This is a genomic window from Paenibacillus dauci, assembly GCF_000971985.1.
GTDB lineage: Bacteria > Bacillota > Bacilli > Paenibacillales > Paenibacillaceae > Saccharibacillus > Saccharibacillus dauci.
This window is the reverse complement of record NZ_LAQQ01000001.1, coordinates 1557125-1603931: the sequence shown is the minus strand read 5'-3', so window position 1 is coordinate 1603931 and position 46807 is coordinate 1557125. Positions and strand designations below refer to the sequence as shown.

The 46807-nt window shown below is 47.6% G+C and carries 38 protein-coding genes, 8 tRNA genes and 1 riboswitch (1 of these 47 only partly in view); of the genes, 42 read left to right on the top strand and 4 right to left on the bottom strand.

Annotation, left to right across the window (positions count from 1 at the left end):
* Positions 1–163 precede the first annotated feature (163 nt).
* The 25 genes from WH46_RS14350 (at position 164) to WH46_RS14235 (ending at position 20063) form a co-directional block, all read left to right on the top strand.
* Positions 164–235: transfer RNA gene (locus tag WH46_RS14350), tRNA-Glu, on the top strand.
* Positions 236–242: 7 nt separating this feature from the next.
* Positions 243–318, top strand: a tRNA-Val gene (locus tag WH46_RS14345).
* 19 nt (positions 319–337) lie between these two features.
* Positions 338–411 (top strand) — tRNA-Met (locus WH46_RS14340).
* Between the two features lie 7 nt (positions 412–418).
* Positions 419–494 (top strand) — tRNA-Asp (locus tag WH46_RS14335).
* A gap of 87 nt (positions 495–581) precedes the next feature.
* Positions 582–656: transfer RNA gene (locus WH46_RS14330), tRNA-Gly, on the top strand.
* A 4-nt stretch (positions 657–660) separates the two neighbouring features.
* Positions 661–737: transfer RNA gene (locus WH46_RS14325), tRNA-Arg, on the top strand.
* A gap of 26 nt (positions 738–763) precedes the next feature.
* Positions 764–843 (top strand) — tRNA-Leu (locus tag WH46_RS14320).
* Positions 844–849: 6 nt separating this feature from the next.
* Positions 850–923 (top strand) — tRNA-Pro (locus WH46_RS14315).
* A 268-nt stretch (positions 924–1191) separates the two neighbouring features.
* Positions 1192–1695, top strand: coding sequence for a crossover junction endodeoxyribonuclease RuvC (gene ruvC, locus WH46_RS14310; RefSeq protein WP_017813427.1), 504 nt, complete (start codon positions 1192–1194; stop codon positions 1693–1695).
* Complete coding sequence (ruvA, locus tag WH46_RS14305) at positions 1692–2312, top strand: Holliday junction branch migration protein RuvA (protein ID WP_017813428.1); 621 nt, start codon at positions 1692–1694, stop codon at positions 2310–2312. The genes ruvC and ruvA overlap by 4 nt, the downstream gene beginning before the upstream one ends.
* 93 nt (positions 2313–2405) lie before the next feature.
* On the top strand, positions 2406–2726 hold the full coding sequence (locus WH46_RS23890; protein WP_156172266.1) for a hypothetical protein: 321 nt from the start codon (positions 2406–2408) through the stop codon (positions 2724–2726).
* Positions 2716–3732: a Holliday junction branch migration DNA helicase RuvB gene (gene ruvB / locus WH46_RS14295; RefSeq protein ID WP_017813430.1), complete on the top strand. Its 1017-nt coding sequence runs from the start codon at positions 2716–2718 to the stop codon at positions 3730–3732. Before WH46_RS23890 ends, ruvB begins: the two co-directional genes overlap by 11 nt.
* A gap of 449 nt (positions 3733–4181) precedes the next feature.
* Positions 4182–6533, top strand: coding sequence for a SpoIID/LytB domain-containing protein (locus WH46_RS14290; protein ID WP_052714238.1), 2352 nt, complete (start codon positions 4182–4184; stop codon positions 6531–6533).
* Positions 6534–6539: 6 nt separating this feature from the next.
* Positions 6540–7568, top strand: a complete 1029-nt coding sequence (gene queA / locus WH46_RS14285; protein WP_046227135.1) for a tRNA preQ1(34) S-adenosylmethionine ribosyltransferase-isomerase QueA — start codon at positions 6540–6542, stop codon at positions 7566–7568.
* Positions 7569–7732: 164 nt separating this feature from the next.
* Complete coding sequence (tgt, locus tag WH46_RS14280) at positions 7733–8872, top strand: tRNA guanosine(34) transglycosylase Tgt (protein ID WP_046227134.1); 1140 nt, start codon at positions 7733–7735, stop codon at positions 8870–8872.
* Between the two features lie 133 nt (positions 8873–9005).
* On the top strand, positions 9006–9323 hold the full coding sequence (gene yajC / locus WH46_RS14275; RefSeq protein ID WP_017813434.1) for a preprotein translocase subunit YajC: 318 nt from the start codon (positions 9006–9008) through the stop codon (positions 9321–9323).
* Positions 9324–9521: 198 nt separating this feature from the next.
* A complete protein-coding gene (locus WH46_RS14270) occupies positions 9522–10841 on the top strand; it encodes an ArsB/NhaD family transporter (protein ID WP_046227133.1) in 1320 nt (439 codons plus the stop codon).
* 154 nt (positions 10842–10995) lie between these two features.
* Positions 10996–11280 carry a post-transcriptional regulator gene (locus tag WH46_RS14265; protein WP_051058724.1) on the top strand — a complete coding sequence of 95 codons (285 nt, stop codon included), beginning with the start codon at positions 10996–10998 and terminating at the stop codon, positions 11278–11280.
* A gap of 215 nt (positions 11281–11495) precedes the next feature.
* Positions 11496–12956 (top strand): protein translocase subunit SecD, encoded by a 1461-nt coding sequence (gene secD, locus WH46_RS23445; RefSeq protein WP_052714237.1) that lies wholly within the window; start codon positions 11496–11498, stop codon positions 12954–12956.
* A complete protein-coding gene (gene secF, locus WH46_RS23440) occupies positions 12946–13857 on the top strand; it encodes a protein translocase subunit SecF (protein WP_052714236.1) in 912 nt (303 codons plus the stop codon). The genes secD and secF overlap by 11 nt, the downstream gene beginning before the upstream one ends.
* Before the next feature lie 76 nt (positions 13858–13933).
* Positions 13934–14920 carry a cation diffusion facilitator family transporter gene (locus WH46_RS14255; protein WP_046227132.1) on the top strand — a complete coding sequence of 329 codons (987 nt, stop codon included), beginning with the start codon at positions 13934–13936 and terminating at the stop codon, positions 14918–14920.
* 11 nt (positions 14921–14931) lie between these two features.
* Positions 14932–17346 carry a single-stranded-DNA-specific exonuclease RecJ gene (gene recJ, locus WH46_RS14250; protein WP_046227131.1) on the top strand — a complete coding sequence of 805 codons (2415 nt, stop codon included), beginning with the start codon at positions 14932–14934 and terminating at the stop codon, positions 17344–17346.
* A gap of 27 nt (positions 17347–17373) precedes the next feature.
* Entirely contained in the window at positions 17374–17892 is a 519-nt protein-coding gene (locus tag WH46_RS14245) for an adenine phosphoribosyltransferase (protein WP_017813441.1), read from the top strand.
* Positions 17893–18372: 480 nt separating this feature from the next.
* Positions 18373–18867, top strand: coding sequence for a cation:proton antiporter regulatory subunit (locus WH46_RS14240; RefSeq protein ID WP_017813442.1), 495 nt, complete (start codon positions 18373–18375; stop codon positions 18865–18867).
* Between the two features lie 2 nt (positions 18868–18869).
* A complete protein-coding gene (locus WH46_RS14235) occupies positions 18870–20063 on the top strand; it encodes a cation:proton antiporter (protein ID WP_017813443.1) in 1194 nt (397 codons plus the stop codon).
* Between the two features lie 438 nt (positions 20064–20501).
* On the opposite strand, the gene uraA is transcribed toward WH46_RS14235, so the two are convergent.
* Positions 20502–21821, bottom strand: coding sequence for a uracil permease (uraA, locus tag WH46_RS14230; RefSeq protein ID WP_046227130.1), 1320 nt, complete (start codon positions 21819–21821; stop codon positions 20502–20504).
* Between the two features lie 433 nt (positions 21822–22254).
* Between uraA and WH46_RS14225 the strand changes: the two genes are divergently transcribed.
* Positions 22255–24435: a RelA/SpoT family protein gene (locus WH46_RS14225; protein ID WP_017813445.1), complete on the top strand. Its 2181-nt coding sequence runs from the start codon at positions 22255–22257 to the stop codon at positions 24433–24435.
* A 105-nt stretch (positions 24436–24540) separates the two neighbouring features.
* Positions 24541–24999: a D-aminoacyl-tRNA deacylase gene (gene dtd / locus WH46_RS14220; RefSeq protein ID WP_046227129.1), complete on the top strand. Its 459-nt coding sequence runs from the start codon at positions 24541–24543 to the stop codon at positions 24997–24999.
* A gap of 161 nt (positions 25000–25160) precedes the next feature.
* Here dtd and WH46_RS14215 read toward each other — a convergent pair whose 3' ends face one another.
* Positions 25161–25388: a DUF378 domain-containing protein gene (locus tag WH46_RS14215; RefSeq protein WP_046227128.1), complete on the bottom strand. Its 228-nt coding sequence runs from the start codon at positions 25386–25388 to the stop codon at positions 25161–25163.
* A 202-nt stretch (positions 25389–25590) separates the two neighbouring features.
* On the opposite strand from WH46_RS14215, the gene WH46_RS14210 reads away from it, so the two are divergent.
* The 10 genes from WH46_RS14210 (at position 25591) to crcB (WH46_RS14165) (ending at position 38169) form a co-directional block, all read left to right on the top strand.
* The gene (locus WH46_RS14210; RefSeq protein ID WP_017813448.1) at positions 25591–26097 is read left to right on the top strand and encodes a type 1 glutamine amidotransferase domain-containing protein; all 507 of its coding nucleotides are present in this window, start codon (positions 25591–25593) and stop codon (positions 26095–26097) included.
* A 118-nt stretch (positions 26098–26215) separates the two neighbouring features.
* Complete coding sequence (locus WH46_RS14205; protein ID WP_017813449.1) at positions 26216–26674, top strand: hypothetical protein; 459 nt, start codon at positions 26216–26218, stop codon at positions 26672–26674.
* Between the two features lie 892 nt (positions 26675–27566).
* The gene (gene hisS / locus WH46_RS14200) at positions 27567–28811 is read left to right on the top strand and encodes a histidine--tRNA ligase (RefSeq protein ID WP_046227127.1); all 1245 of its coding nucleotides are present in this window, start codon (positions 27567–27569) and stop codon (positions 28809–28811) included.
* Positions 28812–28907: 96 nt separating this feature from the next.
* Positions 28908–30689, top strand: a complete 1782-nt coding sequence (aspS, locus tag WH46_RS14195) for an aspartate--tRNA ligase (protein ID WP_046227126.1) — start codon at positions 28908–28910, stop codon at positions 30687–30689.
* 147 nt (positions 30690–30836) lie between these two features.
* Positions 30837–31592, top strand: coding sequence for a tRNA threonylcarbamoyladenosine dehydratase (locus tag WH46_RS14190; protein WP_046227125.1), 756 nt, complete (start codon positions 30837–30839; stop codon positions 31590–31592).
* Positions 31593–31708: 116 nt separating this feature from the next.
* Positions 31709–33004 carry an NCS2 family permease gene (locus WH46_RS14185; RefSeq protein WP_046227124.1) on the top strand — a complete coding sequence of 432 codons (1296 nt, stop codon included), beginning with the start codon at positions 31709–31711 and terminating at the stop codon, positions 33002–33004.
* 256 nt (positions 33005–33260) lie between these two features.
* Positions 33261–35414, top strand: coding sequence for a HelD family protein (locus WH46_RS14180; protein WP_046227123.1), 2154 nt, complete (start codon positions 33261–33263; stop codon positions 35412–35414).
* A 502-nt stretch (positions 35415–35916) separates the two neighbouring features.
* Positions 35917–37236, top strand: a complete 1320-nt coding sequence (locus WH46_RS14175; protein WP_046227122.1) for a replication-associated recombination protein A — start codon at positions 35917–35919, stop codon at positions 37234–37236.
* A gap of 52 nt (positions 37237–37288) precedes the next feature.
* Positions 37289–37357, top strand: a riboswitch (Fluoride riboswitch).
* 64 nt (positions 37358–37421) lie between these two features.
* On the top strand, positions 37422–37814 hold the full coding sequence (gene crcB / locus WH46_RS14170; protein ID WP_046227121.1) for a fluoride efflux transporter CrcB: 393 nt from the start codon (positions 37422–37424) through the stop codon (positions 37812–37814).
* Positions 37804–38169 (top strand): fluoride efflux transporter CrcB, encoded by a 366-nt coding sequence (gene crcB / locus WH46_RS14165; RefSeq protein ID WP_017813457.1) that lies wholly within the window; start codon positions 37804–37806, stop codon positions 38167–38169. Before crcB (WH46_RS14170) ends, crcB (WH46_RS14165) begins: the two co-directional genes overlap by 11 nt.
* Before the next feature lie 96 nt (positions 38170–38265).
* On the opposite strand, the gene eno is transcribed toward crcB (WH46_RS14165), so the two are convergent.
* On the bottom strand, positions 38266–39537 hold the full coding sequence (gene eno / locus WH46_RS14160; protein ID WP_046227120.1) for a phosphopyruvate hydratase: 1272 nt from the start codon (positions 39535–39537) through the stop codon (positions 38266–38268).
* A 378-nt stretch (positions 39538–39915) separates the two neighbouring features.
* A complete protein-coding gene (gene mnmA, locus WH46_RS14155; RefSeq protein ID WP_046227119.1) occupies positions 39916–41040 on the bottom strand; it encodes a tRNA 2-thiouridine(34) synthase MnmA in 1125 nt (374 codons plus the stop codon).
* 247 nt (positions 41041–41287) lie between these two features.
* Here mnmA and cymR point away from each other — a divergent pair, with 247 nt between their 5' ends.
* The 5 genes from cymR to alaS form a co-directional block, all read left to right on the top strand.
* Entirely contained in the window at positions 41288–41707 is a 420-nt protein-coding gene (gene cymR, locus WH46_RS14150) for a cysteine metabolism transcriptional regulator CymR (RefSeq protein ID WP_017813460.1), read from the top strand.
* Between the two features lie 244 nt (positions 41708–41951).
* Positions 41952–43097, top strand: a complete 1146-nt coding sequence (locus WH46_RS14145; RefSeq protein ID WP_046227118.1) for a cysteine desulfurase family protein — start codon at positions 41952–41954, stop codon at positions 43095–43097.
* 124 nt (positions 43098–43221) lie between these two features.
* Positions 43222–43728 carry a PRC-barrel domain-containing protein gene (locus tag WH46_RS14140; RefSeq protein WP_026136202.1) on the top strand — a complete coding sequence of 169 codons (507 nt, stop codon included), beginning with the start codon at positions 43222–43224 and terminating at the stop codon, positions 43726–43728.
* 144 nt (positions 43729–43872) lie between these two features.
* A complete protein-coding gene (locus WH46_RS14135; protein ID WP_017813463.1) occupies positions 43873–44079 on the top strand; it encodes a hypothetical protein in 207 nt (68 codons plus the stop codon).
* A 493-nt stretch (positions 44080–44572) separates the two neighbouring features.
* A protein-coding gene (gene alaS / locus WH46_RS14130) for an alanine--tRNA ligase (RefSeq protein ID WP_046227117.1) crosses the window boundary here: on the top strand, positions 44573–46807 show its 5' portion. 393 nt of this gene lie beyond the right edge of the window; only the first 2235 of its 2628 coding nucleotides appear in the window; its start codon is at positions 44573–44575; the stop codon falls past the right edge of the window.

Here is a 46807-nt window from a genome sequence, read left to right as displayed (position 1 = left end):
TTGGCCGAAGGAGCACGATTGGAAATCGTGTAGGCGTCACAAGCGTCTCGAGGGTTCGAATCCCTCTCTCTCCGCCAGAAAGATTATTTTGTCTCCGATTGTGGTAAAATTGTTGTTCAATTATAAATTACATGGTAGTATAAAATATATTGCATATTATTAAGGCCCGTTGGTCAAGGGGTTAAGACACCTCCCTTTCACGGAGGTAACAGGGGTTCGAATCCCCTACGGGTCATATTTATGGAGACTTAGCTCAGCTGGGAGAGCATCTGCCTTACAAGCAGAGGGTCGGGGGTTCGATCCCCTCAGTCTCCACCATAGATATTTTGTATGACGACGCGGGGTGGAGCAGTCCGGTAGCTCGTCGGGCTCATAACCCGAAGGTCACAGGTTCAAATCCTGTCCCCGCAATAGTTTTGGAACCGTGGTGTAGGGGTTAACATGCCTGCCTGTCACGCAGGAGATCGCGGGTTCAAATCCCGTCGGTTCCGCCATTTTTTTTCTGAGTTATTCATTAATGAATAATTTGAGAAATATCTAATAATAAATATAATTATTAGAATGGCATATTGTATTTTTTTGCGGACGTGGCTCAGCGGTAGAGCATCGCCTTGCCAAGGCGAGGGTCGCGGGTTCGATTCCCGTCGTCCGCTCCAATATGCGCCCTTAGCTCAGCTGGATAGAGCGTTTGACTACGAATCAAAAGGTCAGGAGTTCGAATCTCTTAGGGCGCGCCATTTTTATTTTGAAAGACCACATATTTGCCGGTGTGGCGGAATTGGCAGACGCGCGCGACTCAAAATCGTGAGGGAAACCGTGGGGGTTCGAGTCCCTTCACCGGCATATCATCGGGATGTAGCTCAGCTTGGTAGAGCACCTGGTTTGGGACCAGGGGGTCGCATGTTCAAATCGTGTCATCCCGATATGCAAAAGCATCACTCTTTATGGAGTGGTGCTTTTTTATTTTATTAGCAAGTTTTTTAGTTATCGTCTGTTAGAATTTATTCCTTTTGATATAATAAAAAAAGATACATATGTTCGCCTATTTGGCTTATCATGTAGTATGATAAACGGAAGAGATCTACTTAACAATAATGAATGATTCCTGTAGAGACAATAGAATAAACAAATAATAAGCTACACAGATAACAAGGGCAGATTATAGATGTGCAGAATGAAGGAGAGATAGGTTTGCGTATATTGGGGATTGATCCGGGGATTGCAATTGTTGGTTTTGGATTTATTGATAAGAACGGAAGCAAGCTGACACCTGTTCAGTATGGATGTATTCAGACAGAGGCGCACACGCCGGAAGAAGAGCGTCTGATGCATGTATATGAGGGGATGGTACAGTTAATCGATAAGTACAAACCCGACGCCGTTGCTTTTGAAAAATTGTTTTTTAGTCGCAATGTGACTACAGCCATGTCGGTCAGTCAGGCGCGTGGCGTATCGATTCTGGCAGCTGCACAGCGTGGACTGCCTATAGGGGAATATACACCAATGCAGGTTAAGCAGGCGATTGTAGGCTATGGTAAAGCAGAAAAACGGCAGGTTCAGGAGATGGTACGCATGTTTTTGAATCTGCAAAAAGTTCCAAAGCCGGATGATGTAGCTGATGCTCTGGCGGTTGCTGTTTGTCATGCCCACTCCTATGTATTAAATTCTAAACTAAATGAGGTACTTAAAAAATGATTGATTATTTACGCGGGCCTCTGGTCCACTTGGAGAATGAATATATTGTAATGGATGTTAATGGGATCGGATATCGGGTATTTTGTCCGAATCCTTTTGCTTGGGCGAAGCATACAGGTGAGATTACGGTATACACCCATCATCATGTTCGTGAAGATGCGATACAGCTATTTGGATTTCCTAGTCGTGATGAACAGAAGTTGTTTCGTAAATTGATCGAAGTATCCGGTATCGGACCAAGAGTCGCGTTAGGAATATTAAGTGGTGGTAGTCCGGAAGGCGTAATCACAGCCATTTACCAGGAGAATATTACTTTCCTGACCAAGCTGCCGGGGATTGGAAAGAAAACGGCTCAACGCATGATTCTGGATCTCAAGGATAAGTTGGATGGGATCGGAGATGCGCTTATCGCTACGGGTTTGTTTGCACAGACAGAAGCACCACTGGGGGCGCCAGGAGATGTATGGCCGGAAGTGCGGGAAGGTCTCAAAGCGCTAGGTTACACAGAGTCAGAACTGGATCGTATGTGGCAAACGCTCAAACATGAAGTCTTCCCGGAAGATACAGCCGATTCTGTTATGAAGCGGGCTCTGAAAATGCTGTATACTGGATCATAAGATAGGCCAGAACCAGCAGCGTATAGCCGGAACTGGTGAACCGAATTAATTTGTGTAATATAGATTCAAATACGATTCTTGGATAGACTGTATTTGATACAGGATACAGGATACAGGATACAGGATACAGGATACAGGATACAGGATACAGGATACAGGATACAGGATACAGGATACAGGATACAGGATACAGGATACAGGATACAGGATACAGGATACAGGATACAGGATACAGGATACAGGATACAGGATACAGGATACAGGATACAGGATACAGGATACAGGATACAGGATATCAATGTTATTCGTATACTTATACTGATTGAGTATAAAAATGTAAACAGGGCACCAGATATCGGGGCCTTGTGCGAATATGAACTGCAACGAGAGGGGAGCGATAAAGATGACGGATGACCGCATCATATCGGCTAACTTGATGATGGAAGACCAAGCGGTGGAACTGAGTCTGCGTCCCCGCTATCTGGCGGAATACATTGGTCAAAGCCGGGTAAAGGAAAACTTGAAAATCTATATTGAAGCGGCCAAGATGCGTGGTGAGGCACTGGATCATGTACTGCTTTATGGTCCACCAGGACTTGGTAAAACAACACTTGCCAACATTATTGCCAATGAGCTAGGAGTGAATCTTCGCACCACTTCAGGACCGGCAATCGAGCGTCCCGGTGATCTGGCAGCACTGCTGACTAATTTGCAGGATGGAGACGTTCTGTTTATTGATGAGATTCACCGATTGAATCGCTCTGTAGAAGAGGTATTGTATCCTGCAATGGAGGATTCGGCGCTGGATATTATGATCGGTAAAGGACCAAGTGCACGATCGGTGCGTTTGGATCTGCCTCCATTTACACTCATTGGAGCGACAACAAGAGCAGGGTTACTGTCAGCTCCGCTGCGTGATCGGTTTGGTGTTGTCAGTCGATTGGAGTTCTATACCGTAGATGAATTAACCTTTATTGTCAGTCGTGGTGCAGATATTCTGGGAATTGAGATTCTGGGAGATGCTGCCGAGGAGATTGCACTGCGTGGAAGAGGGACTCCACGTATTGCGAATCGTCTGCTCAAACGGGTAAGAGATTATGCACAGGTACGTGGTGATGGTATTATTACACCGGAGATTGCCGAAGAGTCGCTGAATATGCTGCAGGTTGATCCATGCGGACTGGATCAGATTGATCATAAAATGTTGGAAGCAATGATTCACAGTTTCCGCGGAGGTCCGGTAGGTCTGGACACCATCGCAGCTACGATTGGCGAAGAAGGACAAACGATCGAGGATGTATACGAGCCTTATCTGCTGCAACTGGGGTTCTTGCAGCGTACACCACGTGGACGTGTAGTTACGCCAAAAGCCTACAGTCATCTGGGAATTCCCATGCCGGAAGACTTGAAGGGTAAATAAGTACAAGTCATGTTATAATAGAGGCTCTGATATGTAGATAGAACCTCTTGATAGCGCCAAGCCTGTTATTTATAGAGTGTATCTTCTATAAATAGCAGGCTTTTTATTGTATTGATCTTATAGGAATACAGTCAATAAGGATACGTTGAATAGGCATGCATTTGAAATAATAGTAGATCAAAAGCTCAAAAGATGGATAGATTGAAAAGGCTGAATTATTAAAATAGTTATATCTAAAGAGTAGTATATTTTAAAACTGGGTCTCCAAGAAACGAAGCTGCACTCCAAAAAAGGTTAGCTATAGTTAGCTTTAGGTACTGAACTATTATGTATATTGTAAATGGTCAGCCTTTTGTAATCTGTTGCCATTGATCTGTCTGATGATGGAAGAAGTATATGCTGCTTGATCGGGAATGATTATTTTAGTGAACAGTGAAAGGAAGGTAGCAATGATGAAATTTGCAATGCTGCGAGAACAGGATCGGGAGAAAGCTGCTGGAGATAATTTTAACCACGATAACTGGCAGGAAAATACAGTTGTCAGGGCAGCAAATCATCATACTATAGGGTCTGATCATGGTTCCAGCCTGCAAAGGATACAACTAAAATCATCCATTATCATGGAACATGGAACGTATAAACAAACAGGAAATGAACAAAATAACCGCACAATAACATGTATGGAACCGGAAAATAAAAAATATCGCACTTCTCTTGTTGAGCTTCGCAAGCTGGTTGTACGTACTGCAGGCACATTGGCACTGGCAGCAGTACTCATGGCAGGATATGCAATGCCTTCTTATGCAGCAGGGCCTTCGGATGAAGAGATTCGGGTCGGAATATTTTTTAATGGAGGTAGTACGTATACTTCTATCGTACCTGTAGTAAATGTAAAGTCGGCCAGTGATCTGGAACTGGGTGAAATGAGCGGACGGACATTCGATTCCTGGCTGTCAATTGGTAAGCAGGCGAGCTTTGGGATTGATGGATACCGGGTTAAAGTATTGGAAACCGCAGACTTTGCTACAGCCGCGGCAGGGATCAAGCTGCTGCAACCAACCAGTGATAAGCCGATTGTACTCACTTCCTCCAAAAATGGAAGTACGATCTATCAATTATATACCGGCATGTATGCTACCGAAGCGAATGCTACAACAGCAGCTTCCCGTGTGAGCTCTACCGTACGTTCCCTATTAAGTGGTCAGACGCCATCCGTCAAAGGAAGTATGCACTTATCTGCAGGTAGCTATACGAGTGAATCTCAAGCTCAATCTGCGTTAACGGATGCACAGAATGCCGGTCTGGATGCATTTATGGCTTTGACTCACAGCGGTGGGCAATTGACCTATAATGTATGGGTAGGTGAGGAGGCTAACAGTGCCGGTCTCGCTGCTGTAAAAGCAGCTGCGGCGGCAGCACTGCCTGAGGTGACGCTGACAACAGTAAGCAGTACGGAGTCTGCGCTTATCATTCGCCAAAATGCAACATCAAGTATTACCAGTCCTGCTCCAATCGATCATTATATGGTGAGTGGCAGCAAAGCTGTTATGCGTCTCAAAGGAAGCGATGCCGGAACCCAGGTGACTGAACGTTCTGCTCGCTCCTATCGTGGAGACTTTGAGATTAGCAATTATAACGGTCAGTTAGCCTGGATCAACGTACTGCCGATGGAAGACTATCTTTATTCGGTAGTAGGTGGAGAAGTGTCTGCTTCATGGCCTGCCGAAGCACTCAAGGCGCAAGCTGTAGCGGCACGCAGCTATGCCAGATCCCAGGAAGGCACATCCCGTTTCAAAATAGCGGATGTAGTCGATGGGACACTCAGCCAAGCCTATAATGGAGTGAGTGCGGAAGACAAGCGGATTATCAAAGCAGTGGATGATACGGCCGGTGAAGTGGTCATGAAAAACAATAAGGTTCTGGAGACGATTTTCTCTGCCAATGCCGGTGGAGTCAGTGCGGATAATTCAGAAGTATGGAAAGGCAGCGGAGACGCCTATGTAAGTGTCGTCTCGGATGGAGATGCCGCTGCCCAGGCCAATCTAAAAAAATGGTATCATGTCCTGCTGGATAATGGCGAGTCAGGCTATATCCGTGAAGATAATGCCAAGCTCGCAGGCAAGCAAACGGAAGCGGGACTCGATTATATGACTGTGACTACCAAAAATACCAATGTACGTGAGCTTCCTGTCGTACAAAACAGTGTCAAAGCAGTTGCTCAGCTGAATCCGGGCAATCAGGCGGTTGTACTGGAGATTGTTCCAGAGTCGAATAGCTATGAATGGATTCGCGGCCCCTATACATCTTCACAGCTGTTATCTGCTCTGAAAGGCAAAACTACATCCAGCTTGCCGTCGACGATCACTTCGATTCAAGTAACCGAGCGTGGACCATCCGGACGTGTGACCGAGATCAAGGTAAATGGCAGCATAGTGAATGTTAAATATCCCGATATGTTCCGTTCAGCGCTCAACGGGCTGCCAAGCACGCTGTTTGATGTGGTGCAGACCGAGAAGTACACTATAATCGGCGCAGGTAGCAGTCAGGATGAACTGCCGGCAGCAGGAGTAGTGATTCTGGGAGCTTCCGGGCAAGGAAAAGGTACTTCCTCTACCGTTATTATGAACGGAGAAGGCAATGCCCGTGTTACAGAGCCAGGCGGATTCTTGTTTACCGGCCGAGGCAATGGTCATGGACTTGGTATGTCCCAGTGGGGAGCCAAAGGTATGGCCGATAAAGGTTCCACTTACAAAGAAATTTTACAGCATTACTTTAAAGGTGCAGTAATTACGAAAGGATAAATGAAGATGAAAGTAGATATGTATGATTTTAACCTGCCGGAGCATTTGATCGCGCAGGTACCGCTCAAAGAACGTACAGCGTCCCGTCTGTTGACGCTGAACAAAACAACTGGTGATGTGCAGCATGAGCATTTTGCAGATATCATTAATTATTTCCATGAAGGCGATACCCTGATTCTGAACGATACACGTGTTATTCCTGCACGTCTGTTCGGAACGAAAAAGGATACAGGAGCCAAAGCAGAGATTCTGCTGCTGACTCAGTTGGAAGGGGATCGCTGGGAAGCGCTTGTGAAACCGGGAAAAAAGATTAAAACCGGTGCAGTTATTCATTTCAGTGACGAACTGGAAGCGGTAATTGAAGAAGAAGGCGATATGGGGATGCGTGTACTTTCTTTCAGGTATGAAGGGATTTTTCAGGAAATTCTGGATCGTCTGGGTGAAATGCCGCTGCCTCCTTATATTAAGGAGACGCTGGATGATCGTGAACGTTATCAAACGGTCTATGCCAAAAATGAAGGCTCGGCGGCTGCTCCTACAGCCGGTCTGCATTTCACTACAGAACTGCTGGACCAGATTCGTGCCAAAGGTGTACAAATCGGATTTGTTACACTGCATGTCGGTCTGGGAACCTTCCGGCCGATGAGCGCAGAGACGATCGAAGAGCATGTCATGCATGAAGAATATTATTCATTACCTGCGGAGACAGCGACGCTGCTGAATGAAACCAAAGCACGCGGCGGCCGGGTAATCGCGGTAGGTACCACTTCGGCACGCACCCTGGAAACAGTGGCTCGTGATTTCCAGGATCGTCCGCTGGAAGCAGCAAGTGGTTGGACACAGATCTTTATTTACCCGGGGCATACCTTTGGTCTGGTTGATGCCATGATCACCAATTTCCATCTGCCCAAATCCACTTTGGTCATGCTGGTCAGTGCGCTGGCCGGACGCGAGCATATTATGGCAGCGTATCAGGAAGCGATTGAGCGTGAATATCGGTTCTTTAGTTTTGGCGATGCGATGTTTATTTATTAAATCGATAAACAAACATCTGTAAATAATAAATATATCAGTACGAACATATATTGTGCTTCATGGGGTTGCTCCGTTATAATTAAATGTCGGTTGATTGCAGGACCGGTTCTGCCGGTCCTTTCTGTTTTGCCTATTAAATGACCAGAAGGATGAGAATAAATACTATGTCTGGACCTATAACGTACGAACACATCAAAACCTGTAAACAGTCAGGAGCCCGGCTTGGACGGGTTCATACTCCACACGGTATTATCGAGACACCGGCTTTTATGCCTGTCGGCACCCTGGCAACTGTCAAAACGATGAGTCCCGAAGAACTCAAGGAAATGGATGCCCATATTATTCTGAGCAATACGTATCATCTGTTCCTGCGTCCCGGTCATGATCTGATCAAGGAAGCTGGCGGACTGCACAAATTCATGAACTGGGATCGCCCGATTCTGACAGACAGCGGCGGTTTTCAGGTATTCAGTCTTAGTGAAATGCGCAAGATTACCGAAGAAGGCGTACATTTCCGTTCCCATTTGAATGGAGACAAGCTGTTCCTGTCACCGGAAGTAGCCATGGAGATCCAGAATGCGCTCGGTTCCGATATTATGATGGCATTTGATGAATGTCCACCCTATCCGGCAGAGTATGATTATGTCAAAAAATCGCTGGAACGTACGACCCGCTGGGCAGAACGTTGCCTGAACAGTCATGCCCGTCCACAGGATCAGGGATTGTTCGCTATCGTACAAGGTGGTATGCATGAAGACCTGCGCCGCCAGAGTGTACTTGATTTGACTTCGATGGATTTCCCGGGGTATGCTATTGGTGGACTGAGTGTAGGAGAGCCCAAGCATTTGATGTATGAAGCTCTGGAATATACTATGCCATTTTTGCCAAGTAACAAGCCTCGTTATCTGATGGGTGTCGGTTCTCCCGATGCACTGCTCGAGGGTTCGATTCGTGGTGTGGATATGTTTGACTGTGTACTTCCTACACGTATTGCGCGTAATGGTACGACAATGACCAGTGAAGGCCGTGTTGTTGTACGTAATGCCAAGTATGCCAGAGACTTTGGACCGCTTGATCCCAATTGCGACTGCTACACCTGCCGCAATTATTCCCGTGCGTATCTGCGCCATCTGATCAAAGCGGATGAGACTTTTGGTCTGCGTCTGACTACGTATCACAATCTGCACTTCCTGCTTAACCTGATGAAAAATGTACGCCAGGCGATCATGGATGACCGTCTGCTTGATTTCCGTGATGAATTCTTCGATCAATATGGTCTGCATGATAATGATAAAGGCTTCTAAACCGAATACTGTATCATAAAGAACATTGAATGATGTACCGGATCATCGCTGTATATTTTGCCGAACAACAGCTGGAAACACTTCGGGTACCGGAACTCCGGTCCCCGGTTTATATTAAAAAGGGGGCAATACCATGTTTAATTTAGCAGCAGCCGCTGGTGGCGGTACTGGAATTTTGGGAGCTATCATTCCATTTGTATTGATGTTTGTTGTATTCTATTTCCTGCTGATTCGTCCTCAGCAAAAGAAACAAAAACAGCGCAACATGATGCTGAATACACTCGGAAAAGGCGATAAAGTCGTAACAATCGGTGGTCTGCACGGAACAATTACGGAGATCACAGATGATATTGTAGTACTGCGTGTAAACGATGTCACTAAATTGACATTCGACCGTTCGGCGATCAGTCATTCTACTGCCAAGGATACTGCTCCGGTTGCCAAAGTCTAAGCGAATCCCGGCAAAACGGAACCATTCATAAATTGTTACCAAAGCGGACCTGCCTGCAGGTCTGCTTTTTTTGTTAATAACTGCTAATTTGGGCTTTGCTATCCTGAAGGAATTTCATTATGATAGCGAATTGAGCCGGGGCATGATGGGAAACTGATGAATAAACCGGATAATGGAATGGGAGAAAGGATGTGTATCATGCAAGTATCGGAGATGATGACATGGCAGCCGACAGCAGCTATCGTTATTTTTCTAGTTATATATGCCATATGGATAACAGATCAGCTGAATCGGGCGATGATCGCCGTTATTGGAGCAGTATTGTTTTTGCTGCTGGGTCTTGTACATTGGCAAAATGCCTATACGACGCATATCAATTGGGATACTCTGCTGCTCTGGATGAGCATGCTGGTGATTGCAGGCGTTATGAGCCGTAGTGGACTGGTTCATTATGCGGTCATCCGGAGTCTGGGATGGACACGCAGCAATCCGCTGCTTCTTTTCGTTATTCTAATGATATGGACAGCTCTTGGAGCTGCACTGCTAGATCATGTAACAATCATTATTTTGATGGTACCTGTTATATTTACCGTGACAAATCTGCTGAAAATGAAACCTGCTCCTTTTCTGATTGCAGCGATCATTACCAGTAATATTGGAGGAACAGCTACATTGATCGGCAATCCGGCCAATATGTGGATCGGTACTGCCAATCCACAGCTGACTTTTGTATCTTTCGTTACAATGCTGGGACCATTGATGCTCATTCTGCTGGCAGTGAATCTGCTGCTGATTGCTCTATTGTATTGGCAAAACTTCCGCACTGCCTCACATACGGTGAGAACACTAAATCTGGAGCAGGAAGTAACAAGCTCTATCGAGAACAGAAAACTTGCTTTTTTAGTACTATTGGTCTTTGTATTGGTGATAGCAGGACTTGTTATCGGATCCTGGCTGGATCTTCGTTTATCTATCGTGGCAGCAGCCGGAGCGCTGGTTATGCTGGTTGCTGCGATAGCAACAGGAGCGAAGCCCCTATCTATATTGCGTCATCTGGAATGGGACACCCTGTTATTTTTTGCAGGCTTATTTATCCTGGCAGGAGGATTGGTGGAGACCGGCTGGATTCAGACGGGAGCTCGTTATCTGATTGAACTTACAAATGGCGATATGTCATGGGTTGCTCTGATTCTGCTCTGGACAACCGGTTTGTTATCTTCAGTAATGGATTATATGCCATGGATTGCAGTCATGATTCCGCTTGTTCAGGACACAGCCGTGCAAATGGGAGCTTCCACACCTGCTGTTATTAATCCGTTATGGTGGGCGTTGTCTATTGGTGCAGGTATTGGGGGAAGTGGAACACTGCTGGGTTCTGCAGCTGGACTGATTGCAGCTTCCATGGCTGACCGCCGCCAGCAGCGTCTTGGTTATCTGGAATTCCTGAGAGTAGGTCTGCCACTGACACTTATTTCGCTACTGATTGCATCATGGTATGTATATACCGTTGTATTGTAAACAGAAATTTCTCCATTATTATGCGCATTACACTAGGCGACTGGCAGGAATTAGGGTACAGTTGAAGAATGTGTAACCTGTATAGATTATGAGGCAGCAATAATGATCATTTAATACAATGTAGTCATAAGCAACAGGAAGGTAGCTGGTGGACATGGACGAATTAAGCAATGCGGAATTGACAGAACTGATTGACTCGCTATGCCAGAGCAAAATCGAAGAGTTTGCGATGCTTGGATATGAACAGCTGACTTCGGAAGAATTATGGGACTGCCTGAATAACAAGTATGAAAAGCAGGGTATGCCCCGGCTGTACGAGCTGGTCAACGATATTTTATCAATGAAACCCAATCAGTTGATGCATTATCTGACGATGTCTTCCTATAAGAAAATGGAAAGCGCGGATATGCAGGAACGGATACCTCCATTGCACGGATAATCTTGTTGACAGAAATATGGTATTGCACAGATCGTCTGCCAGATGGTAAGGTGTGTTCGCAGGTAAATTTAATTTTCTCATTGGACCAAGAATGAGCTGGGCCGGTGTCTGACAGGCATCAGCCTGTTTGTTTTGCTGACCATTGGTAAATTGACTGTCATTTGCCGCATCGCTATAATAGGAATATTGAGAATGAAAGGGGAACCACATACGGGATGAACAGAATCATCAGCTTCATAGTCGTCATACTTGTCGTAGCCGGTATTATCGGTACAACGACCCCGCTATTTAAAGATGTCCGTCTGGGACTCGATCTTAAAGGCGGTTTTGAAATCTTGTATCAGGCTACGCCAACCACGCAGGGGGAAGCAGTTACCAGAGAATCTCTGACGCAGACTGCAAGAAGTTTGGAACAGCGTGCCAATGCCCTTGGTACAAGTGAGCCGGAAATTACAACAGAGGGTACAGATCGTATTCGTCTGAGAATTGCCGGTGTTACGGATGAAGCAACTGTCCGCAAGACCATGAAAGAACCGGCTGAACTTACGTTCCGCAGTATGGATGGATGTTCCACGGATGCTTCCAAGCAATCAGGAAGTGCGCCTTCCGAGAAGCAGGACATTAACAAGTCCAAAGCTGCAGAAACAAAGAGCAGTACCGATAGCAAATCTTCGGATAGCAATCCTGTGTCCGCACAGACCGAAGGATTGCCGCAGGGAGTGACTGTAACTCCTGACACAGGAGCCGGCGCTACAGCTACAGAAAATACTTATGCCAATGAAGATCCGGCAAAACTTTATTGTAAAATCGAATTGACTGGTGATGACTTCAAAGAAAACGGCGCATCCGTAGTGTATAACTCACTGCAGCAGCCAGAGATCACGATCGAAGTCAAAGATGCCAAAAAATTCGGAGAGATTACCAAACGTCTGATCAATCAGCCGCTCGGAATCTTCCTGAATGGTCAACTGCTGTCCGCACCAACTGTACGAGCTGAACTGACAGATGGCAAAGCCAGCATTTCCGGCAGCTACACCGTTCAGGAAGCACAGCAGCTCAAAGACCAGATCAACCTGGGCGCACTGCCGCTGAAATTGACCGAAATCTATTCACAGAGTGTAGGAGCATCTTTGGGACAACAGTCTCTGAACGAAACCCTGAAAGCTGGTATCATAGCTTCTATTATCATTCTGATCTTTATGATTCTGGTATATCGTATTCCGGGTCTGATTGCCGGATTCAGTATTATCACCTATGTATGGCTCACGGTTATGATCTTTGTTGCAGGTAATTTCACATTGACATTGCCGGGTATCGCAGCCTTTATCCTGGGTGTGGGTATGGCAGTCGATTCCAATATCATCACCTATGAGCGTATCAAGGATGAGATTCGCAACGGTAAGAGTATCCCGTCTGCGTTCAAAGCGGGAAGCAGAAGTTCATTCGGTACGATCATGGATGCCCAGTTAACTACCATTATTGCAGCTGCTGTAATGTTTGCTCTGGGTACAGGTGCTGTAAGAGGCTTTGCATTGGTATTGATTTTCAATATTCTTGTAAGTATCGTTACCAACGTGTTCTTCTCCCGCTTTTTACTGTCCCTGCTCGTCAAAGGGAAACTGGTTAACAAACCGGAGTATTTCGGCGTAAAGGAGAGTGAACGCGATGCGCTTTAAGTGGAATTATGACTTTGTTAAACTGAGTAAGTATTTTTATACATTCTCCATTATTTTGACAATTGCCGGTATTATTTCGTTGGCAGTTGCCGGATTGAATTATGGCGTTGATTTCCGTTCGGGTTCCAATGTCGATGTGACGCTGACCAAAACATTAACAGAAGAGCAGGTAAAACCTGTAGTAGACAGCCTCAATATAGGCAAGGATCCAAGTATCAATATCGGTGGAGACGGACGGATGTCTATCCGTTTTGAAACAGTACTGACTGATACACAGGAAAATCAGCTCAAACAGGCATTCAACAAGCAATTGGACAGCGGTGCTTCCTTTGAAGTTAATACCGTCGATCCAACGATTGCCAAAGAGCTTGAGCGTAATGCCCTCTGGGCCGTATTGCTTGCCAGCCTTGGAATTATCATCTATGTAACAATCCGTTTCGAATGGCGTTTTGCGGTAGCTTCTGTAGTAGCGCTGCTGCATGATGCATTCCTGGTCATTTCGATTTTCTCCATTTTCCGTCTGGAAGTGGATCTGACATTTATCACTGCTGTACTGACGATTATCGGTTATTCCCTGAACGATACGATTGTTATCTTTGACCGTATCCGTGAGAATCTGCGTTTTGCCAAACAGAAAAAACGCGGAGATGTTGCCGATATCGTAAACAAGAGTATTTCTCAAACCATGACACGCTCCTTGAATACGGTACTGACTGTATTCATCGCTTGTCTGCTGTTGTTCATTTTGGGTAGTGAGTCCATTCGTATGTTCTCGCTGGCTATGATGATCGGTCTTGCTTTCGGAGCTTACTCTTCGATCTTTATCGCAAGTCCACTGTGGTTGGTACTCAAAAACAGACAGAAACCAAAAGCGAAAGCACCGTCGAAGACGACGGCCTAACATCGCAAGCTAACCTGCCTGAAGCCGCGTCCTGGTCCTCATACCGACGCGGCTTCATCTTGTCTTAGGAGGAAGTATGGTGAGAAATAACGATATCCGTCAGCAGGGAAAAGTATTCTGGACATCCATACTGGCTGGATTAATACTGGCTATAGTCAAAGCAGTCACCGCTTATGCGGCCAGCAACAAGGCATTAATGGGAGATGCTCTCTATACAGCTTCCAGTGCAGTCAGCAGTCTGGCAGAGCGCCTGTCCAAAAGGCATCAGGGTAGGCAAAGTCGCCGGACAGGGGAAGATCATGCAGCCTCCAAAGAACGGTATAACAAGACAGCTGCTCCATTTACGAATCTGCTGTTGACGGTCTTGCTGCTGCTTGGTGGCCTGGAGATTGCCATATCTGCGGTGCGTGATCTGATGTCCGAGCAGACTCCTGATCCCAAGCCCTATGCGATTGTAGTTGTTTTTCTGGCGATGGCAGTCAATGAAGCATTATTCCGCTATCGTTATCGTTATGCGAAAAAGCAAGGAAACACGAGGGCGGCCGAAGAAGTGGATATGCATCGTTATTCACTGTATTCCTCAATCCTCGTATTGGCTGGCATGCTCGGTACGATTGCGGCACTGGAACTGCAGATGGATAACCTGTATTATATAGAGCCGGTCTCTGCTATTTTGGTCGCAGTAATTCTATGGCGTCAGGGCTATCGGATGGCCAGTCAGACTGTCTATGGTACGCTGGTTCAGGAACTGGAGCGTGAAGATGCCGCTGACTTTATGGATACTGTGCAGCGTGTACAGGGTGTCATTACGATTGAAGATCTGAAAGCCCAGGAATACAGAGATGGTCTAAGGATTCATCTAAAAATAGGAGTTAATCCCCAGATTAGCGTACAGGCTGCAGCAGAAATTGCAGACTATGCCAAAAATCTGCTGCTTACTCGATTTGCTCATGTAAGCAGTGTAGAAGTACAGATTCTGCCGTATACGGGAGGCTATCCGTACAAGTCCAATTACGAGTGGACACAAAGCCGGGAAAAGTCCGGCGACGGCATGATTCATTAAGGAGGCACATCATGATTCATTCACAATATCACTGGAATGTACATTATCCCGATCCGGCTGCTGCAGAGATGCTTAGCTCCAGACTGGGTATCTCCCACCTAACTGCTTCATTGCTGGCGGGCAGAGGATACACAGGAGAAACAGAGGCGGCAGAATTCCTGTCGGGCAGCCGCAGAACATCTCATGATCCCTATCTGCTAGCCGGGATGAAAGAAGCCGTAGAGCGTATACGCCAGGCATTAACGGCAGGCGAGAAAATATGGATCTATGGCGATTATGATGCGGACGGTGTATCCAGTACATCACTGATGATTCAGCTGATGCGCTATCTGAATGCCGATTATGACATTTATATTCCCCATCGCTCCAAAGAGGGCTATGGTCTGCATAACCATGCGATTGATCAGGCACATGCACAGGGAGTGACGCTGATTGTTACGGTCGACACCGGTATCAGTGCAGTGTCCCAGATTGCACATGCTGCAGCGCTCGGAATCGATGTAGTCGTAACCGATCATCATGAGCCGCCGGCAGAGTTGCCCGCTGCCTGTGCGCTCGTGAATCCCAAGCTTGAATACTGCACGTATCCTTTTAAAGGATTGGCTGGTGTAGGTGTGGCCTACAAGCTGGCACAAGCACTGCTCGGCAAGGACCAGGTACCGGAAGAATGGCTGGAGATCGTCTCGATCGGTACAGTAGCCGATCTGATGCCGCTGGAAGATGAGAACCGGATGATGGTGCGTACGGGTGTAGAGCGGATGAAGCATAGTGCATTTGCCGGTGTACACGCGCTGATGAATATTGCAGCGATCGATCCGGCGCAGATGTCAGCTACCCATATTGCTTTTGCCATGGCACCACGGATCAATGCCAGTGGACGCATGGAGCATGCAAAGCGTGCGGTAGAGCTGCTCACGACGACTAACCAGGCGGAAGCGGACCAGATTTCCTTTGAACTGGATCAGCTGAACAAGGAACGGCAGGATCTGGTAAACCGGATGGTGCAGGAAGCTATCGCTATGCTGGAAGCCGAGAAAGCGATGAACAATGGCAGCATTCCACATGTAATTGTCGTAGCTGGTGAAGGCTGGAATCCTGGTGTGGTCGGTATAGTGGCATCCAAACTGCTGGATCGCTATTACCGGCCGACTATCGTACTGGGTATCGATCCACAGACAGGTATGAGCAAAGGTTCTGCACGCTCTATCCCCGGCTATGATATTTATAAAGCGCTGCTTGATTGTGAGGATGTGATGGATCATTTCGGCGGTCATCCATCGGCAGCAGGCATGAGTCTGCAACGTGACCAGCTGGATGAATTCCGTCGTCGGCTCAATGAACGGGCAGCAGGTATGTTGACCGAAGAAGATCTGGTTCCCCAGACAGCAGCAGATCATGAATGTACGCTGGATCAACTGACGCTGTCTGCGATTGAAGAGTTAGACCAGCTTGCTCCTTTTGGTATGTCCAATCCACTGCCGCGTATTGTACTGCGCGGTGTAACGGTAACCCAGGCCAAAGCTATCGGCAAAACGCTGGATCATCTGCGGCTGGTGGTAGAGCAAGATGGAACCATGATGGAAGGTATAGCTTTCGGCAAAGGTGAACTGGCCGAGCTGCTGTCGGAAGGTGACCGGATTGATATACTGGCCGAGACCAGTATCAACGAATGGCGCGGTAATCGCAAACCGCAGCTGATGGTACAGGATCTGGCTGTACCCGGGCTTCAGGTCTGGGATCGGCGCAGCTCCGGCCAATGGGAGCAGCATTTGAAGACGATTCGGCAGAAATGGTCCCGTTATATGGGAGTAGAAGGTGGCCAATTGGGAGTATTGTGCAGCGAAAATCGGGTGAAAACTTTAAAAACCCAATTGTCGGATGTATCCCTTTGGGGTTATGATAGAAAAGTTGATATCGCAGCTTGCAATCATGTCTCCACACAGTATGGGGCAGAAGCTATACGCACATTATGTCTGTTATCATTACCGGCGCATATCGAGCAGCTGGATACTATTTTCGAACGATTCACTTCTCTTGAAAATATCGTCCTGCTCCATGATCGGCCGCAGCAGCAGGAACGTCTGCAGATACCCGACCGGGATCGTTTTAAACTGATATACGGGTGGCTTGTCAAATCCAGTGAGACGATCGCGGAGGAAGCGAAGCTGATTCCCTATCTAAGTCAAAAAACCTCCAGCTCGGTGAGAATGGTACAGATGATGCTGGAAGTGTTCGAGGAACTGGAGTTTATTATCCGTCAGAATGGACAGGTAATGCTGAATAATGCTCCGGTAAAACGTCCGCTCGACAGCTCGCAGCTGTACCGGGAACTTGGCGAACTGGCTGAAATGGAATATATGTTATGTGAAAGTGATCTGCCGCAATTAACTTCATGGATGATTTCCCGCATGCAAGGCGCATCATAACCGATCTATTTTTAGGAGGAGATTTTTTTGGATTTTAAAGAGCATATTCGTGTGATTCCGGATTTTCCGCAGGAAGGAATCAGTTTTAAAGATATTACAACCCTGCTGCAAAATGGTGAAGCTTACAAAGCTTCCATCGAAGAACTGAAAAAGCTGGTAAAAGAGCTGAAAATCGATGTGATCGCCGGACCGGAAGCACGTGGTTTCGTAGTTGGCGCACCACTCGCTTATGCGCTGGGTGTAGGCTTTATTCCGATTCGTAAAACAGGCAAACTGCCGTACAAAACGATCCAGGCAGAATATGCACTGGAATATGGTAAGGATGTACTGGCTATGCACGTAGACGCGATCCAGGAAGGTCAAAACGTACTGATCGCCGATGATCTGCTGGCAACAGGCGGCACAATCGCAACTTGTGTAGACCTGATCCGTCAAGTAGGCGGTAATGTAGTAGGCGCTGCATTTATGATCGAACTGCAAGATCTGAACGGCCGTGAAAAACTGCCGGATGTGGAAGTATTCACACTGACACAATATCCTTTCTGATTCTGTTAACGGATCTGAATGGGTAAAATGAATACAAAGAGCATGAGGAGCAGAACTCCTTGTGCTCTTTTTTTATTTCTCTTATGTGTCTTGAAGAATAGAACAAGATCATTTTTGCAGATATAACCTGATACATATCGAATAAGAATATATAAACAAGACCCGTTCGTATTTAATAACAGTTATTGAAGATGAATATGCGCATATTTAGCATAAATAAGGGCTCTAAAATGAATATTTCGAGAAAATATTCATTTTAGGGTTTCGCGGTAATCATCAATTTATAAGTTATCAATACAGGTTGATATTTTTAAAAAACGTCTTTTTTGGCGTTTTTTGAACGAAAAAGGCGAAAAATCGCCTTTTTGTTGAAACCATTCTGCTGGTACCCCGTATAGTGTAGAGAGGCATGCTGTGAGTGTGGCATTATGCATACACTGTATATGGCAATGTTAACTTATACAAAAAGGAGGGGGAAGTATGGCTATTATTCGTGAGACGGACTTGCCCGGTATTGGAAGGAAATTTATGGTGGAGACCGATGATCGCGAGAAAGTAGCGATTGTGGTCCATGAAGATGGCAAACGCGAGGTGTACCACAGTTCACCGGCAGCTCCGGATGACCACGAGCTTGTGATGACGCTGAATGATCGCGAAGCTCGTCAGGTTGCAAGTATTATCGGCGGTATGAGTTACCAGCCTACTGCGCTGGAGCAGGTAGAGTTCTCTATTTCCAAGCTGAGTATTGAGTGGTACAAGCTGCGTAAAGGGATGGACTGTATTGGTAAAAGTATCGGTGAGCTCGCGATTCGTGAGAATACGGGAACCGTTATTATTGCCAGTCTGGAATCGGCACAGCAAAAAATCAGTCCAGGGCCGGAATATGTACTGCAGGATGGATATACGCTGGTCATTGCCGGAGAACGCAACGATATTCAATCGCTGAAACTGCTGCTTGAGAGAGGGGGCGGTTGAGTATGGATTATATTGTATTTGAGATTGGAATCGCTGTACTGCTGGTTGCTCTGGCAGGACTGCTCGCTTCCAAGTTGCGTTTCTCGGTCGTGCCATTCTACATTCTAGCAGGTATGGCGGTCGGTCCGCATGCTCCTGTATTTGGAATCGTAGACTTCCGGTTTATCCAGAGTGCGGAACTGATCGAATTTATGGGCAAAATCGGTGTCATTTTCCTGCTGTTCTATCTGGGACTCGAATTCTCGGTAGGCCGGCTGATCAAGGCAGGACGCTCGATCGCTCTGGGGGGGACCATATATATTGGTATTAACTTCACCCTGGGACTGCTGTATGGATGGGCAACCGGATTTGAGCTCAAGGAGATTCTGGTTATTGCCGGTATTACGACGATCTCCTCCAGTGCAATTGTTGCCAAAGTGCTGGTCGATCTAAAACGTACAGCCAACCCCGAGACCGAAATGATTCTCGGCATCATCATGTTCGAAGACGTATTCCTCGCCGTCTATCTGTCTGTACTATCCGGACTGCTGCTCAGCGGAGCAACTTCAATTGGCGGGATCCTGATATCGGCAGGTATTGCACTCGGTTATATGCTGCTAATCCTTATTGTTGGCCGCAAGGCAGTACCGCTGTTGAATCGTTTGCTTAATATTCCGTCCAATGAAATATTCATGTGTGTAATCTTCGCTGCGTTGTTCCTAATCGCCGGTTTCTCCGAAACGATCCATGTGGCCGAAGCAATTGGCGCACTGTTGGTCGGACTGGTGTTGGCAGAGACGTCTCACATGCACCGGATCGAGAAAATCATTTTACCATTCCGTGATTTCTTCGGTGCCTTGTTCTTCTTTAGCTTTGGATTGACGATTGATCCATTGTCACTGGGAGGCAACGCGGTATGGCTGGCAATTGGAGCCGTAATTCTGACCATGATCGGTAACTATACTGCGGGCATGATGGCAGGCAAAACGGCCAATCTCTCTCCTCAGGCTTCAGCCAATGTAGGATTGACCATTATGTCACGCGGAGAATTCTCTATTATTGTTGCCAATCTGGGTGCAGCAGGTGCACTATCTGCTATATTGCAGCCATTTGCCGCGATTTATGTATTGATATTGGCTATTCTCGGTCCGCTACTGACCAAAGAATCCAAATGGATTTACAAAGGAATCGCCAAAGTATTCCGGTTAAACAAATAGTATTTCCATGATCAAAAACAGAAGCAAATTATTTTCCTATAATGCGTAAGCCGAATAATCATTTTATCGATTCGGCACAGAAGATTCTGAGACGATCGTATTATAAGAAAATCACTTGCTCGGGATGGTTCGGTGAACCCAAATATCCCAGGGGGAAATAAAAATGGATATTATCCAGAATGGATCATTTCTGCATAGAATGGATAACTAAAACAACCCAAAAAAGGTGCCAGCGGATTCTGCCGCAGGGCACCTTTTTTGAATTCGAACTAAATTAGGCATATACATTATCTCTGTGTAGGGATGACGGCAATTTCGGAATGTACGGAAAGTATGACTCGCAATAGCAACGTCAACCTATCCATCTATCGGATACCAACCTGTAATGGATCCACTGTATAACCTGTACCCAATCCAGCTTATCCATGATCTTTCTAATCAATCCGGAATCTTGGCAGGTGGAGCTTCGTCATTCTTGTCGTTGGACAAGCCGGTTACCTGCAAAATACGGAAGAACAGACTGAGCAGAATGCCTACGATAGTCGCCAGTGCCATTCCTTTGAGTTGTACAGAACCCAAGGTTATTGTAGCGCCGCTCAGACCGGTAATCAGCACCACAGTCGTCAGCAGCATATTTTGTGCTTTGGAGTAATCGACCTTTTGTTCCACCAGAATGCGCAGACCCGAAGCAGCGATAACGCCGAACAGCAGCAGCGAGACACCACCCATGACCGGAGCCGGAATCGCCGCGACCGTGCCGGTAAAAGTACCGGAAAAGGACAGCAGGATCGCAATAACCGCAGCGCCGCCAATGACATAAACGGAGTAGACACGAGTCAGCGCCATTACGCCGATATTCTCGCCGTAGGTTGTATTCGGCGTAGAGCCGACGAACCCGGACAGGATGGTCGAAATTCCATTTCCCATCAAAGAACGATGAAGACCAGGGTCCTTGGATAGATTCTTGCCGACGATATTGCCGGTTACGAGCAGATGCCCGATATGCTCGACGATAACGACCAGAGCTACCGGTATAATCGTCAGAATCACCGACCAATTAAATGAAGGAGTGACCACATGTGGTACCTGCAGCAGGCTGGCTGTACGGATCGCTGTTGTATCGATCAATCCGAGCGGGAAAGAAAGTGCATAGCCGACTACAATACCGATCAGAATATGTATGATTTTGGGGAATCCGCGAAAGGTAACTGCACCGATCAGCGTTACTCCCAGTGTGATCAGGGAGAGCGTAATGACTTTCATATCCGGCACCCATGTAGCAGCATCTACCCCGGCAGGAGCGATAAATCCAGCCATCTGTGCAGCAACCGGAATCAGCTCCAGACCGATCAATGCGACGATCGCGCCCATCGCTGCCGGTGGAAACACGATATCAATCCAGCGTGTCCCGGCAAATTTGACGATCAGGGCGACGAGGATAAAAATAATCCCTGTTACGATAAAGGCGCCCAATGCCAGCGAATAGCCCTGATCATTATAACCGTGCTGCGTCAGCACGAGTGATACCGGTGCAATAAACGCAAAGCTGGAACCCAGATAGGCAGGGATTTTCCCCCGGCAGATCCAGATATACAGCAGTGTCCCGATCCCGTTCATCAACAGAATCATTCCCGGATCGACCTTGAACAGATTCGGTACGAGTACGGTACTTCCGAACATGGCAAAAAGATGCTGCAAGCTTAACAGCAACCCTGGCCCAAGTGGCAATTTCTGATTAACCTGAATTTCACGCTGCAATGTATCCACTCCTTCGTTTCTATACTTTCGATTCTCTTCCTTGCATCCTTAATAGCTTAATGAGTTTGCATGGTTTTTTCAATAACGATTTTCAAAAGGGGGCTAATTCTTTATGAACCCTTCATTTAATACGGTTGACGCGGCTATGCGCAAGAGGCATAATTATAGGAAACCCCTTTTAGGGACCTGTTGCCGCAGTGAGCATGAACAGGTTCCATTTTGAATTTGTATGCGACTGAAGTCTGCAAGTGGACTACAGGGATACGCGAAAATCACTGCTCCAGCGTACGAAAATGCTCAAATAAATGTTTTATACGGGTAGAGATCGATTTGTTCTACCATTTATCTTATAGATACAGACCACTTTCATTACATTTAAGGGAAGTACTGCTTAAATGTTATTCATGAATAGAAAGGATACGACAACGATTCCATGGGCATAGAGCGATTACTTGAAAAGGCGTCCGCCTACATTAAAGAGAAGGATCTTGAGCGTATCAAAGAAGCCTATGAGTTTGCCGATCAGGCTCATCATGGACAGGTGCGCAAATCAGGAGAACCTTATATTTTGCATCCATTGGCAGTTGCAGATATCGTCGTTGGCATGGAGATGGATACCATCTCGATTATCGCCGCGCTTCTGCATGATGTTGTTGAAGATACAACCGTATCCCTGGAGGAAATCCGCAGCCGCTTTGGCGACAACTGTGCGATGCTCGTCGATGGTCTGACCAAGCTGGAGCGGATCAAATTCCGTTCCAAGGAAGAACAGCAGAACGAGAATTATCGTAAAATGTTTATCGCAATGGCACAGGATATTCGTGTCATTGTAATCAAGCTGGCTGACCGTCTGCATAATATGCGTACGCTCAAGTACCAGTCTGAAGAAAGCCAGCGGCGTATTGCCTATGAGACACTGGAGATTTTCTGTCCGGTTGCTCATCGTCTGGGTATTTCTGCGATCAAATGGGAAATGGAAGATATCGCACTGCGTTATCTGAATCCGCAGCAATATTACCGTATTGCCAATCTGATGCACAAAAAGCGTGCAGAGCGTGAGCAGTATATCGATAATGTTATTGATCGTATTCGCGAGAAGCTCAAAGAAATGGGTATTGATGCGGATCTGTCCGGACGCCCGAAGCATATCTACAGCGTCTATCAGAAAATGACGACCAAAAACAAGCAATTTAACGAAATCTATGATCTGCTGGCTATTCGGATTATCGTAGATAATATCAAGGATTGTTATGCGACGCTCGGTATTATTCATACGCTATGGAAGCCGATGCCAGGCCGGTTCAAAGATTATATCGCAATGCCCAAAACGAATATGTACCAGTCCCTGCATACGACAGTTGTAGGTCCTACAGGGGAGCCAACCGAAGTACAGATTCGTACATGGGATATGCATCGTACCGCAGAATTCGGTATCGCAGCTCATTGGGCTTACAAAGAAGGCTCCACAGGCGGCAATATCGAGAACAAGGTTCCTTTTTTCAAAGAGATTCTGGAGCTTCAGCATGAAGCACAGGATGCTTCGGAGTTTGTTGAATCCCTGAAAATGGACTTTTTCTCCGATCTGGTCTTTGTATTTACACCCAAAGGCGAGGTTATTGAGCTGCCAAATGGCTCGGTCCCGTTGGACTTTGCCTATCGTATTCATACCGAAGTCGGTAATCGGACAATTGGAGCCAAGGTGAACGGCCGGATCGTACCGCTGGATCACCGTCTCAAAACCGGTGACATTATCGAAATTCTGACATCCAAGCATTCCTATGGACCAAGCCAGGACTGGCTCAAAATTGCCCAGTCTTCCCATGCGCGCAGCAAAATCAAGCAGTGGTTCAAAAAGGAAAAACGCGAGGAAAATGTACAGAAGGGCCGCGATGCACTCGAACGCGAGATGAAGCGTCTCAACCTGGAGGCTTCGGTATGGCTGACCGACGACAAACTGTCCGAAGTCGGCAAAAAATTCGCTTTCCATGATATCGAGGATATGCTGTCTGCTATTGGATTTGGCGGAATTACCGCTGCCCAGATCTGTACGCGTCTTACGGAAAAGATGCGCAGAGAGCAGGAAGAAGCCAGCATTATCGAGCTGACTTCCCAGGTCAAGGAAGTGAAAAGTGCGCCGGAACAACAGAAGCGCAGTCGTCCAACCCACGGTGTCAGCATCAAGGGTGTAGACAATCTGCTCGTTCGCTTTGCACGATGCTGTAACCCGGTACCGGGCGATGATATTGTCGGCTATGTAACACGAGGACGTGGTGTCTCTATTCACCGGAGTGACTGTACCAATGTGCCGGATGTAAGTGACAACAGCGAAGCAGCACGTATTATTGAAGTGGAATGGGAATCAGCGGTGGAAGCCAACTATAATGTGGACATCGAGATTACCGGTCATGATCGCCGTGGTCTGCTGAATGAAGTGCTGCAGACGGTTGCCGAGAGCAAGACCAATATCTCGGCAGTGTCCGGCCGCTCCGACAAAAATAAAATGGCCATGATCCATATGACTATTATGATCCGTAATACCGATCATCTGCAGTCGGTTGTGGACAAAATCAAGCGTGTGCAGGATGTATATACCGTGCACCGTATTATGCAATAAGTATACTTTTTACAAAAAATGGTTTGATCAGAGGAGCCAATCCCGGCAGTATGGCGGTGATTGGCTTCTTTGCTACATAGTAATCGAGAAGAGGAGACATTCAATATGAGAGTGGTAATCCAGCGCTGCAAGCAGGCATCGGTAACAGTAAACGAAGAGATTGTAGGTCAGATCGGCAAAGGGTTGATGGTGCTGGTTGGCGTAACGCACGGAGATACCGTAGAAGATGCACGCTATCTGGCAGGCAAAGTAGCCGGAATACGTATTTTTGAAGATGATCAGGGTAAAATGAATCTGGGATTGTCCGATATCGGTGGACAGGTGCTATCGGTATCACAGTTTACCCTGTACGGTGATTGCCGCAAAGGCAAACGTCCGAGCTTTATCGAAGCGGCTCGCCCGGAGCAGGCGATTCCGGTATATGAAGCATTCAACCAGGCGCTGGCAGAACAAGGACTGGTCGTGGAAAAAGGCATATTTGGAGCAGATATGGACGTATCGCTGACCAACTGGGGACCGGTAACATTTATTATCGATAGTCCTGTACGCAATAAGGAAGAATAAAAGTAAAATGTGAATCTCTCTTCAGTAGTAATAGGCATACCTGAAAAAAAGAAAGCAAAAAAGGTCTCTCTGAATGTTTTGTGTTCAGCGGGACCTTTTTTGTATGGATTGCTCCATATAAGTAGAGTGTTTTTTGATCAAATATCTCATTCCTTTTACAATTATGCGCGTGTTGTTGTGTTGTCTGTTCTTGTGTTTCTAGAAGTCGACAAGAATTTAAGACAATACAGAGCACACAGACCTACGATAATGTACACGATACGGGACAACATGGAATCCTGTCCACCAAAAATGGAAGCCACGAGATCGAATTGGAAAAGACCGACCAGCAACCAGTTAATACCGCCTATGATCAGCAGAATCAAAGCAACCATATCCAGAGTTCTCATTTAGAATTCACCTCCTATTATGTTAAATGTTAGCAGTTATTGACAATGTTAATATACCCCATTGCAAGGCTCCGAATCATTTCTGTATAACTGTTTAGATCAACCTCCGAATCGGGTAATAACAGAGCGACCACCTCTATCAAGTACGAAAATAGAGGAACTGAAAAATAATACGCATAAGCCTTGAAAGGAGAACTATCCCATGAGCAAAATCGCCTTTTTATTAGCAAATGAATTCGAAGACTCCGAAATGCAGGTGCCTTATGATGAATTGAAAAAAGCAGGCCATGAAGCCGATATTATCGGTCTTGAAAAAGGCCAAAAGGTAACCGGCAAAAATGGTAAAGCCGAATATACAATTGAAAAAGCAATTACTGAAGTAAGTGCATCCGATTATGATGCCCTTGTCATTCCGGGTGGTTCTTCACCGGAAGCACTGCGTCTGGATCCGAATGTACTGAACTTTGTAACTGAAATTAATAACGCCAAGAAAACAATCGGCGCGATCTGTCACGGCCCGCAAATTCTGGCAAGTGCCAATCTGCTGGAAGGCCGTACGATTACTTCCTATCCACCACTCAAAGTGGATATGATTAACGCCGGAGCCACTTTCAAAGATGGCGAAGCGATTGTCGATGGCAACTTTATTACATCACGTACACCGGACGATGAGCCCGCATTTGTACGTGAACTGTTGAAAGTACTGTAATTGCCACTATAACGAAGCAATCATCCAAGTTGTAATGATACGATCCGCATTTTGTAAGCCTATCAAATAAAATACTGGGCAGAATACCCATTCTGCGTACAGTAAGGAGGCCATTATTATGACCAAACATATTCAGGCTTATTTCCGTACCGAAGATCAGGCAGAAAGTGCCAGAACGTCTATTCAGACCTTTGATGTCAAAAGTCTGGAAGTCGGACGTCTGGACAAGCAAATCAATCAGGGCAGCCGTGTGATGGTGCCGCTGTTGCCATTGAATGCAGGGGCAGGTGGAGTGACCGGTAATTCCGCAGGAGTATCCGGTGGTGCTGGTCCAGGTACAATTATCCCGCCAACTGCCATTATCGATAATGACGGCAAACGTAACGAAGTTACAGACGATGATAGTGCTGCACGCCATGATAATGATGATACCGATGCATGGAGTGCCATTAACGCGACAGACAAGGATTATGATGATCTGAAATATGTATTGTCTGCTACGGTCATGGAATCGGATGTAGAGAATGTAGTGCAAAAGCTGCGTACCAATAATGCCTTTGTCGAGATTCTTGAATAGTTGAAAAGACACTCAAATAAAGTGTGAATGGTAATAATCGTAGTGTGAACCAAATGGGGGCTGGGTAGTGGGATTGCAGAGATAACAGTCTGCATACACCATGTTTACAGAGGTTTTACCTATTGTAATAGAACTGTAATATAGGAAACATCTTTTCTTAACAATCAGCTTTTATAATAAACCTATGACCCCCTTTTAACATACTATGTTGGCCTGCAGCCCGTTGCTGCAGGTTTTTTTCTGTCCAGTGATCCTTTTACTTATACGAAAGGTATTGACTTTAGCACAGCGGTTCATTAAAATCGTTAAATATAACATCGTGCTGACTTTGTGATTGATGAAGCAGGTGACGGTGATTGTGTAATTGAATGAATGATTCATGGACGGGAAAAGTATCATCGGTACTGTACAGTTCCTTTACCGGAAAAGAGAGGCATTCCCTTGGGCTGCAAGGAATCCCTGGACAACGATGTGAAAAGACCTCCCCGAGAACATGATGTGAAAGATGGAAAAGCATATCCTGCCTGCAGCAGATTCTGCTCATGGTAACGAGAAATTCCGTAATCCGGGAGAAACTCGATCTGCTTTTGGAATCCAAGTAACCTCATGCGTAGTCAGCGGGCGTTAACCGCTTAATGAAGCGAATGTATACCGGTAAAATGGCTTAAAGTACCGGACTGTCGCTGTATTTGCTGCCTGATTCCATGGAGTTATGCGCATACAGCAGAGTTAGAGACAGCAGCATTCGAAATGTGGGTGGCACCACGGGTGAATGGTAAATCCAGTCCCTCGTCCCTGTTTGTTTACGAACAGTGACGTGGGGCTTTTTTGTGCTTTTTTATAAAGTCAGTATCCGCAGTCACTGGATGAGTTGAATGAAGGAGGAAATAGAATGGCATTTCAAAAACCGACAGGCACACAGGACTTCTTGCCAGGCAAGGTAGAGAAGTGGCAGTATGTCGAAGAGAAAGCAAGAGATTTGTGCAGAAGATTCAATTATCGTGAGATTCGCACACCATTATTCGAACAAACTGAGCTGTTCCAGCGCGGTGTGGGCGAGACAACGGATGTCGTGCAAAAGGAAATGTACACTTTTGAAGATAAAGGCGGCCGCAGTATGACGCTTCGTCCGGAAGGTACAGCTGGAGTCGTACGTGCCTATGCCGAGAATAAATTGTATGGCGAGCCTGATGTAACCAAGCTGTATTATATGGGACCCATGTTCCGTTATGAGCGTCCGCAGGCTGGTCGTTATCGCCAGTTCCATCAATTCGGTGTCGAAGCCTTCGGTTCGGTTGATCCGGCGATTGATGTAGAGGTTATCGCACTCGGTCTGCAATTTTTCAAAGAGCTGGGTCTGCAGGGTGTGTCGGTCGAGATTAACTCGGTCGGTACTTCGGAGACACGCGCAGCCTACAACGAAGCACTGCTTGGCTTCCTGCGTCCGATGAAGGATACACTGTGCAGAGATTGTCAGCAGCGGATGGAACGTAATCCGATGCGTGTGCTCGACTGCAAAGTCGATCAGGACAAGTTTGTCGGTGCACCGTCTATTCTCGATAGTCTGGATGAAGAAAGCACAGCTTATTTCCAGCGTGTACAGGATTACCTGACAGCAATGGATGTGGAATTTACAGTAAATGAGCGTCTGGTACGTGGTCTGGATTATTACACGCATACGGCGTTTGAATACAAAGCACAGGGAATTGGCGCCATTGATACAATTGGTGGCGGTGGACGTTATAACAAGTTGGTATCCGAAGTGGGCGGACCGGAACAACCGGGAATCGGATTTGGGATTGGTCTGGAACGTCTTCAGCTGATTCTGGAAAGTCAGGGAGTCGAAGTACCAGCGATCAAGCGTCTGGATATCTATCTGGTCGCTCTGGGTGAGGCAGCCGAACAGGAGACCGTACGTCAGCTGTTCAAGCTGCGTACACTGGGCTTCTCGGCGGAACGTGATTATCTCGGCCGCAAGATGAAGGCACAGATGAAATCGGCAGACCGCTTCCAGGCCCGCTATACAGCGATCCTCGGTGAAGACGAATTGTCCAGAGGCGAGATCGCGCTGAAAGCAATGGATACCGGAGAGCAGCAAAATGTGAAGCTGGACGAACTGGCGGATCACCTGAAATAAAAGAAGCACAAAATAGGCTATCACGATAGCGGGGCATATGCTCTGCTATTGTGATAGTGTCCATACTTATTATGTACAATCAAAGGAGACGATAACATGCTAAGGACTCATAAATGCGGTCAACTGACAGCAGCGAACATTGGCGAGACGGTAACACTGAACGGATGGGTGCAGACCCGCCGTGATCTGGGGGGCGTACTGTTTATTGATCTGCGCGACCGCAGCGGACTGGTACAGATCGTATTTAACCCGGCTTACTCCGGTGAAGCCCTGCAAATCGCTGATCGTGTACGCAGCGAGTATGTACTGGCTGTCAAAGGTGAAGTCGTACGCCGCGAAGAAGAAACAATCAACGTCAATCTGCCAACTGGCGATATCGAAGTACGCATTACCGAAATCGAAGTGATGAACGCAGCGAAGACACCTCCATTCTTTATTGAAGATGGTATCGAAGTCGATGAATCCCTGCGTATGAAATACCGTTATCTGGACCTTCGTCGTCCGGAAATGCAAAAAACATTGATGCTGCGCTCCAAAGCGACCAAGATTTTCCGTGACTTCCTGGATGAGAACGGCTTTATCGATGTAGAAACTCCGATTCTGACCAAGAGTACACCGGAAGGTGCACGTGACTATCTGGTACCAAGCCGTGTACACGAAGGTGAATTCTTCGCGCTGCCGCAATCTCCACAGATCTACAAACAGCTGCTGATGGTAAGTGGACTGGAGCGTTACTACCAGATCGCTCGCTGTTTCCGTGACGAGGATCTTCGTGCTGACCGTCAGCCGGAATTCACTCAGGTCGATATCGAGACCGCTTTTATGGATCGTGACGAGCTGCTGGGCATGATGGAGCAGCTGATGGCCAAATTGTTCAAAGAAACAATCAACGTGGATATTCCTTTACCTTTCCAGCGTATTACCCATGCGGAAGCGATGGACAAATACGGTTCCGACAAACCGGATCTGCGCTTCGGTCTGGAGCTGGTAAATGTGAGCCATATCGTAGCAAGCAGCGGTGCCAAAGTATTCGCATCCGTGATCGAAAAAGGCGGCGAAGTCAAAGTACTGAATGCCAAAGGCTGCGGTACATGGACTCGTAAGGAAATCGATAGCCTGGAGCCTTATGCGAAGCGTTATGGTGCCAAGGGTCTGGCATGGATTCAGATCAAAGAAGGCGAATTTAAAGGCCCGATCGTGAAATTCCTGAGCGAAGGCGAAATTCAGCAAATCCGCGAAACAACCAATGCAGAAGAAGGCGATCTGCTGCTCTTCTCCGCAGATACCAAAAAAGTTGTTGCTGATGTACTTGGTGCCATGCGTCTGAAAATCGGCCGCGATCTGGGTCTGATCGATGACAATGTATACAAATTTGCATGGGTTGTGGACTTCCCACTGTTCGGCTATGATGAAGATTCCAAGCGTTATGTGGCAGAACATCATCCGTTCACTCGTCCTTACGAAGAAGATCTGGAACTGTTCAACACGGATCCGGGCAAAATCCGTGCCCAGGCTTACGATATCGTTCTAAACGGTTATGAAGTAGGTGGCGGTTCCCAGCGTATCTACAAACGCGAGCTGCAAGAGAAAATGTTCGAAATGCTCGGTTTTACCCCGGAAGCTGCCCGCGAGCAGTTCGGCTTCCTGATGGATGCATTCGAATATGGTACGCCTCCACATGGCGGTATTGCATTCGGTCTGGACCGTCTGATCATGCTGCTGGCAGGACGTACGAATCTGCGTGAGACGATTGCATTCCCGAAAACAGCCAGCGCTACCGACCTGCTGATGGATGCTCCGGCTCCTGTCGATCAGGCACAGCTGGAACAGCTGCACATCCGTCTGGCACCGCCAAAACCAGTGGTAGATAAAAACTGAGGCGGGTAAATACAAACTAAGCACGACCACCAGAATCATCTTCTGCTGCAAAGGTGTGTGATGCACCATTTGCAGCAGTTGTTTTGTGTAGAGCGTTGAAGACCATACAGCAAGCAACAGTATGGAAAGTGAAAGGAGAGAATCCTAATGTTGAACCAATTCTCACGTACCGAGCTGGCTTTTGGGCCGGAAGGTATGGAAGTGATGAAAAACAGTACAGTCGCTGTACTTGGCATCGGCGGCGTTGGTTCCATCGCCGTAGAAGCCCTGGCACGTACCGGTGTTGGCAAAATCATCCTTATCGATAAGGATGTGGTCGATATTACCAATATCAATCGCCAGATTCACGCCCTGACTACGACTGTGGGACAGAAAAAGGCAGACCTGATGGTCGATCGGGTCAAGCTGATCAATCCGGAATGTGAAGCGATCGCACTGAATATGTTTTACACCGAGGAAACGTACGAAGAGCTGTTCAAATATGATCTGGATTATGTAGTAGATGCTTCGGATACGATTATCTACAAAGTGCATCTGATCAAGGAATGTCTGCGCCGTAATATTCCGATCATCTCCAGCATGGGTGCAGCCAACAAAGTCGATCCGGCATTGTTCCAGGTTGCCGACATTTCCAAAACGCATATGGACCCGATTGCCCGCGTAGTGCGTACCAAGCTGCGCAAAGATGGTATTCGCAAAGGTGTCAAAGTAGTCTTCTCTACCGAGCAGCCCAAAAAGCCGCGTCAGGATGTAACCCAGAAGATCGTGCCCGAGAATGCACCGGAAATCCGTAAAGCCCAGCAGCCGCCAGCGAGTAATGCATTTGTACCACCGGTAGCCGGACTGATTATGGTTAGCGTAGTGGTCAAAGAAATGCTCGCCAAACACGGAATCGAAATTTAATTTTCTGGTAGCGAATCTGTTCGCTGCCCCAGGTTATCAGAGCGTGCCTGTCCATTCGCGGAGGGCACGCTTTTTTTAACTTGGAAATGAATTGTATAAAGAGAGGGAGTTATATGATGCGTGAGAAGTTACAGCGGATGCTGGGCTTTATGCCGGCACGTGATGTGCTGCGCAAAGAAATACTGGCCGGTGTCGTAGCTTACTTTGCCGTCGTCTATATTGTACTGGTCAATGCCACGATTCTGTCCGATGCAGGCATTCCGCTTAAGGCAGGAATGGCAGCGACGCTGTTGATTTCCATTATCAGCTGTTTGGTAATCGCTTTCCTCGGTAAATCGCCAATCATTGTTGTACCGGGTATGGGGGTTAATGCCTTTTTCACCTATACGCTGGTACGATCGATGGGACTGAGCTGGCAGGAAGCACTGATGGTAGTTACCGTATCAGGACTGTTATTTGCAATTGTAGCCTTTACATCTCTGCATCGGCTGATCAGTCAGGCGATTCCGGCTATGCTGCAGCTGGGGATTACAGTTGGTATCGGATTGTTCCTGACCTTTGTCGGTCTGCAAAAAAGCGGGATTGTTATCGCGCATCAGACTACATTTGTCACCATCGGTCATTTTAATGATCCGAAAGTAATTGTATCCTGTGTGACGCTGCTGGTTGCTGTAGTGCTCGTTATTCGGAACGTTCCCGGCGGACTGCTGATCAGTATTCTGTTCGGTACGATTATGGCGCATCTGCTCGGCGTGGGCAGTGCTGCGAATATCGGGGAAGGCAGCGTAATCTCGGCATATACGCCTTTGTTCGGTGCTTTTACGCTGGAAGGAATGCTGCGTCTGCCGTTCTGGATCGCTGTGTTCCTGCTGCTGCTGATTCTGGTATTTGAAAATATTGGCCTGATCGGTGCGCAGACCGATATGGCCAAACGTCCAGAGACATTTAAAGGCAGTCTGCGGGCATTGTCGATCTCCAATATTCTGGCCGGTCTAATCGGCTCCAGTCCGACAGTAGCCGCTGCAGAATCTACAGCAGGCATCGCAGCAGGCGGGCGGACAGGAATTACGCCGCTGATCACTGCCGTATTGTTCGGCGCGACTTTCTTCTTTATTCCATGGCTTGGTTATATTCCGGACAGTGCGCTGGCACCGGTGCTGATCGTCATTGGAGCGATGATGACGCAGGCGATCCAGGAGATCAAGTTCAGCAATTTTGCCGATTCGTTCCCTGCCTTTCTGATTATCGTCATGATTCCGTTTACGTATAGTATTGTGGATGGCATGGCATTTGGTTTTATTGCTTATCCGGTCGTGAAGCTGGCGCAGGGCAAAGGCAGGGAAGTACCGAAAATTCTGTACGGCATTGCTATTCTGTTCCTGGCAAACTTTGTGGTTAATGCGCTGCTCTAGGCATACATCTGGATGATAGAGAAGCAGGGTGTACACAGGATTAATGAATTAGCCTGTATTTTTGCTGGTATTTACCAGATGGCTGTGATATATTGAAATTCCTTTGTTCATGGTAAAAACTATAAACAGAAGCGCTAACATACAAGAGTACATCAGGCAGAACCCGGCCGTATCGGCTGCAGGGAATGACTGGTGTGCTCTTTGCTTGTTATTGCCGGACAAAGAGACCAAAGCATTTCTTAGGAGGTAACTGAAATTGGAAAAGGATTTTCAAAGTGCCTATCAAGAAGAGAAGGACAAACTGCAGCACACACTGGATGAGGTCGATGCGCAGCTGAACAGGCTGCAGCAGATTCCTGTCTACACCGGGCATGACTTTACCGAACAGGTACTGGAGGCCGGTCGTGAGCAGCAGCGTCAGACTCTGGCAAAAAGCGCACGTGAACCTTATTTTGGACGGCTTGATTTTGCGGAAAATGGCAGCGGGGCAAGACAGCCGCTGTATATCGGCAAAGTAGGTGTCGGCAAATCGGAGATTGATGATCAGCCGCTGGTGGTAGACTGGCGTGCACCGGTTGCCAGCCTGTTTTATTCCTTTACCGGCGGGGAAGAGATGGCAGAGTACGAATCACCGGAAGGCCTGATCGAAGGTCTGGTGTATCTGAAACGCAATATTGTGATCCGTCAGCGCCTACTGGAACGACTGGCAGACACTTATGACCGAGAGAGCACCGAGCCGGTCGTCACGGATGAATTTCTCGTCTACCGGCTTGGAGAGAATAAAGATAACAAACTGCGGGATATCGTCTCTACGATTCAGGCCGAGCAGGATCGGATTATCCGAGCAGTGAAGAATACCGCACTGGTTATTCAGGGCGTTGCCGGTAGCGGCAAAACGACAGTTGCGCTGCACCGTCTGGCATTCCTGCTGTACCAGTATCAGGAGCAGGTATCCGCCGAGAAAATGATTATTTTTGCACCGAATAATATGTTCCTGGACTATATCTCGGAAGTGCTGCCGGAGCTGGGCGTAGGCGATATCCAGCAGAGCACATTTGCTGATTGGGCGCAGAGCATTCTGGAAAGTGATATCCGGCTCGTACCGACTTCGGAGACGTATGCATACTGGTTCGAATCGCCGGACCGTCCGGCAGTCAGCGAAGAGACGCCATCGCGGTTCAAGGGTTCGATTGCCTTTATGAAGCTGGTTCGGGAGTTCGTGGAGCGGCTGGAAAAGACAGCTGTACCGGATATGGATTTTAGCCCATGGGATGACGCCGTACTGAGCCGGGACGAGATTATGGACTGGTTCAGCAATGAATACCGTCATTATCCGCTCGCCAAGCGTAAAGAACGGGTGATTGCCCGTATTCATCGCTGGGTAGAAATGAGACTCAAAAAAGCGCCATCTGAAGCAATCCGCAAAGAGCGCAAGAAAAAAGCATCACAACGAGAGAAATCCTACAGTAATAAATGGCCTAAATACGAACCGCTGGCACTGTACAAGCAGCTGTTCAAAACCGGCAAAATTACGGGCGATGTCGAGAGTCTGGCTGCTGTCTGGGAGCAGATTCCGTCAGCCATTCTCAAAAGCGTCTCCGCTGAACTCAAAAAAGACCGGATTACCGATGATGATCTGCCGGCACTGGTCTATATTCACACCCTGCTGAACGAGATGGACGGCAGTCGCCGATTTGACCATGTGGTTATTGATGAAGCGCAAGATTTCTCGCCGTTTCATGTGGCTCTGCTGGATTTGTACGTACGCGGCAGTTCCTTTACCATTCTGGGCGATCTGTCACAGGGGATTCATGCGTACCGTGGTGTGCATGCCTGGGAAGAAATGAACAGTCTGTTCCCGGAAGAAAATACCGATTATTTCCCGCTGACCCGAAGCTACCGGTCAACAATGGAGATTATCGAATTTGCCAATATCATTCTGGAACGCGGCGTACGCAATGGGATTACGGCTGTGCCCGTCTTCCGGAGCGGTGACCCTGTACGGATGCTGCCTTGTCCACCGGATAATCGTCCGGCAGTGGTTGCTGACTACTGGCAGCAGCTTCAGGCCAAGGATTACCGGACAACCGCCATTTTGACCCGTACCCTGCATGAAGCACGCGAGCTGCACGAACAGCTCACTGCAGCAGGTCTCGATATTCAATTCATCGATGGCGGCAAAGCGACCTATCAGGGCGGACACTCGATCCTGCCAGTCTATCTGTCCAAAGGACTGGAATTCGATGCAGTTATCGTTACCGATGTGGATACAGATCATTACCGCAATGATTCCTGGGATGCCAAGCTGCTCTATGTCGGATGCACCCGTGCACTGCACGAACTATGGCTACTGCATGGCGAAGAGATGCCGGAATACGTTACTTCTGGAGCCGACGAAGCAGCAGAGTAATCGTAGTTCGACAATCCAGATCAGACTTTCCTATAAGGGGAAATAAAATCCAATCAATCTCTACCTATCCTTCAATAGACTCTATTTATAGTGTATTAGATGTACTAAGATTCCTGCATTGATATTGATCAGCAAAGAGGTTCCAGTTCCTACTGGAGCCTCTTCTTTTTCATTTATACACTTCAGTGGTAAAATATATAGGTTGGAGGCTAGTTCGTATAGCCAAGAGCAGAACGCGAATCAGGCCAAATGTACATTGAAAATATTGATTTTAACAATAATTTTGAAGTTGATTTTACAAGTGATTTCCCTGCCCCAAAAGTATATCCCAGCATATAGCGAAGGGAAGAGAATTCCATCCAAGATCGACTTTTAAGAATGGAGATCGATCTCTGCAATTGGTTGTTCAGGATCTCCATTCTTAACCGAAGGTCGTGATAGAATCTCTGGCCGGAGCGATTGACTTATATACCACACTAACCAAAGACAGGATGTGATCCTTATGGATTTGTTCTCCTTTAACGAGAATAGTAATACCGGGTCGGACGGAATGGGAGTGCTCGCAGATCGGGTACGTCCACAGTCGCTGGATGAATATATCGGCCAGGAAGATATTGTGGGACCGGGTAAGCTGCTGCGCCGTGCGATCGAAGCGGATCAGGTAACTTCCATTATCCTGTACGGGCCACCGGGCTGCGGCAAGACTACACTGGCCCATATTATATCCAAACACACCAAGGGCGAATTCGTCCGTCTTAATGCGGTCGATGCCACCGTCAAGGAAGTACGTGAAGTGATTGAGCGTGCCCAGACGAACAAGTCGCTGTATGGCACCAAAACGATCCTGTTTCTGGATGAAGTACACCGGTTTAACAGCTCCCGTCAGGATGCACTATTGCCGGCTGTAGAGAAAGGTACGATTATCTTTATCGGGGCGACGACCGAGAATCCTTTTCATTATGTAAATGGAGCCTTGATGAGCCGTTCGACGCTGTTCCAGCTGCATCCGCTCACCAAAGAGCATTCCCTGATCGCTATGCGCCGCGCACTGGATGATACAGAGAAAGGCCTGGGCTTTATGAAGCTGCAGGTGGATGAGGCAGCCTTGGATCATATTGCTTCGATGGCGAATGGCGATATCCGCCGTGCGCTGAATGCTCTGGAACTTGCGGCACTCACTACACCACCGGAAGCAGACAGCACGATTCATCTGACGCTGGAAGTAGCAGAGGAGTCGATCCGCCGACCGACCGTACGGGCAGATGAATCGACTCAATATGATGTATTATCCGCTTTTCACAAAAGTATTCGTGGGTCCAGTGATGCGGCGCTATTCTGGTTTCTGTATGCGGTGGAAAAATTGGGCATGGACCCGATGACCTTTATCCGTCGCCTGATTGCCGCCAGCAGTGAAGATATTGGTCTTGCCAATCCACAGGCGATGGTACAGGCACTGGGCGCACTGGATGCTTACCGGACCAATGGCTGGCCGGAAGCCAAGCTCAATATTGCGCAGGCTATTCTGTTTGCGGTCGAGAGTCCCAAGTCCAATGCTGTCTATACAGCGATCTCCCGCGCGATGTCTGCCATGGATGAGGTCAAGTCTGCCGAGGTACCGCTGCATCTGCGTGATACCCATTACAAAGGCTCTGCCCAGCTCGGTCATGAAGGATATAAATATCCGCATAATTTCCCGAATCATTATGTAGAGCAGGAATACCTGCCCAAAAATCTGTCCCGGCGTGTATTCTACAAAGCGACCGATCAGGGCAATGAATCCAAAATCCGGCTTAATCAGGAACGACGCAGAGGAAATAACTAAGCACTTCTGGAGAGGCATTTACACGGATACCGGAATAGGCTATATTGTAAATAATTGAATCGGTGATGGAGTTCGCCGTTAACCGCTGGAATCCTAACCAGCTGATGACTCCTACCTGTTGAGCCAAAGCACGATACGGTTCTGTTCAGGTAGGAGTCATTTTTTGTGGAAAGGAAGAATGAATGATGCTGTATGTACTTGTAGCTTTATTTGGCATGCTGGGTGCAGTATGTCGCTATCTGATCAGTGTGTTGATCCCGAATCATGGATTCCCGGTAGCAACGCTGCTGATTAATCTGGTAGGCTGTTTCCTGCTCGCTGTAATTATGAAGTATCTGGCCCGGCTGCCAAAGTTCTCACCCATGCTTATTACAGCCATGGGGACCGGGTTTGTCGGTTCGTTCACGACGTTCTCTACATTCAGTGTAGAGAGTATCCAGATGATCGAGAAGCAGTGGTATGGGTTCGCTGCGCTGTATATTGTGATCAGTCTGATCGGTGGTCTGCTGGCTTCCCGGCTTGGCTTTTACCTGAGTGATCGCTGGATGGCCCGGAAGGAGGCACCACATGTTCATTAATATTCTGCTGGTTGCTGCGGGCGCTGTATTTGGCGTATTGTCCCGTCTGTTATTATCGAACTGGATCAAGCGGAAGTGGCCGATGGACTTCCCGCTGGCGACTTTTCTGATTAACAGCTCGGGTTCCTTACTGTTGGGATTGCTGGTAGGATCGGGAGCGGACAATCATATTCAGCTACTGATCGGTACCGGATTTATGGGCAGTTATACGACCTTTTCCACTTTCAAATTGGAAAATATTGAACTGCATCTCAAACAGAAACATACGACCCTGTTTAGCTATCTGGGACTATCCTACATATGCGGCATTTTGCTGGCAGGTCTGGGCATCCTGCTTGGTCATCTTTATTTTTAAGATAGGACTTGCCAAACTGCATACCAAAAGCTTCCTTGTCCATATATGGAGAGGAAGCTTTTTTATAATGATCGGAATTTTGAAAAGGACTACTGCTTATTGTCCCGGATAGACAAAGGAAGCTAGACGTGCATATTTGCTCAGCTCTTCCTCGATCCGCAGGAACTGATTGTACTTGGCTACGCCTTCGGTACGGGCGACAGCTCCGGTCTTGATCTGGCCTGCACTCATGCCGGTAGCAAAGTCGGCGATAAATGTATCTTCCGTATCCCCCGAGCGATGAGAGATCATCGTCGTATATCCAGCCTGACGCGCCAGCTTGATCGCTTCCATAGACTGCGATACAGTCCCGATCTGATTGGGCTTGATCAGAATCGAATTACCGATCCGCTTACGAATGCCTTCACGGAAAATCGCCGGATTGGTAACAAAGATATCATCGCCCACCAGCTGTACACGCTGTCCGAGCCGCTGAGTCATTGCCTGCCAGCCGGTTTCATCCTTTTCCGACATGCCGTCTTCAATAGAGATTACCGGATATTTGTTAATCAATTGCTCATAATAATCACTCATCTGGCTACCGGTCCACTGATTTCCTTCAAAATGATACAGACCATCCCGGTAAAATTCACTTGCCGCAGGATCGAGTGCAATCGCAATATCTTTGCCCGGTTCATAACCGGCCTGCTGAATCGCTTCGATCATCAATTGAACCGCTTCTTCGCTGGAATCCAGCTGGGGAGCGAATCCTCCTTCGTCGCCTACGGAAGTGGCAAGTCCCCGATCCGCCAGCAGCGAACCAAGCATATGATAGGTCTCGACGACTCGTTCCATCGCTTCCCGAAAATGTACTGCTCCTACCGGTGTAATCATAAATTCCTGAATCGCAATGCCGGTCTTGGCATGCTTGCCACCATTAATAATATTAAAAAAAGGAAGCGGCAATTCGCTATCTACACCGCCCAGATATCGGTAGAGTGGCATACGCTGGGATTGCGCAGCAGCGCGGCATACCGCCATCGATACTCCGAGAATCGTATTGGCACCAAGCCTTGATTTATTTGGCGTTCCGTCCAGATCGATCATAACCTGATCCACAGCGGCCTGATCAAAAGGCGAGTGGCCTTTGAGCGCTTCGGCAATCGTCTCATTTACATGATGTACTGCCTGCAGCACGCCTTTGCCTCCGAGCCGTTTGCCTCCGTCTCGCAGTTCTACCGCTTCATGTTCACCTGTGGATACACCGGAAGGAACCGCTGCCCGTCCCCAGGTACCGTCACCGAGCAGTACATCCACTTCCAGAGTAGGGTTACCGCGAGAATCAAATATTTCCCTTCCTTGCATCGCGCAGATTGTCGCATTGGGCATAATGGGAAACCTCCTGTAGATAGGATGCTGGAGCTGGAACAACGAATGATAAACGAATGTTTAACGAAAGGAGAGAGTAGAAGAAAAGTAATCCGATCCATATACATAATAATTATCTCGAAAAGGTTTATGCCTATCACGGCAAAAACGTAACAGTGAATTTAGAAGTAACTACGTCAATAAATAAAAAACGCTCCCTGAGCTGTACACCAATCTCCAAAATCAGAGCGTGGTATCAGCAGGGAGCGCTGTTTTCAATACAAGGTGTATCCTAGAAGTACATCCTGTCCAACCAACAATTAACGTTACTCTCCCTGTATTTGTTTTACACGATCTATCTTCATGCCAAACGATAAAACAGGAAAAAATTGGATTTGATTATACGAGCGCCTCATAAGGTACTTTTTCCACAACATCAATGGTACCGCCACCCAGACACAGATCGCCATCATAAAAGACAACAGCCTGTCCCGGTGTAATTGCTTTTTGCTGTACATCGAATTGTACATGCACCGTTCCGTCTTCCTGCCAGGTCAGAGTTACACCCTGATCCGGTTGGCGATAGCGGAATTTGGCCGCACATGTAACCGTAGTACCGGCTGCCGGAGTAGAGCCGTCGATCCAGTTCACGCCGGAAGCGATCAGACCAGTAGAGTAGAGACTTGGATGAGCGTCACCTTGTACGACGTACAGGATGTTTTTTTCCAGATCCTTGTCGGCTACGAACCATGGATTACCATTGCCGGAACCACCGATTCCCAGCCCCTGGCGCTGTCCGAGTGTGTAGTACATCAGACCGTCATGTCTGCCTTTGACTTCACCAGTCGCGATATCGACCATTTCGCCGGATTTGGCAGGCAGATAGTTGCTCAGGAATTCACGGAAATTGCGTTCTCCGATAAAGCAGACACCGGTACTGTCTTTTTTCTTGGCAGTGTACAGATTGGCTTCGGCAGCAATGCGGCGCACTTCCGGCTTCGGCAGATGGCCGATTGGGAACATCGCTTTGGAGAGCTGCTGCTGGCTGAGCGCATTGAGGAAATAGGTTTGGTCTTTGTTGTTATCTACGCCGCGCAGCAGTTTGTATTGTCCGTCTTCTTCGATGACACGAGCATAGTGGCCTGTCGCTACATAATCGGCGCCCAGATCAAGCGCCTTGTTCAGGAATTCCCCGAACTTGATTTCACGGTTGCACATAACGTCCGGATTCGGTGTACGTCCACGCTTGTACTCATCCAGGAAATACGAGAATACTTTATCAAAGTATTCCTTTTCAAAGTTGACGGTGTAATAAGGAATGCCGATCTGCTCGCAGACGCGGCGTACATCTTCCGCATCATCCTCAGCGGTACAATTCCCGAATTCGTCGGTATCATCCCAGTTTTTCATGAAAATACCGATTACGTCATAGCCCTGCTCCTTGAGCAGCAGTGCAGTGACGGAAGAGTCGACGCCGCCGGACATACCGACGACGACACGTGTATCTGATATTGCTTTGGTCATGGCTGTTCACTTCCCTGATAAAAGAATTTGGCTGTCTATAAGACAGCTCTATATGTCGTTAAAACTCGAATAATGAATAATTTCCCATACCCTGCATATCTATGTTACGATAGGTAAGAATAAAGATCGGAATACACTGAATTATTGAAAGTGCGTAACGGATATGCAACTGCTAATTATAATTCCTCTTACTAAATAAAGCAATAATCTTTCGTGATTTTGGTCAAATCAAAGATGAGGTGTTCTTATGAAAATTTCAACCAAAGGACGTTATGGTCTGACAATTATGATGGAGCTGGCCGGCCGTTTTGGCGAAGGTCCAACTTCCCTCAAAAGTATCGCTGAGAAAAATCAGCTGTCCGAACATTATCTGGAGCAATTGATTGCACCACTGCGTAATGCCGGCCTGGTCAAAAGTATCCGCGGTGCCTACGGCGGATATATTCTATCCCGCGAACCGGAGCAGATTACAGCCGGTGAAGTTATCCGCGTACTGGAGGGTCCTGTTTCTGTCGTTGACTTTACCGATGAGGATGTAGCGGCCAAGCGTCACCTGTGGATGCAGATTCGCGATGCCATTGCAGGCGTTATCGATTCCACTACCCTGCAGGATCTGATCAGCTACCGTGAACAGGGACAAGAAGACAATTATATGTTCTACATCTAAAGCCAGTCATATCCTGACCGGTAACGATATACCCTGCCGGATGCACCGGAGCGCTGATCGAGAAGCTGCTTCGGACATTCGACAGCTGTAGCATAACCGATAACGGAAGGGTAAATTGGCTATTGAAGCCAGCCCTTCCGTTTTTGTCGTTCTGCCGCAGACTCCCCACTATTGGTTATATGAATATCGATTGAAATATCTATGCCTATCTACCATTTCCTATGAAAGTTCAGGTGACTATATAATGAAATCCATTTACCTTGATCATGCAGCTTCAACTCCGGTTCATCCAGAGGTCGCACAGACCATGGTGGAAGTAATGACCGGTACGCATGGCAATGCATCCAGTGTGCACTCTTTTGGTCGTGCTGCCAAGCGTATTGTCAGCAATGCGCGTGACAGTATTGCAGCTCGTCTGGTCTGTCATCCCAATGAACTTGTATTTACTGCTGGAGGAACAGAGAGCGACAATATGGCGCTGTTCGGAACTGCCGAAGCACTTCAGGAGCAGGGACGTCATATTATTACTTCACAGATTGAGCATCATGCCGTACTGCATGCCTGCAAAGCACTGGAGAGTCGGGGTTATGAAGTGACTTATCTACCGGTTGATTCCACTGGTCGTGTGAATTCAGATGATGTGCAGGCAGCGATTCGTCCGGATACGATTCTGATCAGTATTATGTTCGGGAATAATGAAGTCGGCACGCTGCAGCCAATTACCGAGATCGGGACAATTGCACGTGATCACGGAATCGTATTTCATACCGATGCGGTGCAGGCACTTGGTGCGGTACCTATCCACTGCAGCGAACTGCCGGTTGATCTGATCAGCTTTTCCTCCCACAAAATCAATGGCCCACAGGGAATTGGTGCACTCTATGTACGTCAGGGAACCAAGCTGGAGCCACTGCTGCATGGCGGATTACAGGAGCGCAAACGTCGTGCCGGTACCGAAAACCTCGCGGGGATTGCCGGATTTGGCAAAGCGGTCGAACTGGCAACCGACCAGCTGGAAGCTCGTCAGGCGCAGCTGGATGGACTACGCAGACTCATGATTGAGACGCTGGAGCAGGAAGCCGGTGCAGATGCTTTTGTGATCAATACACCACTGTCTCATTCTCTGCCGCATATTCTGAATATGAGCTTTCCGGGCGTGACCAGCGAGACGATGCTGATGAATCTGGATATGGAATCGATCGCAGCGGCGAGCGGGTCAGCCTGCACTTCCGGTTCCCTGGAGATTTCCCATGTGCTGGAGGCGATGAAGCTTCCTGAAAATGTACTGCATTCAGCGATTCGCTTCAGCTTTGGAATGGGTAATACTAGGGAAGAAATAGAACGCACCGCTCAGAAAATTGCAACCATCTTAAAACGCGTACGTAAATAATGATCAGGGCTCCCCTGTGTGGTGACTAAGGGAGGGAAGAGGTCAGACGACGCCAACAGCCGGGCAGGAAGGAATGCATATTCCCCACCTGTGCAATTTGTGCGATAAGGAGGTCCTGCCAGTGTTGAAGATGCAAGGAATGATCGGGCTTGCCGTATTTGATATTGAGGATGGCAAACAGCTTGGGAAGATTCATGATTTCATCTTAGGGGAAGACTGGTCTGTCCAGGGCTTTGAGCTGGAAGGCAAAGGGTTGTTTTCTTTACAGGTTCGGACCGTTCTCTGGGAGGATATTGTATCCCATGGAGAGGACGCTATTATGATTCGTAATCAACAGTCGGTGCGCCAGGTGGCGGCTGACGATATCAAGCATACATTTCTTCTTGGAGACAACAAGATCAAGGACATGCCCGTTCTGACCAACGAAGGAGCCAGACTGGGCTATGTCTCGGATGTTTACTTTAATCCGGAACTGGGTAAAAGCATTACCGGGATTGAAATTAGTGACGGTTTTATCTCGGATTTAATTGGCGGCAGAAAATGGCTCCCTGTCAGCAGCCAGATTGCTTTTGGTGAAAGCGCCATATTGGCGCCGGAGGCCAGCAATGAACGCCTGGAGGAGTGCCTTTGATTTGCAGTTGATGCTGTATGGACGGTGAATTCTGATTGAAGCAGACACAGGATACCTGGTATTTTGCGGTGTGGGAGAATCAGGACATGCGCCAGAAGGATGGGTCAACTGCCCAAACTTTTAGACGGATAGGGTGAGCGCGGAGTGAAATGTCCAAACTGTAGTTCCAAAGATATCGGCAAGATCGGTTCCCACCAGTTCTATTGCTGGGGCTGCTTTATTGAGCTGACGGTGAACGGCGGCAAAATGTCAGTGTATCAGGTGGAAGAGGATGGCACGCTCAGTTCGCTGGACGATCTGTTCATTGAGAAGCCGGTAGCTGCATCTGCTCACGCGCAGATGTCCTCGTGAACATTTACACATGATGACAGATAGTGGTCATGGCCGCAGCTATGCAATCTTAGCAGGATACATACCCTTTATATAGCAGCAGGCTAATGACACAGGCCCCGGCAGATCGTGTACCTCGATAGTGATGTACAGTAGATCGGCCGGAGGCCTTTTTGCACCAGAGCTTTCCGAATAACAGGGATAGCGGATCGATCGAGGATGGTGTGCGCTGTACGATTGACAGACTTTCGCACGCTGGATATACTGATATAGGTTGTTGAAAAGCCGTGAAATCCCGGATCATGCCAATAAATTTGTGTAATTTGGATATACAGTGGGTTAATGCCTGTTGTTCACCAGCCTTTGCATAATAAAAAAGGGTTGCAGGGATACACCGCTGTACGGAATACAAGAATACCGTCCCTGATCTTTGACAGGGGCGTTTTTTAGATTTTAAGGCTGTTACATAGCATTTTGCGAAATGCTGTCCATACCCCCAAGGAGGCTCATACTTATGAAAGCAAGTGAAATTCGTTCCAAATGGCTCGCTTTTTTTGAAAGCAAAGGACATAACGTCGAGCCGAGTGCACCACTCGTGCCAAATAATGATCCATCCCTGCTGTGGATCAATGCCGGTATGGCTCCACTGAAAGCGTATTTTGACGGTCGCGTCAAACCGGAAAATCCGCGTATTACGAACTCGCAAAAATGTATTCGTACCAATGATATTGAAAACGTGGGTAAAACCCGTCGTCACCATACGTTCTTCGAGATGCTGGGTAACTTCTCCATCGGCGATTATTTCAAAGAGGAAGCGATTACCTGGGCATGGGAATTCTTGACCGGCAAAGAGTGGATCGGCTTCGATCCAGAGCGTCTGTCGGTTACGGTGTACCCGGAAGACGAAGAAGCATTCAAACTGTGGAACGAGAAAATCGGTCTGCCTGCAGAGCGCATCATCAAGCTGGAAGACAACTTCTGGGATATTGGCGAAGGCCCTTGTGGTCCTTGTACCGAGATTTTCTATGATCGCGGCGACGCCTACGGCAAGCTGGACCCAAGTGATCCGGAAATGTATCCGGGTGGCGAGAATGAGCGTTTCCTGGAAGTATGGAACCTCGTATTCTCCCAGTTTAACCATAACAAAGATGGTAGCTACACACCGCTGCCTAACAAAAATATCGATACAGGTGCAGGTCTGGAACGCTTCGCTTCCATTATCCAGGATGTAGATTCCAACTTTGACACCGATCTGTTCCAACCGATGATTCAGGAAACCGCTCAAATCGCTGGCGTAACCTACAAGCAAAATGAAGAGACCGATGTAGCACTCAAAGTTATTGCTGACCATGTGCGTACGGTAACTTTTGCTGTCGGTGATGGCGTACTGCCTTCCAATGAAGGACGCGGTTATGTAATCCGTCGTCTGCTGCGTCGTGCGGTTCGTTATGGTAAAGTAATCGGTCTGGACAAGCCATTCCTGTTCAGTCTCGTCAAAACCGTTGGCGATGTGATGGGTGTATACTATCCGACTGTTGTCGAGCAGCGTGAATATATCGAGAAAATTATTCGTACCGAGGAAGAACGTTTCCACGAAACACTGTCCGATGGTCTGAACATTCTGGCTGAACTGGCAGAGCAGGCCAAACAGCAGGGACAAAATGTAATTAGCGGTGCAGAAGCATTCAAACTGTACGATACCTACGGCTTCCCGTTCGATCTGACAGAAGACTATGCACTGGAAAATGGTCTGACCGTCGATCGCGAAGGATTCGATGCATCCATGCAAGAGCAGCGTACCCGTGCACGTGCAGCACGTCAGGATAGTGGCAGCATGAAAGTACAGGGCGGCGTATTGTCCGACTTTGAAGGCAAGAGCGAGTTTATCGGCTATGAGCAGCTGACGGTACAATCTACAGTAGCAGCCATTATCAAAGATGATGCTTTTGTAGAAAAAGCAGGCCCAGGTGAATCGGTCCAGGTTATTCTCGATGTGACTCCTTTCTATGCAGAGAGCGGCGGTCAGGTCAGCGATCTTGGTCTGCTGAGCAGTGACAAGGTAGAAGCTTCGGTAGAAACCCTGTTCAAGGCACCACGTGGACAATCGGTTCATATCGTAACGGTAAGCTCCGGCGAACTGGCAGTTGGTGACGTGGTTACCGCTCAGGTCGATGCACCAAATCGCAATGACATTATCAAAAACCATACAGCGACTCACCTGATGCACAAAGCGCTCAAAGAAGTACTGGGCAACCATGCCAACCAGGCAGGTTCCCTGGTAGAAGCCGAGCGTCTGCGCTTTGACTTCTCCCACTTCAGCAGCATCACCCCGGAAGAACTGGCTGATGTAGAGCGTCGTGTCAACCAGGAAATCTGGAAAGCTCTGGACGTAGAAATCAACTATATGGGTATCGATGAAGCCAAGGAACTGGGCGCTATGGCCTTGTTCGGCGAGAAATATGGCGATATCGTTCGTGTCGTGAAAATCGGCGATTACAGCATTGAGTTATGCGGAGGTTGTCATGTACTGAATACCTCCCAGATCGGTCTGTTCAAAATCGTATCCGAGAGCGGTATCGGTTCTGGTGTACGCCGGATCGAAGCGGTAACCGGACGTCTGGCGTATATGTTCCTGGACAGCCAGCTGGATCTGCTCAAACAGGCTGCTGTACAGCTGAAATCCAATGTGCATGATGTACCAAAACGTGTAGAAGCACTGAACCAGCAGCTGCGCGAGCTGGGCCGTGAG

Coding starts and splice junctions, on each gene's coding strand:
- ruvA (WP_017813428.1), top strand. CDS start 1,692: ATGATTGATTATTTACGCGGGCCTCTGGTCCACTTGGAGAATGAATAT.
- ruvB (WP_017813430.1), top strand. CDS start 2,716: ATGACGGATGACCGCATCATATCGGCTAACTTGATGATGGAAGACCAA.
- WH46_RS14290 (WP_052714238.1), top strand. CDS start 4,182: ATGATGAAATTTGCAATGCTGCGAGAACAGGATCGGGAGAAAGCTGCT.
- queA (WP_046227135.1), top strand. CDS start 6,540: ATGAAAGTAGATATGTATGATTTTAACCTGCCGGAGCATTTGATCGCG.
- tgt (WP_046227134.1), top strand. CDS start 7,733: ATGTCTGGACCTATAACGTACGAACACATCAAAACCTGTAAACAGTCA.
- yajC (WP_017813434.1), top strand. CDS start 9,006: ATGTTTAATTTAGCAGCAGCCGCTGGTGGCGGTACTGGAATTTTGGGA.
- WH46_RS14270 (WP_046227133.1), top strand. CDS start 9,522: ATGCAAGTATCGGAGATGATGACATGGCAGCCGACAGCAGCTATCGTT.
- WH46_RS14265 (WP_051058724.1), top strand. CDS start 10,996: ATGGACGAATTAAGCAATGCGGAATTGACAGAACTGATTGACTCGCTA.
- secD (WP_052714237.1), top strand. CDS start 11,496: ATGAACAGAATCATCAGCTTCATAGTCGTCATACTTGTCGTAGCCGGT.
- secF (WP_052714236.1), top strand. CDS start 12,946: ATGCGCTTTAAGTGGAATTATGACTTTGTTAAACTGAGTAAGTATTTT.
- WH46_RS14255 (WP_046227132.1), top strand. CDS start 13,934: ATGGTGAGAAATAACGATATCCGTCAGCAGGGAAAAGTATTCTGGACA.
- recJ (WP_046227131.1), top strand. CDS start 14,932: ATGATTCATTCACAATATCACTGGAATGTACATTATCCCGATCCGGCT.
- WH46_RS14240 (WP_017813442.1), top strand. CDS start 18,373: ATGGCTATTATTCGTGAGACGGACTTGCCCGGTATTGGAAGGAAATTT.
- WH46_RS14235 (WP_017813443.1), top strand. CDS start 18,870: ATGGATTATATTGTATTTGAGATTGGAATCGCTGTACTGCTGGTTGCT.
- WH46_RS14225 (WP_017813445.1), top strand. CDS start 22,255: ATGGGCATAGAGCGATTACTTGAAAAGGCGTCCGCCTACATTAAAGAG.
- dtd (WP_046227129.1), top strand. CDS start 24,541: ATGAGAGTGGTAATCCAGCGCTGCAAGCAGGCATCGGTAACAGTAAAC.
- WH46_RS14215 (WP_046227128.1), bottom strand. CDS start 25,388: ATGAGAACTCTGGATATGGTTGCTTTGATTCTGCTGATCATAGGCGGT.
- WH46_RS14210 (WP_017813448.1), top strand. CDS start 25,591: ATGAGCAAAATCGCCTTTTTATTAGCAAATGAATTCGAAGACTCCGAA.
- WH46_RS14205 (WP_017813449.1), top strand. CDS start 26,216: ATGACCAAACATATTCAGGCTTATTTCCGTACCGAAGATCAGGCAGAA.
- hisS (WP_046227127.1), top strand. CDS start 27,567: ATGGCATTTCAAAAACCGACAGGCACACAGGACTTCTTGCCAGGCAAG.
- aspS (WP_046227126.1), top strand. CDS start 28,908: ATGCTAAGGACTCATAAATGCGGTCAACTGACAGCAGCGAACATTGGC.
- WH46_RS14190 (WP_046227125.1), top strand. CDS start 30,837: ATGTTGAACCAATTCTCACGTACCGAGCTGGCTTTTGGGCCGGAAGGT.
- WH46_RS14185 (WP_046227124.1), top strand. CDS start 31,709: ATGCGTGAGAAGTTACAGCGGATGCTGGGCTTTATGCCGGCACGTGAT.
- WH46_RS14175 (WP_046227122.1), top strand. CDS start 35,917: ATGGATTTGTTCTCCTTTAACGAGAATAGTAATACCGGGTCGGACGGA.
- crcB (WP_046227121.1), top strand. CDS start 37,422: ATGCTGTATGTACTTGTAGCTTTATTTGGCATGCTGGGTGCAGTATGT.
- crcB (WP_017813457.1), top strand. CDS start 37,804: ATGTTCATTAATATTCTGCTGGTTGCTGCGGGCGCTGTATTTGGCGTA.
- eno (WP_046227120.1), bottom strand. CDS start 39,537: ATGCCCAATGCGACAATCTGCGCGATGCAAGGAAGGGAAATATTTGAT.
- mnmA (WP_046227119.1), bottom strand. CDS start 41,040: ATGACCAAAGCAATATCAGATACACGTGTCGTCGTCGGTATGTCCGGC.
- cymR (WP_017813460.1), top strand. CDS start 41,288: ATGAAAATTTCAACCAAAGGACGTTATGGTCTGACAATTATGATGGAG.
- WH46_RS14145 (WP_046227118.1), top strand. CDS start 41,952: ATGAAATCCATTTACCTTGATCATGCAGCTTCAACTCCGGTTCATCCA.